A 54,819-nucleotide genomic window follows, 5' to 3' on the forward strand; every position below is an offset into this window, starting at 1 on the left:
CCGCAGAGCTTTTCTTTACAAGTATCTATTGATACACGACAATTAACCCCTTAACGTCCCGCCTTGTGGAGTGCTCCCACAGTATTGGCATTAGGAATTTCAACGGAATAGTAAATAGACCTTCCCACCCCTGCCCATTGATATGTCGAAGCCTGATCGCGAGGTACATCTAAAACAATTTCTGGATCATCTTCAGGGCCAAAGGAATACCGAATAGTGTCGCCAAGATCATAAAGTTCAATTCGTTTTCCATTCTCTGTCTGACAATAGAAAAGTAAATTATCATTCGAGTTTTGGCTTAACTCGGTAACAGAACTGTCTTCTTGTGGCGGCAGCTGTTCGGACGATACTTCATTGGCAGAACCATTTTCTTGGAGAGATTGCTGTTGTTGAAGGGGTACTTCATTATTACAAGCGAACAAGCTAACTATACCTATGAGACTGGTTATTTTTAAATATAAAAAATTTTTAATCACAATAAAATTCCTGGTAAAATTACTCATCCGACAATTGTTCTAGCTCATCGGCCAGGGAAGTTTGAAATTCATCATCGCAATGCGTATGTAGGTGAACTGTAGACGCTGCCAACTCAGCCAGAATTTTGGCTTTCTGGCCATCCTGTAAGCCTGACAGTTGAAGTTGATGAATCAGTTCGAGAACTCGACCACATTCATCTCCCAACTCTCGGATCAGTACCCGAAGCGTTTCATCTTGAATGGCTAGCGACCTTGTACCTAATTGCATAACTATCTCCCTAACCGCTTTTTTGCTTGTTGAATACCTTTCTCAAATGCCCGAATCTCTTTCTCCCAATGACGAATTAGTCCCAAGTTGGGAAGTTCCCTCAGTTTTTCCAACCTGATCTTCTCTTGATGCTCGTCAATACACTTCTGTAAACTGCGAATCGTCTTCAGATGATTTCGCTTTCCCATTGGTTTCTACCATTCGCCCAATTTTAGCCAGGGTAATTATTTGAATCATAGGGTCTAGCGAGTTTGATAGTTAACACTTACCTAACACGGTTGAACTCCCAGCGGACTTGGCGTAAGATATTCTGGCGGGGAATGACTTCTAGGCGGGGAAGAGAGAGGTGGCAGCCTCTCAAATCCCCTGAGACATCCCTCTTAGCGTAGGTAAGTGAGATGCCCTTAGGAGCCATTCTAAGAGCTAGCGTCTTGTTTTACCTTCATTTGGGACCGCTAGATCGTTCCCCGTTTTCCTAAACCGAAAACGGAGAAGCCCGTATGTATCAACCTAACCCTGGAGACCTCAAGGTCTCCACTCAGTTCAAGTTGCCCACCTACCAGCCCGATCGCCTCTGTCACATCCTGCTGGGGGACTATGCCGCTGTGGTCGAAGCGATCAATCGCATGGAGCTGCTGCGCTACTGCGAGCGTATCGCCTGGGTCGAGCCTATCCCCACCGGGCGCAATGGTGAATACATCAGTGTAATGACCCGCCGGATTACGCCGCTGGAGTAGACAGCCACAGAGGGAGGCAAGTTAAGTAAGCGTGTGATGGCAGATTATCAAAAATCTGCTGTCATACTTCGCCTACCATGGTTAAAATCTGGTCATATAGAGCCGAAGACACTCTAAATTCCGATGTCGCAATCAATCTATCCATTAAGGGCTTCACAGCATTTATGAGTCCCTTTTGTTTTGCTTCAATCAGAATACCAAGCAAGCCAGTGATTCTAACCCCAAGACGGTTTGCTTCAGTCCTCCCACGGCGTTCGTCAATCAGCAACAGGTCAGCACCTAACTCAAGTGCGAGCACAATGGCTTCGGATTCACCAGGATTCAGACGTGCTTCGTTATGAAGACGTTCCACAGCTCTCCGATTGGCAACGATTTTGACCTGTAGCCATTTGTTTGCGTCAACCTCAACTGCTCCAGATGCTGGTGGAACGATAGCGGTCAGCTCACGATACACTGCCTCTGGGATAAAGACCTGTCCATAAAGTTGATTTAGAAGTTTCAGGTGGTTAACGGCTGCCAGGTTGGTGAGCGCAGAAGTATCGCTAACAACAATCACAACCGCCCCAATGCTCGTAAATTTTCTAAGTCTAGTTCAAAATCCTCAACATCGTAGGTGTAAAGAGGAATACTGCGCTGCTTGAGAAGTTGCCGAAATTCAGTCAGAGGTAAATTAGCTAGTTGGCTAGCGTAGCCTAACGTTAACCGACCGGCTTGAAACAGAAGCAGAGCAATTTCCTGTTGAAACTCATTTGGTGTGAGCTGCGAAGCTTGAAGAATTTCGTCCGGGATAACAATATTCATGGCAAAAGATCGAGCTAATTACTGATATTCTAAGAGCTAGCGTTTTGTTTTGCCGGGCCTATTCGGCTGGGCGATGCTGATACTCACAACTTAATTTCTGGGGCATAGAGGCTCTGGAGCCGTAGCAACTGTGCCCCTTTGAGGTAGAGCAGATCGCCTTTACCGAGCAGGTTGACGGCATCCCCCTGTTTGCCGCCCAGGATGATGGCGGAATCGGCATCGCTGGCGGTTTTGAGGGCTACCCGTCCGGGCAAATTGGAGCGAATTAAAGGGGTGACGACCCTGGCTTCGGGGCGCTGGGTGGCAATCACCAGGTGAATTCCGGCGGCACGGGCCATGGCCCCCAGGCGTTTGATGCTGTGCTCGATCGCATTACGGCTGTCTTTTTCGGCCATAAAGTCGGCATATTCGTCAAAGATGCAGACAATGCGCGGTAGGGGGTGGTTGCTTTTTTGGTTGTAGCGGCTGAGGTCTGGGCAGCGACTCTGCTCGAACCGCTGGTAGCGTCGTTCCATTTCGCTGACTAGAGATTCCATCAGGGCGATCGCGCCTTCGGTGTCTTTAACGATGGGTTCTAGCAGCCAGGGAATGGTTTCGAACTCCGGGAAGGTGACCCGTTTGGGATCGACTAAGGCAATGTTGAGGTGCTCGGGGGTGTGGCGGGCCAGCAGGCTGAGCAGCAGCGATCGCAGGAATTCACTCTTACCGCTGCCCGTGGTGCCCCCCACCAGAAAGTGGCAGGTATTAGGGTCCGATAGATCGGCTTCGACTAAATCGCCATCTAAATTCACCCCCAGGGCAATATGCACTGGGGCCGTGGGTGGCAAGGTTTGGCCTGTAAGGTAGTGCTCAAACAACGCACTTTGGCGATCGGGTCGGGGTAGGTCGACGCTGACATAACCGGCCTGGGGGGCGATCATCGGCGGGGCGGTGAGGCCCATTTGTACCCGCAGATCGTCGGTGAGGCGCAGGATGGCGCTGACCTTCACCCCTAGCTGGGGTTTGAGTTTGATCCGTAAAAAGGCCGGAGCCAGGGCCACCCCCTGTAAGTCAACCCCTACCCCAAAGGACTCTAGGGTGGTGACCAGGTGCTGGGCGATCGCTTCAATGTCAGGGCTGATAGCGGGCGATGGGGGACTGGTTGGTGGGGAAATTGGCCCCCCCGGCCCCCCAATGGTGGGGGGAGAAAGCGACGCTGAGGGGGCTGGCGATGAAGTACCCGACTGGAGAGACTCCTGGAAATAGGTCTGGCACTTTTTCTTTTGGGGACAGATGTCGCACAGGGAGGGTTGAATGGTTTTGGGCGGTGGCTCCCCCTGCCCTGGCTGCCAGGCTAGCCAGTCACGGATTTGCATCAGCTTGGGGGGAATCAGCTGATGGACGGTGGCTTCCAGCTGTGCCCAGGGATAGACCTGCTCCTGCCAGTCTGGCAGCACGCTATAGACCGCAGAGTCGATGGGCACGCCAATTTGCTTTTGCAGCATGTAGCTGTAGAGGGCTACCTGGGCCAGCTGGGCGGACGGTTCGGGGGATTGGTAGGTTTTATATTCTACGACGCACAGCCGCTGGTGCTGAAAGTCATACACCAGGCTGTCGAACTGGCCCTGCACCAGTTGCTCAGTACCATCGGGCAATGGGAACGTATGCTTAACCTTGAGTTCCTGGGCCAGAAAGGTTTTTTGTAGCACCTCCTGGGCGTCGCAATAGTGGCGATTGCTGACCAACAACCGCGCCCAGCGCTGGATTAAGCCCAGGAGCCCTTGCCACAGGTGATGCAGGGCTGGGGCTTTGCTAGCATCCTTGGCGATCGCGGTTTGCAGATAGGGAAAAAAGCAAGCTTTGTAGAGGGTTTGCTGCAGGGTTTGGGCGATCGCGTCGGTATCTAGCTGGTCCGGTTCTCCTTCAAACAAGGCAGGTAGGGTGGCGTCTGTGCGTAAATGGCGGACAAAGTGATCGGATAATTTGTGGAAGGCGCTACCAATCCCCAGGGCACCTGTCGCTGGCAAAAACATAGTCATGCCATTGAAGTGGTGCCCCAAATACAGTAAGCGGGGACACTCAAAGGCGAGGCGAACTTTGGTGACACTCAGGGAAGTTGTCATTGAGGCACGTAGCAAATCAATTGCCCAGCGGGATCGGCATTGGGATCAAGCAACTGAATCCGGTTTTGCTGGCAGAGGGTTTTGACCATCGTATCAATCGTAGCTTTCTCTGTTTTGGGAAACTGTTTCTGGGTATTCTGCACCAACACCATGCGGCCAATCAGGGACTGGGTCGCCACTATGTTCAGGATATAGTCGGCGATGGCTGATGTGTCTACTTCTATTGTCTCGTCACCTCCCCCAGGGTTTGGGTCGCCTGAGGCCGCTACCACCTGTAGGTCTTGCAGCAATGGGCATGACTCCAAGACCTTAGATTGCCGCACAAAGGCCTGAAGATCCTTAAGGTGAGGGGTGGTTTGGCCAATCACCAGTTCGCCCCCCTGGGCGGCGGTGGCTAGTTTGTGGTAAGTCTCCAGGTACTGCACCGATAGCAGATCGGGCTTAAGGTGATGGCGGGCGGCCTGGGACTGAAAAACCTGTTGATAGATTTGTTGGCCTCTATTTTTTGGTTTGCCGAGCTTTTCGGCTCGAATGAAATACAGGCGATCGCAAGTATTTTTCTTGACCTGCTTTTGACAGGCATTCATTAAATGGTAAAAGGTGTTCATGTTGCGATCTTCGCTCCAGACAATGCCAGTGCGGGAGTGCTGCTGGTGGGAAAGGGAATAGGAGGCAAACCGACTACTGGTTAAAAACTGAGGCGTAGCCTGGGGCACCTGCAGGGCTTCTAAAACCTGCCGCAGTCGCCAAATTAGCTCGGGGGAAGTAAATTGACTAATCCGAGTGACTTGTTGCTGTGCCAGCTTAAACTCCTTTTCCCAGGTAACTTTGAAGTTGGCCTGGATGGGGGGATCAACGGGGGGTTGCACCGGCTGATCAGGGGGCGGAGTCGTCAGATCGGGCAACTCTCCATGTTGCTTGAAGTGGGTAATCAGCATTTGCCCCAGCATTAGCGTATTGCGGGGCAGGGTTTTACCTCGGGGGAACTTGTGATTGAGATAATCTGCCGATAACGGAGCAATGGCACTATCAGGTTTTGGCTTAGCATGGGCATGGATGGGAGCAAGACGGGTAGCCCAGAGTGCTTGGGCTTGTTCCAGGTTGATTGGGTGTAATTTAACTATTTCGTGAATGCGGGCTCGATCCGCCGGTTGGATAGCCGAGCAGTTTTGGCGCCAAGAGCTAGTGATGATGCTAATGATCACCAAAAAGTTGTTGAGGTTGTCGTTATGAATAGTTGAATTTAAATTGAACAAGCTCTGTAAGTCGAGCTTGTCCTCGCTGAGGCGGGGAATGCCATCCAGGTTGTCGAAGCACAGCACGATCGGTTGGGTCGCTGCCGCCAGACGGCCAAAGTTACCCAAGATATGGTGGGCGGCATCTTCGGAATCAAGGGAGCGTTTCACCCGCAAAGCCTTGAGATCCTCTTGATCTAAATCATCCCCTTTGAGCCAGTCATAGGCCAAGGGCCGCAGCTCTGGATTGGTGACCAAGTCATATAGAACCCCAAAAAACTCTTTGGCGTGATAAATTCCTGCCGGAAAGCTGGCCCTTAAGTCGCGGATAAAAATGCTCCGTTCTCCCAAAATCCATTTGGTGAAGGTGCGATCGCGCAAACTGGGTAACCCCTTCAGCCAAAGCACCAGTTGTGATTCAGATTGACCTTCTGGGGCATGGATCAAGCTATCAATCGTACTGCGTAGGGTATGCCGCCATAGGTAATCGCTGTCGGGCCATGGACCGATGTAGGCAAAGAAGGCCTTGCTATTGAGCTGTCGTTTGAGGCGGCCCAGCAAATAGCTTTTCCCAGAGCCTGAATCGCCGGTTAGTAAAAGGGTGCGAGTATGGCGATCGCTGGCCACTTGATCGAGGGTTTTCTCAATGGTTTGTAGCACTGCCCAATGAATTCCCTCAACCTCCTGGTTGGGGTCCTGGTTTTCTTGCCAGAAATTACCCGGTTTGAAGGTACTGGCATCAAACGGATTGAGATTGCGCTGAATCAGTTGTTGAAGAGAAGTCACAAGCGTCTACCGAGGGTTCAACGGTCTTACATCACTGGAGCACACTAATGAAAAATAGGGGGCCTCCAATATCCTGGGGAATGCCAGCATTTAGCTGCACTTCACTGTAGGCAGCTACATCTTGCAGGGTACCCAACTCAATGCGATCGCTACGTTCCAGGGCATATAGCTGCTGATCTAAGTCTTCCCGGCTGAGGGGGGGCTGTAGCTGGTCGCGCAGATGAAAAATGGGTAAATAGTTGTCGGTGCCCAGTTGTTTATCCAACTGTTGGATCATGGCTAGAACCGTCTCTGGGGTGACCTGGGCAGCCTCAGTCAGCGGCTTCCCTGGGCTGGGGGCATCAGTGCCCTGGGTCGTCCCTAAGGATTGCCGCAGAAACGTGACATAGGTGCCAACCATGGACTTCGTAAAGGTGGCATTCCCTGCGGGGGTAAATTCGTGGCAGAGAAACGCCTTGCCCTGGGCGGTGAGCCAGACCTGTTTAATTTGGGTTTTGTTAACCTTGACCAGGCCGCGATCGACAAGCTGCCGCAGCAGCCGTTGGCGAGCATTGGCCGGGACCTTCTTGGCCATGCCTGGGGTGGCCACCTGGGTAGCGGCGACCTGGACCAGATGGCGCTCATCGGGGGTGACTGGCAGGGTGCTGGTGTCGAGGCTTAGCAGCGATTTGCCAGCGGCGGTAATGCTGTAGTGAGAAATCTCTTCTTCGTAATCGACCAACCCCTGGCTACAGAGGTTCTTGCAGGCTTTGTCCTGCTCTGAGGCTGGCGTGTTAGCGTTGGGTTTGATTTTACTAATTGGGCTGCGATACTGGGGAGCATGCTCTAGTAAGCGCAGTAAAAACTTGGACTCTAAATGGGACAACGCCATAGGGGGCAGTCTGTAAGATGAAGGACTTTCCCCAGTGTAGGCAAGGTCCCCTGGCACAATAACCCCCGTTAACGAGATGTGACGTTTGCCCGCCCAGCGCTTGCCCTAATACTCAATCCCCATCTGGGCCGGAATGCCTGCACTGATCGGGTGTTTGATGCGGGTCATTTCTGTAACTAAATCAGCAATTTCAATCAATTCCGGGGGCGCATAGCGGCCAGTGCTGGCGACATGGCAGTGGAATGGACGGGACTGAATCCCGGCCAGGATGGGGGCTAGGTCCAGACGGGCTTTTTTCAGGGCAATGTGCAATTCATCCAGCACCACCAGGGAAATGTTGGGATCGGCAATCAGCGTTTCGGCCTTCTGCCAGGCCTGTTCTGCCATGCGCTTGTCCTGGTCGGGGTCCTGGGTTTCCCAGGTGAACCCTCCCCCCAGGGTATCAATGCTGACGGGAAATCCCTGGGCTTTGAGCTTTTCCAGCATGATGCGATCGCCATCGGGATAGGCACTGTCGTTTTTCACCAATTGGACCACGGCCACCGGCAGGTCGTGGGCCAAATGGCGATACACCAGATTCATCGCGCCACTGGTTTTACCTTTCCCCAGGCCGGTAAAGAGGAGGTACAGGCCCTTTTCATTCCCCTGGCGCTCAGCCCGGGCCTGGTCCTTGGCCGCTTTGATCTTTTGCAGCCGGTCCTTTTCTTCTGGGGTGATGGTCTGATTTGTCATAGTGTTTCCTCAATGTGAGCTTCCGCTTCTAACAGGGTTGCCCTAAGTTGATCCAGCAGGTCGGGCGAAACCGCCTGCCACAGCCCCCGCTGGTGCGCTTCCAGCAGCCGTTCCGACATGTCCCGCAAGGCCCAGGGGTTATGGGCTTGAACAAATTTCTGCACCTCAGGATCCAGGATGTAAGCCTCGGCAACGCCAGCATACATAAAATCCGCCACGCTGTGGGTGGTGGCATCGTAGGCAAACAGGTAGTCCACGGTTGCGGCCATTTCAAAGACGCCTTTGTAGCCATGGCGCATCACCCCGGCAATCCACTTGGGGTTGACCACGCGGGAACGGTAGACTCGGCTGATTTCTTCGGACAAAGAGCGAATGCGAGGCCGTTGGGGCCGGGAATGATCACCGAAGTAAGCCTTGGGATTCTTGCCCTGGGTAGCCCGCACCGCTGCCACCAGGCCCCCGTGAAACTGGTAGTAATCATCTGAGTCCAGCAGGTCGTGTTCTCGATTGTCCTGATTGTGCAGGACAATTTGCAGCTGGCCGAGCCGTTGTTGGAAAACGTCCGGCACAGCGCTTGAACGCAGCTTCTGCCTTGAGCCCTCCGGTGAGCCCTCCGGTGAGCCCTCTGGGGCCTCCTGGCTGGCCGGATCTGCCGACTCCCCAGTCCCAACCTGGGTAGATCGTCCATAGGCATAGCAACTCCAGTTGATGTAAGCCTGGGCCAGGTCCCGGTCGTCCGTCCAGTTTTGGGCTTCAATTAACCCCTGCAGCCCGGCCCCATAGGCTCCCGGTTTAGATCCAAAGATGCGGTAGTGGGCACGGGTGGCGGCCTCCTCAGGATTGAACCCGACAGCCTGCCAGTGCTGCGATTCTTGTTTCACCTGAGCCGCCAGGGGATTCATCGCCGCTGGTTCATCCAGGGCCGCCACGGCCTCCACCGCCCCATTGAACAGATCAATCAGGTTGGGAAACGCATCCCGAAAGAACCCTGAAATGCGTAGCATGACATCAACCCGGGGCCGTTGCAGCACCGATAGGGGCAGGATCTCAAAATCTAAGACCCGACGACCCACCCCATCCCACACGGGGCGCACCCCCAGTAGGGCCAGGGCTTCGGCCATGTCGTCTCCGCCGGTGCGCATGGTGGCGGTTCCCCACATGGAGAGTCCCAGGGTGGTTGGATATTCCCCCTCGGCTTGAACATAGTGCTCTACCAGGGTCTCGGCGGCCCTCCGCCCCACATCCCAGGCACTTTCGGTGGGCAGGCCGCGAATGTCCACGCTGTAAAAATTACGCCCGGTGGGAAGCACATCGGCCCGTCCCCGAGTGGGCGCACCGGCCGCGCCACTGGGGACATAGCCGCCATCCAGGCCATGGAGCAGGTGGTCAATTTCCTGGGAGGTTTGGGCTAACCTGGGCAGTAGCCACTGCCGAATCCAGGTGAGTTCTGTTGCGGTTTTGGGGGCGGTTTTGGCCTCCATGGCCAGATTATCGTCCTGGCCGCTGATCACCTGCTCTACCAGACAGGCGGCCTGGTGTTCTAAGACGGCCACGGCATCGCCCAGGGTGTGTAGCGTGAGATTGGGTAACTCGTGGGGCTGCAGTAGCGTATCCGGCATCTCCAACCCGCTCACGAGGGTGCCTAAATCCGCTGTCAGGGGGTCAAAGTGCCAGTCCCAGCCCCAGTCTTCGGCGATGGCCCGGGTCAACCCCTGATGACCAGAACCGGGCTGACGGGCGATCGCCACCATCAAGTCTCGCAACAGCCTGCCCTGGGGACATTGCCCCAAAATATGTAACCCGTCTCGAATTTGAGCTTCTTTCAGTTCACAGAGATAGCCATCCGTGCGAGTGAGAAATTCGTTGAAGGCATTGGCATCGATGGACGGCTCCACCAGCGATCGGCTGGGCTGACCATCCTGGGCCAGCTGCAACCGAGGCAGGATCGGCCCTAGCCCCGGCAGCAGGCTGAGATCCTGATTCAGGTTTTCCTGGACGACCAGGGCACAGATGCGATCGCGGATCACGGGCAGCCGTTTCGCGTCCAGTACTTCGGCATCGTAGTATTCATCGATCAAGGCTTCCAACTGCAGCAGGGGACCATAGAGTTCGGCCCGGGTCAGGGGGGGCGTCAGATGGTCTAGAATCACCGCCTGGGCCCGCCGCTTAGCCTGGGCTCCTTCCCCCGGATCGTTGACAATAAACGGATACAGATGGGGCATTGGCCCCAGGGCCACCTCCGGACAACACTGCTCCGACAGAGCCAGGCTCTTGCCCGGTAGCCATTCCAGATTGCCATGTTTACCCACATGGACGATCGCCTGCGCCCCCCACCGATGGCGCAACCAGGCATAAAACCCCAGGTAAGCATGGGTCGGTTCTAAATCGGGGGCATGGTAGTTGAGGGACGGATCCTGGTCATACCCTCGCGACGGTTGAATCCCCACAAAAATGTTGCCCAGCTGCACCCCTGGAATTGGGATATCGGCGATCGGATCAACCTCCCCCCAGCGCTCAATGACACTCTGCTGGACGGCTGCAGGGAACCGCTGGAAGTAGTGGTGGTAGTCCTGTGCCCCTAGGGCCTGGGGAACCGGGCGGGAGTTTTGTCCCTCTGGATCGTTGGTGACGCCCCGGGTTAACCAGGCCATCAGCTCCTTCGTCGTTGTCGGTAGCCCTGGGCCAGCGTCCCCCTCAGGGGTGAGCGTATACCCGGCCCGCTGCATGGCCTGCAAAATGGCCAGACAACTGGCGGGGGTATCCAGGCCCACCCCATTGGCCAGGCGACCATCTTTGTTGGGATAGTTAGCCAAAATCAGCGCCACCCGGCGCTGGGGCGGTGCCGTCCGCCGCAGGTGAACCCAATTGGCGGCCAGGTCGGCGACGAAATCAACCCGGTCGGCCTTGGGCTCGTAGGCCATGACCGCCGTTTCCAGCTGAGGATGTTGGGCCTGCACCGCCTTGAAGGATACCGCCCGACTAATGATCCGCCCGTCCACTTCCGGTAGGGCCACATTCATGGCGATATCGCGGGGGGAAAGTCCCCGCCACTGGGTCTGCCATTGCGCTTCGCTGCCGCCGCTCAGAATCACCTGCAACACAGGGACATCCAGCCGCTGCCAGAAGCCGACCTGGGGAGTCTCGCTATTGAGTTTGGCCAGGGAGAAGCCGGTGGTGTTGAGAATCAGATCAAGGGCCGCATCTCCCCCTAGTTTCTTCAGCAACTGGGCCTGGATCTCCCCATCGCGCAGGGAGGGGATGAACAGGGGGCGAGGGGTGAGGCCACGGGACTGCAAGGCTTCGCAGAGGGCATCAATCACCCGGGTATTGCCGGCCAGGTAATGGGCGCGGTAGAAGAAGATGGCGACGGTCGGGTGGGTGCCAGGCGTCTGGGCCTGGCGATCCTGACGCTTGCCTGGGAACCGATAGTCCCCCCATTGGGGAATCGGTTGGGGCAGAGGCGGGTGATAGGGCGCATCCAGCAAGGTATGCGCCAGGTACTGGAGGCCATAGCTCAAGTTGTCGGCCCCGCCTTCGACGAAGTAGTGCCAGAGGCGATCGGCGATCGCTAGGGGCACGGTGCTGAGGCTGGTCAAGGTGGGATCCGGGCGATCATCGCCAGGGATCACCACCAGGTGGATGCCCTGGAATTCAGCGATTTCCCGCAGGCGTTCCAGGCCATAGCTCCAGTAGCTGCGGCCTCCCAACAGCCGCACGACCACGACCTTGGCTTGGCTCAGCACCGACTCGATATAGGCGTCGATGCTCAGTTCCTGCTGCAACTGCAGCAGGCTAGCCACCCGTAGGGCTGGAAATTCGGCGGGTAGCAGCGACAGACTGGCCGCCAGGGTTTGAATTTCCGTGTCGGCAGCGGTGAGAACAACGATGGGGGCGGGGGTTTGCTCCAGAATGATCACCCCGTCGGTGTCTGGGCTCCACCCCCCGGGGGTGGCGGCAAGGCGATGCATAGCGCAGTTAACTGATTCCCCTCGAACAGTGCGAGTCATCCTATCACCCTGAACCCCACCTGGACTGAGTGGGGGAGTCCGTCGCTCAACCTGTTCAGCCTAGGCCGAGCCAGGCGCGAATCGGGGTCAGGTCACAATACTGCTCCAGCATAATGGCCATCTGATCGTATAGCTGCGATTGATGGACTGGCCAGGGCGTTGTCCCCGGTTGATAATCGGGCACCTGGGCCAGGCGGGCTAGGTTTTGGCGCAGGGCCGTTGCCTCAAACAAACCGTGGAGATAGGTGCCCCAGACCGCGCCCTGGGGAGAGCTAGACTGCAGGCCTTCTGGGCGTCGCTGCCCATGACTATCGACCTCCACCAGGGGTTTTAGGGGGGCTGAGCCCCCTGGTGGAGGGGTGGGGCTGGGTTCTGGGGTCAGCCGGTGGGTCTGGCCCATGTGAATCTCATAGGCCTGCCAGGTTTCGCCCCCCGCCATCGCTGTGACCTGACGCACCTCCTTACCAGGGACGAATTGTGTGGTGATGGGCAACAGCCCCAATCCCGGCAGGTCTCCGGCCAGGCCAGCATGGCCCTCCGGGTCAGACAGCCGTTGACCCAACATCTGGTATCCGCCGCAAATGCCAACGATGGGCACCCCCCGCTGAGCCGCCCGTTGAATCGCCTCGGCCAGGCCCGTCTGCCGCAGCCACTGCAGATCCGCCAGGGTATTCTTACTGCCGGGTAGAATAATCGCCCGGGCATCGACCAGCGCGTCTGCCGTGGTGACCCAGCAGGTGCGAATGCCGCTATCCAGTTGCCAGGGTTGGCTGTCCTGGGAGTTCGACAGATGGGGAAAGCGAATCCAGGCAAACTTCGCCCCGCGGCCCGTCTCTTCAGCGACTTGACACAGGCTGTCTTCGCTTTCGGGCTGCAGGGTGGGAGCATAGGGTAAGGTGCCCAGGTACGGAAAATCTGGCAGATGTTGGGCAAAGTGCTGGCCAGCGGTGGCAAATAACCGCAAATCTCCCCGAAACTTATTGACGATGAACCCTAGCCCCAGGGGTTTAACCGGGTCGGGGATTAGGGTGTGGGTGCCGATGATTTGGGCAAAAATGCCCCCCCGCTCGATGTCGCCCACCAGTAGCCAGCGCCCCTGGAGATAGTCAACGGGGCGCAGGTTGACAATGTCTCGGTGCATCAAATTTAGCTCGACGGGGCTGCCTGCCCCCTCCATCAACAGGACATCACAGCGATCGCGCCAATCGTCCAGGGTCTGGGCCACCACCGGCCAGATCTGCTCAATATGGCGATAGTAGTCTCCCGCCTTAATGTGTTGCTGCGGCTCCCCTAGCAACACTAGCTGAGAGGTGCCGTTGCCCGAGGGTTTCAACAGAACCGGGTTGTGCTGGACAATGGGGCGCACCCCACAGGCCGCCGCCTGCACCGCCTGGGCTCGGCCAATTTCCCCGCCCTCCAGGGTGACGTAGGAATTGTTGGACATATTCTGGGCCTTAAACGGAGCGACCCTGATCCCCTGCCGCCGCAGCCAAGCCCCCAGGGCCGTGACCAGCCAGCTTTTGCCAGCATTGGACGATGTGCCTAAAACCGCGAGTGCTTTCATACTATGGATTTCATGGTGTGATCTGAGTTGATATGACCGAGTTGACAGACAGCTATGCCGCCATCGTGCTGATGGGGGCGGCGGGGCTCGACTTTTGGGTGGGTGACCCCTGGCACTGGCCCCATCCGGTGCAGGGGATGGGCTGGCTGATTCGCCAGTACACTGACCTGATGTTTCAGGCTACAAAGTCGGCAACCGCTTCGGCAATAGGGCTGACGGGGGCTGGCATCCTGCTGACCATCTTGCTGGTGGTCGGCAGTGCCGCGGTCGGCTGGGGCCTAATCACCCTGGCCCGTGGGCTCCATCCCGGGTTGGGCCTGGGATTGGAGATCATCTTGCTGGCCTCCTGCCTGGCCGGGCGCAGCCTGCGGGATGCCGCCGAAGATGTGCTTGCGCCCCTGGGGGCGGGGGATGTGCCAGCAGCTCGCCAGCGGCTGAGTCGCTATGTGGGTCGCGATACCCAGAATTTGCAGGAGCCAGACATCCTCAGGGCGGTCTTTGAAACCGTGGCGGAAAATAGCGTCGATGGGATCATGGGACCGTTATTCTACGCCTTAGTCGGGGCCGCCACCCCCCTGGGAAGTGCCCCCCTGGCCCTGGCCTATAAAGCCGCCAGCACCCTCGACTCGATGGTTGGCTATCGGGAAGCCCCCTACACCCACATTGGCTGGTGTAGTGCCAAGGTGGAGGATGGGTTAACCTGGCTGCCCTGTCGCCTGACGGTGCTGACCCTGGCGCTGCTGTCGGGGCACCCTGGGCGGGTGATTAAGCGCTGCCGCCGAGATGCCGTGGCTGACCCCAGCCCCAACTCGGGTTGGAGCGAATGTGCCTATGCCGCTAGCCTGGGGGTGCAGGTGGGGGGCACCAACGTCTACAGGGGAGTCGTTAAGGTCAAACCGTTGATGGGTGATCCGGTTCGTCCCATTACCCCTGAGGTGGTGCGGGCGGCCTTGGAGCTGAACAGACTCAGTTTCTTGTTATGGCTGGGGGTGAGTGTTTGCGGGTGGGGGCTCTGGAAAGCGTTGCAGCTATACTAAATAGTCTGTCAAGCCAGAAGTGACGGGTGCGGTGCAAGGTCTACGGTTTAGGGTATACGGCTGGCCGTGAACCGCATACCGTAAACCGTGAACCCAGGTTACAGCTCCCGTCATGATCCGATTGCCTGAACCCTAGGCAGGTGTTACGGAGATCCTGCCAAACCATCCTGCCAAACCATAGTGAAGCTTCCTGATCCCGCTGATTGCCCTCACCCTGCATCAAACCGTCCCACCCATGGCGGTAACCGCCGTTGGGCGGCCCAATATGCCCATTGCCCACCGGAAGCAATTCTGGACTTTTCCGCCAGCATTAATCCGTTGGGGCCACCCCCGTCCGTCATGGCGGCCCTGGCCACCTCCCTCAACCACCTTCAGGCCTACCCCGATCCCGGCTACGATCGCCTGCGTCAATCCCTCAGTGAGGTTCACGGGCTGCCCATGGACTGGATTTTGCCCGGCAATGGGGCCGCAGAGCTTCTAACCTGGATCGGTCGGGAACTAGCGCAGCTGGACACCACCTATCTGGTCACCCCGGCCTTTGCCGATTACCACCGGGCTCTCTCGGCCTTTGATGGCCATGTAACCCCCTGCCCGATAGATTTGGCCGCTGGCCCACCGAACCTGGTGGCACCGATACCCGTCTCACCCCAGACCTCCGCCTGTGGGCTGCTGCTTAACAATCCCCACAACCCCACGGGCACCCTGATGCCCCGGGACGACTTGTTGCCCTACCTGGAACGGTTTGCCCTGGTGGTGGTGGATGAAGCCTTTATGGATTTTCTGCCCCCCGATCAGCAGCAAAGCGTCTTGGACCTGGTGCTGGATTGGCCTAATCTGATCGTGCTGCGATCGCTCACCAAGTTCTACAGCCTCCCTGGTCTGCGCCTGGGCTATGCCATTGGCCATCCCCGGTACCTGCACCGCTGGCAACGATGGCGGGATCCCTGGCCGGTGAATACCCTGGCCGAAGCGGCGGCGATCGCGGCCCTCCAGGATCACACCTTTCAACAGCAAACCTGGGCCTGGCTGCCCCCCAGCCGCCAATCCCTGATCGCCGGTTTGCAGGCCCTCCCTGGCCTCATCCCCCTCCCCGGTGCCGCCAACTTTCTCCTGGTCAATACCGAAATGCCCGGTTCCCAACTGCAACGGGCCTTACTCCAATCCCACCAGATTCTGATTCGAGACTGCCTGAGTTTCCCGGAACTGGGGGAGGGCTACGTCCGCCTTGCCGTGCGTCTGCCGGACGAAAACGACCGCCTTCTTACCAGCCTGGCCCAAATCCTATGAACCTCCATCCCATTACCGCTGAAAGCTTTGCCATCATCGACCAAGAAATTGGCCCCCACTCCCGGCCTCCCCAGGACTATGTCGTGATTCGGCGGGCCATCCATGCCACGGCTGACTTTGAGCTACTGGACTTATTCGAGTTCAGCCCCGGGGCGGTTGACGCTGGGATAATGGCCCTGCAGCAGCGGCTGCCGGTGATGGTTGATGTGCGGATGGTAGCAATGGGCATCGCCAGCACCCTGAAGGCCTTGGGCTATGACCAGATTCCCTGTGCCTTAGATTTTGTCCCCGGCGACGATCCTACCCTAGAAACCCAGGGGTCAAAATTGGCCACCACCCGGACGGCGGCTGGCATGCTGGCCCTGACCCAGCACTATGCCACCGGCATTTTTGTGGTTGGCAATGCCCCCACGGCATTACTGGCCCTGGTGGAGCAAATTCGGTTAGGACAAGTGCAACCGGCCCTGGTGGTGGGCGTGCCGGTCGGGTTTGTGGCGGTGGAAGAGGCTAAGCAGGCGCTGGCGGCGGTGGATGTTCCCCAGATTCAGGTCCGAGGCCGCAAGGGAGGCTCTGCTGTGGCTGCCGCCATCATCAATGCCCTGGCCTATTTAGCCTGCCCTAACAAATAGGGCGGCAAGGGAACAGTCTGCCCAATCACATGGCCCTGGCGATCGCAGAGGATCGTTTCTACCTTGACCGACACGGCGGCATATTTGCGGATATACGCCGCGGCCCGGTCACTCACCTGGCGGGCTAACCGGGTAAAGACAGGATCAGCCAGATTAGCCGCGATCAACCGTTGATGGGCCGCATCAGCGGTGGGGGCATCTAGAACCGCCTGCATCAGCGAGAGACGCTGGGCTGGGGCATCCGTCGCTTCCCCGGCTGAATTGATCTCCACCTGGGCCAGGGCCGCCGCCAGAATGGCGAGTTTGCCATCGGCCACGTGGCTGGATGTATTGAAAATGCCCCCCGCCAGCTTAATCAACTTCCCCTGGTAGCCCAGCAACAGCACCGACTCGGCCCCCCGCAACCCTGCTTCCACCAGCATGGCCCCCAGCCAGTTGCCGGTCTGGACAATGTGGTCGTCAGCAATGCCCAGGCGCTGAGCCGTTCGCTGACCATTGTGCCCAATGCAAAATACGAGATGGGACGTGGTCTGGACAGCCGTTTGCAGGACAGCGCGGTAGTCGTCTAGCTGGTCGGTGGCCGAGTGGGGCTGAGAAATGCCGTTGGTTCCCAGCAGGGCCAGACCGTCGAGAATGCCAAAGGCGGCATTGGAGGTTTGTTGGGCGAGTCGGACCCCCTCCGGCAGAATGATGCGGACTGTGGCTTGGTGCTGGGCGGGAATTAGGGGACGGACATTGATATCAAAGAGCTGGCGGGCATAGGTGTAAAAGGCGGGTTCTCCGGCGGCGGTGCGCCCCAGGCCCTCCCCCGCTTCTAGAATCAGGGTGAGGCTTTCGGCCTCTACCGCCGTCGGCGGGTCCAGGGGAAACTCCACCAGCTGTACCCAGGCCCAAACGGGGGTATTGCGGGTCACATCTAGATTGTCCCCAGGGTCGCTGAGACAGATAGCCAGGGCCGTCGTCGGGTCAAGGGTGGCCACCTGCTGGATGGGGATCTGGGCTTCCCCAGGGTCCAGGTGGACCCTGGCCTGCACCTCTGGCGAGGACAATGGAGCCGCCCTGCCCTGTGCCCCGTCGATATCGGCTTTCGAGGCCAGAGCCGATCGCTGGGCCAGCAAATGGGTCAAGGCGGCTTTGGCCGCAGCGACCGCAAAGACGGGCAGTGTATACCCTGATCGGGCCATTGATCCTCCTCTTACCGTTGCTTTAAGAGTAGTCCAATTAATACAACATCCGAGGGTTGCCCTCCCCCTAAAGCTCTTTCCCATGGCGGGCTACTAGATACACATCAGTCCTGAGACCCTTGTTGACAGGGCTTTTCCTCCATCCCCCAGCCCCTTCCTCCCAGAACGGGAGGAAGGGGAGCCGGAAAGCGTTGTCTGGTCTCCCCCACCCTTCGGGAAGCAAGCGACGCCCATTTTGAGAGAGATGGAGGGCCGTTATCCCCGGTGCTGGAGACAAAACCCCATGACCCCCTCCAAATCATGGGTGAGCCGTGGATACGCCAGCCTCGGACGGGCGATCACCAGTAGACGCACCCCCAAGGCTTGAGCCACCGCTAACTTCACGGGCATCCCCCCTGGTGCCCCGCTGGCTTTGGTGACCACCGTATCTACCTGTAACCGTTGCCACAGGGCTGTTTCTGCGGCGATATCGGTGCCAGGGCGATCGCAGATTAACCGGTCTGGCGCAAATCCGGCCTGGATGGCCTGGGCCTGGGCGGTGGGCAAAATTCTGGCCCAGAGGCAGGCCCGCTGCTGCCAGGGACAAAATCGAGCCAGGGCTTTAACCCCCAGAGTCAGTAGAACCGTGCGATTTTCCAGATACTGGGGCTGAAATAGCGCGTCTAAATCTGGCAACGACTCGGCGGGGGGCTCCAGGGGATACGCCGGACGCTCAAACCGCAGGTAGGGTAGCCCGGTGGCCATGGCCTGCCTGGAAATCTGGGTGGCAAAGGGATGGGAGGCATCGACGATGGCGTGAATGCCATACTGAGCAATCAGGCCTTGAATGCTCCCGGCATCCAAGGCCCCCACCTGCACCTGCCCTGGCAAGCCCTGGTACAGCCTCGCCGCCGATGGCGTCACCACCGTGGCCACCCACCGGCATCCCTGCTGGCTGAGATGCTGGGCGATGGTGCGACTTTCGCTAGTGCCACCAATAAGCCAGAGCATAGGGCCTTACCGGCAGCGGGCCTGGGGTGAGGCGGGGCGAAAGAGGTGACTGTGACCAGGACTGTAGAGCTGCGATCGCGCCTCAGATTGGGCCGCCAGGGCCGGACTAACCACATACAGAACCGTGCGGTCATGGCCGGTTTCGCGGGTGATGGCCGCCATGCTGTCCAGCCGTCCCAGGTGAATTTGTTCGTCGGGCCAGCCCAGGCGGTAGCAGAGGGCCACCGGGGTATCCGGCGGATAATGGGCCAGGAGTTTAGCCTGGGCATCGCTGGCGTGGCGGGCACTGAGATAGAGGCAGAGGGAGGCCCGGTGAGCCGCTAGGGAGGCCAGATCCTCATTCCCCGGCACGTCAGTTCGCCCCTGGACCCGGGTGAGAATAATACTCTGGACGAGCTGGGGCACCGTCAACTCCACCTGGAGGCGAGCGGCGGCCAGTTGAAAGGCACTGACCCCTGGCACAATCTCAAAGGCAATCTGTTGTTTCAGCAAAAAGGCCATTAGCTCATGGAGTGCCCCATAGAGGCAGGGATCGCCATCCTGTAGGCGAACCACCCGCTTGCCTTGCTGGACGCGCTCCTGGAGCAAGGGCAGCCAGTTTTCTAGGGTATGGGACCGGGTGTCGATACATTCCGCCGAGGGGCGGCAATGTTGCAGCATCTGTTCCGGCACCAGGGAACCGGTGTAGAAAACCACATCCGCTGCCGCCAGGTGCTTCTGCCCCCGGATGGTAATCAATTCGGGGTCGCCGGGACCCGCGCCAATAATCTGCACGGGCATGACCTCTGGGGCGGTGGTCGGCATGGCATGACTCACAGTGAAAACTCCTGATCCAAAACGTTGCTGGAACAAGTTTAGAAAAACTTCCCTTCCCCGCAAGCCTTCCCCTCCAAGGTAGCCCTGTGCCACCCGCCAACCAGTCACCCCAGATCAGCCAAACCACTATTGCTCCCCAGCGGCCACCAGACTCTGCACCCAGGCGGTCTCCTCGTTCGATAGCACGGGCTGGAGCGGTTGATGGTAATCGATCGCCAGATCAAACCGAGCGCGGGTATAAACCTCGTTCAACAGCCGCTGCAAGTTCACTGCTGGAACTGCATCATCGGGCCGCAACGGCACTGGGAAACTCGGGATCGCATCCGCCAGATCAAACTCGTAGAGTTCAGCATTAGGGCGATCGCCACTGGCGCTGACCAAAATGCTGTAGGTCTTTTGGTGCGGCTCTGTCACGGCCATACCCGCACCGCCGCGCAGCAGATCAATTTCCACCAGGTTGGTAGCAGAACCCAAAATCCTTTGGCGCTTCGTCTCATAGGCCCGGCGGCCATCGCCCGATCGCTTATTGGCCGGAGACAAGATCTCGATTACGCACACCACCTCATTAGTCTGCACCAGCCGCACGGCTAAAAAGCGCTCTGTCACCTCTATGGGCAACGGCACCTGCACCTGCCTGGGCACGATCTCTTGCACAGCAGTTGTTGTAGCTGCTGCTGCGGCAGAACGGCGCGTAACCGCTACGTCGGCAATGCCAAGCAGCGGCATGGCTTCGGTGCTGGCGTAGACCCGCTCTTCGATCGAAACGCGATACTTGGGGGCGACCTGGGGGGTAATGTCATCGGCGATCGCTACAATCAGGCGATTGTGTACCTGTGGCCACAACCCTGGTTGTTCTAGATAGGGGTTCATGCCCGGAAATGGATTGTGCATTAAACTGCCCTCGCAGGTTGGCGTTGTTCCATACTGCCGGAATGTCAGCGTGACCTAAACGGCGCAGGCGCTTGAGACGCTGTCGTTGCGCGAACCTCAGCCCTGATGCATCTGACGCTATAGTTTGTAGTGTAGCGGGCGCAGAACCAGATCCGTCTGCTCTACAAGCCATTACCGATCAAAATAAATGGGACCCAGTAGTAGGAATGGTTGAGGCGATCGGCTACGCCCAAGGGTAGCTCGGTTGGGCTGCTAATCACCTCAATACACCAGTGCAGCCATCAGTGCAACCCAACCCAACCACTTCGCCGCGTAACGCATGGGGGCAGTGCTCCATCTAGAGGTGACATCACTATATAGCTCTCACCCCAGGCCACTTATTCACCTTTATGCAATCTTTCGCCTTCTTCCTGGGAGAGAGTATGCCGAGGCCGTTGGTAAAATGAGCTTATAGCTTCCATGCAAGACGGCCTATGGCACCCACAAAGACTAATCACCCGTCAAACCAGCAACAGCCGGTAGATCGAAGGTTACAGGCGATCGCCTACAGCCTCGACTGCCTGATTCCTGGGCTGTATCTGTGGCTTGGGCCCCTTAAGCTTCGCCTAGGTGGCAGCACCGCCGAAGAGACCTACCCAGGTACTATCCACAGCCCCGTGGGTATAGCCCTAGTGCTACCCGACTATCGCATCTACAGCAGCTATCAGGGCAGTTATGACCCTTGACAAGCACAAGCTTGACGGCATTCCGCAAATCACATCAAAGACTTTGCCAAAGGAAGACTTTGAAACATTAGTGGGAAAAGCAGACTATCAACTGTCGGGATCGGCCCCAGCCAAAGGGAACCGCTTAAAAGTCTGGTGAAATCACACCTCCTACAGGCGCATTGAAGCCGTCTACAGCCCCGATGGCCAAATTGTAATCACGGCATATCACGTTTGGATTCCTGGTTAATTTATCAATTGGTCAACAGCTAAACTGCACTCCGCCTAAATATCTAATGTGCCAGTTGAAAGGGCGGAATGTCGGATGGAGTATGCCTTAGCCACCCTTTATCCATTATCCAAACGCCTTCATCGGCACCTGGAGGTAGTCATCCGGGGCCATCGCATCGCTGTGGATGTCACAAAACTGCTGCTCGATTCGCTTCAGCACCGCAGCACTATAATAGACCGTCCCACAGTGCTGGCACACCTCCACCGGAGTATTGGGCACAATCAAATACTTGCCCTGGTGGCTATATAGATAGGTAATCTGCCGCGTTTCGTAGGCGCTACTGCCGCAGGTGGTGCACTGTTTCTCGCTCATCGGGTTTAGGCTCTCGTTGTTGGGTCAATAAACTTCGGTGGCCCTGGAATGTATACCGTAATAATCGCAACCTGCTCCCCACGCCACCCGCACACAACGTGAATGGGCACTTGATCGGCATACCCCAGGATTAGACAACTTTCTCCTCGCCCCGTATCCGCATAGTGCTCAAGGATTTGACCATTGAGCAACGCCACCTCCACCTGTCTCAAGGTTAGATCATCTGCCTTGCGTTCCACATCGGCATGGGAGGTATAGACATACTCATCGACCTTCACCTTCGCCTGAATTTGCTCAATATCCATCACTCAGATGTCGTCAGCATCAGCAGGCCCAACCATTTCGCAGCATATCGCATGGGGCAACACTCCATCTGGGGGTAACAATCCCCGCCCTAAAGGGTCGGGGCTTTCTGGAGCCCTGCAACTATCTCGCAAGATAGCCACGGACCACGAGGCTGTGCTACGGCAGCCCCAATCAACGAAATCACTTTTGACGCATTATGGTCAGCATCCTCAACAACCTGACAATTTGGGCAGAAAAACCGTTCACCGCGCCTATCCCCAATATGGAGGCAGGCGTGGTGGGTCTGACTGCTGTAGTGCGGCCTAACCACCATGCAATATGCTCCATCGCGCACAGACTTGTACTCGATGAAGCCCCGCAGTTGGTAGTTGGCCCAACTATTCGAGCGACGGCGCTCGGTTTTGTTGCGCGGCTGTTGGTTGGTACGCTCTCGAATCCCCGTCAAGTCCTCCAGGACAATGACGGCACTGGTTTCGACAGCACGCTTCACGATGCGATAGCTGACCGTATGGTTCCACCAAGCTTGAAAGCGTCGTTCTCGGCCCGACAGCCGTTTCAGAAGCTGGCGGCAACGCCGCCGAGTGCTTCGTGTGCCTTTTGCAGCCTTTCGCTGGAGAACGGCTCTCTGCTTGGCATATCTGTCTCGGATATCCGAGATCCCCTTTCCACTCCACTCCTGACCATCGCTGGTCACCGCAATCTTGCGGCGACCCACATCCACCCCTACAAATCGCTTGTAGGGCTTGGGGTCAGGCGGAGTTTTCTTGACCTGGATATGGAGGTAGTACAACCCATCTTTGTGCTTGCAAAGCTGAGCACTGGTTGGCGACTGGCCCGCCAACTTCCCTCGTTGGTAGTTGGCGGCCTGTATCGAAATCCGCTCCCTACCCTCAAGGGTGGAGAGCGACACCGTCCAGTCCGATTCCCGGAACGAAAAGATCCGAGCGTCGTAGTCGATACTCGACGCCTGGAACTCTTTGACCGGCCTCTTTTTGGTTTTGGCCGCTTTCCGATTCATTCCAACCCGAGCGCAGGCTCTGACTGCCAAATTGGCATTCAGCCCAAATCGCGCCCGCAAGTCTCCATAGACTTCGGCCTGAATCGTTGCCTTGCTGGTAATGCCAGTCTTGACAACCTGATTGGCGTAGTTACAGGCATCGGCAAACGCCTGGGCGGTGGCATCCAATTTAGCCACTTGCTCAGGCGCTGCATTCAGCTTGCAAACTATCGTCAAAACCTGTTCCATGAGAACAAATTTACTATGTTCACAGGTGAATGTAAATGACCCTCAAGACCCTATACAGCCAGCTTCGCGGGCATCGTTCGCGAAGCGTCTCCGCAGGAGAAACCCGCTCATCTGGCCCGCTATCCCTCCCCGCCCTGAAGATGCGGGGCTTCTCGCGGAGGTTTCTGTGAAACACCAGAAAGCCCCAGCCCTGATGCCGATGCCTTGGCCTAGGTAACGGCCATGAAACGAATTCGCCAAGAAACCATCGTCTAGAATGCCGGTTCAGATCCCAGCGGTTAACTAACGGCGGTGCCGTTCGATAGAGCAGTAAGAAACCCGGTGACGGCGTTTCCTGGGGCTGGTGGGCAATGCCCACCCTACTGGGGCTGGTGGGCCGAGCCCACCCTACGTTCGGAGCACTTGAACGCCGGTTCAGATTCCAGGGGAGGGAAAGAGAGAAAAAGGAAGAACGAAGAACGAAAAGGCTATGCCAACGTAATAAAAGTAGGCAGCGAATTTTCTATTTACCCTTCGGGAAGGGCATAGCCCTACGTTTTTCTATTTTCGTTCTTTCCCATTGTTGCCGTCCCCCAGCAGAGAAAGAGATAAAAAGGAAGAACGTAGGGCGTAGCACGTGCGCAGCAGAACGAAAAGGTTTCGCCGACAGGCTCGAAGTTTGCAGAAGGTTTTCTATTTTCGTTCTTCTCTCTTCTTTTTTCCCCGTCGTTTCCGTCCCCTTGCGGGGTAAGAGGGATTGGGGAAAGGCAGAAGGAGGAAGGCAGAAGGCAGAAACGTAGCGCAATCTGGGGTCAAAAGCAGGGTTAAACAAAGGCAGTAGCCTGAGCATTTCTCAGGCCAACCGTTCATCCTTCATCCTTCTGCCTGCTTCGCGCGGGCACAGCCCTACATCCTTGCTTACGGTTTCCGTCCCCTTGCGGGGTAAGAGGAATTGAACATTACCTACTGAACTGTGGTTTAAATGAACTGTTAAAGGGTTTCCGTCCCCTTGAGGGGTAAGAGGAATTGAACATCTCAAACACAAACCCTAACAAGGGAAACGTTAGGTTTCCGTCCCCTTGCGGGGTAAGAGGAATTGAACAATTCCGAACACGGTATTTTTTCCACAACCTACCGATGTAGGTTTCCGTCCCCTTGCGGGGTAAGAGGAATTGAACTCTTAGCCTGGCAACCTAAACTTGGGGTGCTAATGTTTCCGTCCCCTTGCGGGGTAAGAGGAATTGAACCTCTCGGTCTCGGGGCAAGCTCTCAAGCTGGTGGTGTTTCCGTCCCCTTGCGGGGTAAGAGGAATTGAACTGATGATTATGGAAATGGGGCCAACTAGTGTTTCATGTTTCCGTCCCCTTGCGGGGTAAGAGGAATTGAACGCTCAGGATCTGGGGTATATAAATGCGAATACTGCAGTTTCCGTCCCCTTGCGGGGTAAGAGGAATTGAACCCCCGCCCTCTAGAACCTTTACGGAACAAGGACTCTAGATAGCTATTTCCGTGGGGGTCTACCGGAGGTCGAAATTATTGCGAATTACTGTCAATAAAGCCCTGTGGAAAACAGCTAAAAACCTCGCGGGGCAAGCGATTCGCGGGGGTCAACGAAATAATGCGGTTTTCCAGGTTCGGCAGACCCTAGCGAAAGCCGGAGCTGTTGTTGTGATTTTAGCTGGCAAATCGGCAATTGTCCAGCGGCAAGGAAACCTCTCCACACAAAGGTTTGGGCTGGGCGGGCGGCGGTGGATGACTGCGGCTTCTATACCAACTCCAGGGATTGGCTATGGCTGAGGTAGCCCGTTGATCGAGTACCCTCGGGGGGTAATCATCCGTCCCTGGTGCAAAAACGTACTGGCATTGCCGATTAAAACCACGGTCAGCATGTCGATGGTGGTCACATCGATGGTCTCCAGGGTGACGCATTGTACCGATTCTCCTGGTCGGTAGAGGGAACGGGCGATCGCCACCGGGGTTTGGGGGGACCGCCAGCGACGCATGATCTCTAAGGCAATATCAATTCCCTGGGTGCGGGTGCGCGATCGCGGGTTATACAAGGCCACCACGAAATCTGCTTGAGCCGCTGCCGTCAACCGCTGCTCAATCACCGACCAAGGGGTGAGCAAATCGGACAGCGAGATGGTACAAAAGTCATGCATCAACGGTGCCCCCACCCGTGCCGCCACCGCCTGCAGGGCTGTAATGCCCGGCATCACCTCAACCCCAGGAGTTGCCCCATCCCAGCCCCCCTGGGCCAGACATTCCAGCACTAGCCCGGCCATGCCATAGATGCCACAGTCCCCGGAAGACACCATGCCGACGGTTAAGCCCTGCTGGGCCAGGGTAACGGCCCGCTCGGCCCGTTGCACCTCCTGGGTGATGGGACTGGTTTCAATCAGCTGATTCGGATGAAAGAGGGGCCGCAAGAGGTCTAAATACAAGCCGTAGCCGATGACAACATCGCAGTCCAGTACGGCAGCCCGGGCTGCGGCCGTGAGCTGGGTCAAAGCGCCCGGGCCGGAACCAATTAGGTAGAGGTGCCCCGGTCGGGGGGTGTATTCCTGAACGGCCCGAGCTACGGCGATCGTGCAGGCCCCCTGTTGCCCCTTAAACACCTGTTTGGTCACCACCAGTTCCTGGCTTTGGGCCGCCAGCAAGGCCGCCGCCTCGGCCACAGACGGGGTACCCACGGCTGCTGCCACCACCAGCGATGGGTTGGGCACCGCCGGTTGAGCCAGCTGGGCCGCACTAAAAAACCGCAGCGGCCACTGGAACTGGGTGGCCAGGGTTTGAAACGCGGCTTCATCCTGTTTCAGGTCAATGGAGGCTATCCCTGCCACCGCCGCCCAGGCCAAACCCTGATCCTGTAAGACCTGGCGCAGGCTGGCCTCAATCAACGCCGCTGCCGTGCCCCGCTCACAGCCCAAACCCAGCCACAGGGTGCGGGGGTGCCAGCAGACCTGGGGGGGCTGGCCCTCCGGATCGTCCTGGCTACCCCCGGGGGCAACCCGATCGGAGATCCACATCTGGGGCCGAGGCGTTCCCTGGGTCAACCCCCCTGGGTCAAAGCAAAAGGGATGATCCGCCGGTAACATTTGCCGCCACAGGGCGGTACCGCAGGTTTGATGCACCGCGATCGGCTGCCGTCGCGCCAGGGCTGCCGCCACCGCCGTCCAATCCCCCTGGCCCCGCTGCCAGCCGTAGGGGAGACCCAGGAGATCCAGGGCGGGGAGCTGCTGCCCCTCTGACGCCGATGTAATCACTGGCTCAGCTCCCAAGAGGGCGGCACATCGCCGGGTGAGGGCATCGGCTCCCCTTTGATGGCCGCCGCTGACGCTGACCACAAATCGTCCGGTTTCGTCAATGGCCACGACGCCCGGATCGTGCCCCTTGTGATGCAGCAGCGGCGCAATCAACCGCACCACCGCCCCCACCGGCAGAATAAAGACCAGTTGGGTGGCGTCGGCCCAGCATTCAGCCACCACCACCGCCAGGGAACCGCAGTAGGCTTTCACGGCGCGATCGCCGGGGGGGGCAACCAGGGGCAGCGTACTCTCCCGCGTCCAGCACACCTGAAATTGCAGGTCCTCCCAGAGCTGTAGCCCCAGGTGATAACCCGCTGGCGTGGGGGCAATTAACACAACCTGCGAATCAACGGGTCGGGAAGGCCTAGAAGCGATAGTCATGGCGACGCACAATCAGGATGGAAAAATAGGGAGGGGTGTGGTTTTCCAGGGGGACCAGGCTGGGATAGAGCTTCTCCTGGGCCGATCCCACCCATTCCACTAGGCTCGACTGCTCCAGCAACTCCGCTGCCGCCAGTTGTTGCCAGACCTGGGCAAAGACCGAGGCCACTTTCATCACTACCACCACCTCCGCCCAGGCCAGGGCCTGGGTTAGTTCAGCCACATCGTACAGAGCCGGTAGAACGGCAATTTTCTCAGCGGCCAGGGCCAGGGGCATGTTGAGGGCAGCTACGGCGGCCAGGGGAGAGCAGACCCCCGGCACTGGGGTGATATCCACCGAGGGAGCCAGGCGATGGACGGCCTGGGCCACATAGCTAAAGGTGCTGTAGAAACTGGCATCGCCCTCGGTGATAAAGGCGACATCCTGGCCCTGCTCTAGATAGGTCACCAGGGTTTGGCCGGCGGCGGTCTGGGCCTGGTGGAGTTGGGCTGGGTCACGGACAAACGGTAGGTGCAGGGGAACGACAACTTGCTCCGATCGCAAATAGGGACGAACGATACCATAGGCCATACCGGCTTCCCCCTGACGGTTTTGAGGACAGGCCACCACCTCTACCGTCTGCAAAACCTTCAATCCCTTCAGGGTCAGCCACTCCCCATCGCCCGGACCCACGCCGATGCCCCAAAGTCGACCCCATGGGGAGGATAGCTCTGCCCGGTCAAGGCTACCCGGCATCCCTGCACCGGCGTTATTGGGCACCATGGATGTCCCCCTGAAGGTCGGTATCAATGGGGGATCGGGAAGCTTGCAATAGCATGACGGGATTTAAAGGGACAAATCGGGTGGTTTGAGTGGTTGCCAGGGTGGCAGACCGGGACAAATTGACCTGTAATAGATTGACGCCCCAGCCCTGGGCCTGCAACTGTTGCTTGGCCAGCATACAGGTTTCTAGGGTGGCAAAGTGGGCCACTAAGGTGCCCCCCGGTCGCAGCCGGTGACAGCAGGTGGCCAGAATGGCCGGGATAGCTTGGCCGCCCCCGCCCAGAATGATGCGATCGGGGTCAGGTAAGGAGTCCAGGGCGTCTGGTGCCTTGCCCGCAATGGGATAAACCCTGGAACTGCTAAACCGATGACAGTTTTTCTGAATCAACGTCACCCCCGCCCCCGTCTTTTCGACGGCATAGATGTGGGCATCGGGCACTAAACGACTCAGTTCGATGGCCATGGCCCCGGTGCCAGCCCCCACATCCCAGACCGTGATCCCTGGCATCAGGCGCAGTAGGCAGAAGGACAAGGCCCGCACTTCCTGTTTGGTAATTAACCCCGGCTGATCGGGGAAGGTGTGAAAGTCGGCCTCGGCAATGCCGAATAGGGGCTGGGGGAAAACCGGGGCCGATGGCTCTGCCTCCAGAATGACCACATTGGGAGCCGGAAACGCCAAGTCCACGGCTTGTGCCACGGAGACCGCCTGGATCTGCTCCTGGTCAGATCCCAGCTGACTGCAAACCCACAGGCGGTACTGCACGGGGGGACGCAGATCCTGAATCAGCCGCGCCACCTCCCCCGGGGTATGGACTAAGTCTGTCAGCACCGCCAGGGGCGATCGCCCCTGCTTTAAGGCTTGCTCTAGCTGGTCAGGGTGGCGACCATGCACACTGACGACGGTGGCCGACTGCCAGGGAATACCCAGACGATTAAAGGCCAGCTGCACCGAACTCACCTGGGGATAAAACCGCAGGCCCTGGCGATCGAAGCGTTCGGTTAGCAGGCGTCCCAGGCCAAAAAACAGCGGATCACCACTGGTCAGCACGACCATAGACTGAGTGTTGAGGATGTCTGCCACCTGGTCAAGCCATGCCGCAATGTTGCTGCCCAGGGTTAGCTTGCGGGCCGGATGGGTCGCCACCGCCTGTAGGTGAGTGGCGCTACCCCCAATCACGTCAGCCTGGTCGAGACAGGCCTGAGCCTGAGCACTAATCCCAGACAGGCCATCCAGGCCCAGGCCGATCACATGGAGTAAGTGGGGAGGGTGGGATTGCATTAAGCTGCATCGCAACGGGTCGTGAGTTAACGGGGGCTGCCCGGCCCCTAGGGAACTTGCCAGGCGCGCTGGTGGTAGTCTTCGCTTTTAGGATAGAGGTCGGGAATGCCATGGTAGAGCGCTTGCCCTTCGGGGTGGTCGTGGTCATGGCCGTGGTGATCATGGCTGTGATCATGGTGGTGGTGACCGTGGCCCTGGGCGGCGATCGCCTGACGAAACTTACAGGTGTAGCAGGTCATGGCCAACTGGTCTGACTGCGCTTCCCGTTCGCGATCGCGAATCAGCTCAAACAAAATCGGATCTGCCCCGATCACCGGTAGCGTCTGGACCTCCACCTGGGGATGGTCCGCCTGTTGCTGCTGAACCACCGTCTGAATTCGCTTAGCCAGGACCCCATCAAACAGCAAATGGGGAATCACAATAATGCGATCGGGTTGCCAGGCCCTGGCCCGCTCGAATCCCCGCTCCAGACGCGGATGGGTAATGCCCGTGAAGCATACGTCTAAATCTTGATAGCCGCTGCCTTCCCACACCATACGGGCGAGTTTGTAGACATCCCCATTGGCATCTGGGTCAGAAGCTCCCCGGCCCACAAACAGCAGCACGGTTTTGTCTCGCGGCACTGGACTCTGGTGATCGGCCTGGGTCAGCCGTTGGTTCCAGAGATCTAGCCATCGCAGGGAAACCCCGAAATGACGGCCATAGTGCAGGGTCAAATGGGGATGGCGCTGCACGGCTCGATCCAGCTCGTTGGTCACATCAAACTTGCTATGGCGGGCGGCAAACAGCAGCACCGGCAATACCGTCAGGTCCTGATAGCCCATCTCCACACAGCGATCGATCCCGGCCTGTACCAGGGGGTCCGTGAGTTCCAGAAAACAGGGCACCACAGGACGGCTGGCATCATAGCGTTGAAACTCGTGGGCAAAATCGAGAAAGGCCTGACGCCCACTAGCATCACGGGTGCCGTGGCCCAACAGCAGGAGAGGAGGAGATTGGCTCATGGAAGCATCCTTGCCCCTGGGTGTTACAGAGGGTATGGAGGACATTGGCTACGTTAGCATTTATAGCAGCTGAGGAAAAATTAGAGCTCCCAGCCTGCAGACAATGACCCATGGATTTGCCCATGGATTTGCCCATGGATTTGTTTGTGCTCATTCCGTGGGGTACTATCGGCGGCAGTCCACTCCCTCGCTGCTTGGAATCATCTGTACAGTATGCCAATTCCCACTTTGGTCATTGGAGGTACCCATAGCGGTGTGGGCAAAACCTCTGTCGCCATCGGCCTGATGCGGGCCTTTTCTAACCAGGGAATGCAGGTGCAGCCCTTTAAGGTGGGTCCAGACTTCATCGACCCGGGCCACCATCAACGGGCCACTGGCCGGATATCGCACAACCTGGATGGCTGGATGCTGAGCCCCACCCAAAATCGGGAGCTGTTTGAACGGGCCTGTCACGGGGCGGATCTGGCGATCGTCGAAGGGGTGATGGGCCTGTTTGACGGTTACGGCGCTGATTCGGAGGCGGGCAGTACCGCCGAGATGGCCAAGGGGCTGGGGGCACCCGTTATTCTGGTGATCAACGCCCGTTCTCTGGGGCGCAGCGCTGCCGCCCTGATTGCCGGATATGCTGGGTTTGATCCCGCCCTGAACGTAGCCGGGGTGATCTGCAACCAGATTGGCAGTGCCTCCCATTTCGACCGGATTCAAACGGCGGTGGCCGCCACCGGACCGATGCCTATCCTGGGAGGGCTGCCTCGTGCCGAACAGGTCAGCATTCCCGAGCGCCATTTAGGCCTGTGGCGGGCCAGCGAAGACAATTTGGCCAGGACGGACTACATCGAGTCCCTGGCCCAGTTAATGGCCACTCACCTTGATCTCGATGCCCTGATAGCCATTGCTCAATCCGCCCAGTCGGTCCAGGTTGCCGCCGGGACAGCACCGCTAACCTCCATGCCGCCGACTGGCTACCAACAATCAGTGGTACCGCTGCCCCCATCCCCCGTGCGGATTGGGTTGGCCCAGGATCAGGCCTTTTGCTTCTACTACGCCGTTAATCTGGCCTTGCTAGAACAAGCGGGGGCCGAACTGGTCCCCTTTTCTCCCCTAAAAGATGCCCTGCCAGAACACCTGGATGGGCTCTACCTGGGGGGCGGTTATCCCGAACTCTATGCTGAGCAATTGGCTGGGAATCAGGACATGTGCCAGGCGATCGCGGCGTTTTGCCGGTCGGGGCGTCCGGTCTATGCGGAATGTGGGGGCTTGATGTATCTTTCCCAGGGCTTGCTGGACGCGGAGCAGACCACCCATGCCTTTGTGGGTATCCTCCCCTTTTGGACCCAGATGGGGAAGCGGGTCAAGCTGGGCTATCGCCAGGTGGACGTGACGGGGGAACACAGCTATTTTCCTCACCAGGGCACCATTCGCGGCCATTGCTTTCATTATTCAGATATTGTCGACGCCATCGGCCAGCCCTTGGCTCTCGCCCCCGAGGCCAGGGATGCAGCGGATGGCCCCAGCCAGCCCTTCCAGTTCACCTATCGATTGCAGGGGTGGGGCGGCCATCAGAGCTGGGAAGGCTATCAGGTTTACAATGTCCTGGCCAGCTATGTTCACCTGCACTTTGGCGGCAATCCCGCCTTTCCCCAAGGGTTTGTCCAACGCTGTCGACAGCAGTCTAACTCGCTCACCCCATAGAGAATGGCTTAATAGTAATCCAAGAAAATAACTATCCGTCTGGCCCACCTTGCAGGAAGTGATAGGATGTGGAGCATTGTCGGTTCCAGGGGGGACTCAGCTCCTGGAGGTAACGGGGAAAGTGCAGTGAGAATCTGCCGCTGTCCCGCAGCTGTAAGCCGATTTTAGATTTCGGATTGTAGATTTTGGCTGGATATCTCTCCAAAATTCAAAATCGCAAATCTAAAATTTTGCAAGTCAGAACGCCCGCCGATAACTGTCCATGTTCTTCAACATCTGCGAGGTACGGATGATGACTGTGTTACCTTCCCCCTGGTTCAAGGCGTGTTATTTCAGGAGCGTCCCATCAAAGCTCCGGTGACGCTAAAGACGGCAGTGATGACCTGATTGCCGTCTAAAGGTTTTTCGAGACCACGCTGCACTGCGACAGCGCGGGGCTCATTTCTTCAATCCAACCAAGTTTTCACGATTGCCCAGGCCCTTACCAGTAAAGAGCCTCCACGATTCATCGGGCGACAGCATTTACGCTGCCCCTGCTTGCTGCTATTTCTTCGACTCAATCTTAGGACCTACATCATGCACAAGATTCCTGTCACCGTTGTCACCGGCTTTTTGGGCTCTGGCAAAACTACGCTGGTGCGCCACCTGCTGCAAAATAACCAGGGGCGACGCATTGCCGTACTGGTGAACGAATTTGGCGAAGTAGGCATCGATGGCGACATCCTCAAAGCTTGCCAGGTCTGCGACGACGATGACCCCACCGGTGGTGCCACCCCTAACATCCTAGAACTGGCCAACGGCTGCCTCTGCTGCACGGTGCAGGAAGAATTCTTGCCCACCATGAAAGAACTACTGAAGCGGCGGGACCAAATTGACTGCATTGTGATTGAAACCTCGGGTCTGGCCCTGCCAAAGCCCCTGGTGCAGGCCTTCCGCTGGCCCGAAATCCGCACGGGCGCCACGGTAGACGGGGTGTTAACGGTGGTGGATGGCGATGCCCTGGCCCGGGGACAGGTGGTGGGCGATCTAGAGGCCCTGGAGGCCCAGCGTCAGGCGGATGATAGTCTGGACCATGAAACCCCCATCGAAGAGCTGTTTGAGGATCAGCTGGCCTGTGCCGACCTGGTGCTGCTGACCAAGACCGATGTAATCACCGAGGAAAGCTGCGATCGCGTTCAACGGTGGCTACAGCAACAGGCCCCGGCGGGCATCAAAGTGGTGCCCTGTCACCACGGCAATCTAGATCCCAACATCCTCCTGGGCTTTAACGCCGCCGTCGAAGACGATCTCGACCGCCGTCCCAGCCACCACGATCACGAGGAGGACCACGACCACGATGACGACATTAACTCTGTCTGCATCGAGCTAGAGCAATCCTTCGACCCCGAGACCCTTGTACAGCGCCTGCAAGCCCTCGTGCAGGACGAGGACATCTATCGGATTAAAGGCTTCGTAGCCGTGCCCCATAAGGCCATGCGGCTGGTGCTACAGGGGGTGGGGCAACGGTTCGACAAGTTTTACGATCGCCCCTGGCGCTCCGATGAACCCCGCCGCACTCGCCTGGTGTTTATCGGCCATGGCCTGGAGCAGGCCAGCATTCAGCAGCGGGTGGCCGTAGATTCGGCGGAGCCCCTGGTGGTTTAACTCACAAAAGGCAGAAGGCCAGTGAGGTATGTCGCTTTCCTCCCTAACTGGGAGTTGCGGCTTGCAGGTGGGTTGCGATCGCGGCTAAAAACTCCTGTTCCAGGTAGGGCTTGCTGAAGTAATCCGTGGCTCCTAGCTGCATGGCCAGCCAGCGGTGCTTGTCGTTGCTGCGGGAGGTCAGCATCAGGGTGGGAATGTGGGCCAGGGCTGGGTCCTGCCGTCGGGCCGTCAAAAACTCAAAACCATTCATGTTCGGCATCTCGATATCGCAGACCACCAGCCGCACCGCCGGGTTTTGGGCCAGTTGTTCCAAAGCCTCTTGGCCATCGTGGGCTTGCAGCACCCGATAACCGGCCCGCTCTAGGGAAAGGGCTAGGGTGCGACGGGAAGTAACGGCGTCGTCCACCACCAGCAGAGTGGTGGTCTGGTATAGGGTGGGGCGACTGGGGGGAGGAGTGGTGGCCGCCACGGCATCCCCCAGGGTGGCCCCCAGGGAGGTATCCGCCGCTTGACTCAGCAAATAATCTAAAAAGGCATAGCCATCGATCACCGGCACCAGACTACCATCCCCTAAAATGGTGCAACCGTAGGCATAGGAGGGCGGCGTTAGGGCCGTGCCAAAGGGTTTAATCACCGACTCTTGTTCCGTTACCAGGCGATCTACTTGGATGGCAAACACCTGACCATTGCGCTCTAGGATCAACGCCGGGGCTTCCCAGTCAGAGGGGGAAGGCACCGCGGCCAGCACCTGACTGAGGGGCCGTTCGGGCAGCAGACAGCGATAGGCCAACAGATCACTTAGGCGGTACAGGGGGACCGATTGCCCTTGCCAGCGCAGGTGCTCTTGCCCAAGCTGGGTCTCGAGTTGCTCGGCCCGGGGCACCAAAATTTCATTGATGCTGTCGCTGCGGAAGGCGATGGGGGTGGAACCCACAAAGCAAATCAGCAGGTTAACAATGCTCAGGGTCATGGGCAGGGCCAGGGTAAACCGAGTGCCTTGGCCAGGTACCGACTGGACGGTGACGGTACCCTTGAGCTGGCGTAGTTGCGCTTGCACCACGTCGAGGCCTACCCCCCGGCCCGATAGATCACTCACCTGGTCGGCGGTGGAAAACCCCGGTTGAAACAGGTAGTGGGACAGGGCCTTTGGGCTGGCGGCCTCGGCCTCGGTGGGGGAAAGCCACTCCAGGGCGATGAGTCGCTGGCGCACCCGCTGCATGTCGAGGCCCCGACCATCATCGCTCACCTCGATCACCACCTGGCGACCCCGGTAATAGGCTCGAATGGTGATTTGCCCCACCGCTGGTTTACCCTGCTGGGTGCGTTCTTCGGCGGGTTCTAGGCCATGGTCAAAGCCGTTGCGCAACAAGTGTAGCAGGGGGTCGTACAGTTTTTCGAGGACGGCCTTGTCCACCAGCAGGTCGGTGCCTTCTAGGGTGAGATCGGCGGGTTTGCCGTAGGTGTTTGACAGGTCGCGCAATACCCGGGGCAGCCGGTTTAGCACCTGTCCCAGGGGCACCATGCGGGCATACATCAGGTCATCTTGGACCTGGGATAGCATTTTACGGTGCTGCCCTAGCAGCAGATCGGACTGGCGGTTAAACAGGGCAATGTCTGCCGCCGCTTCCTCCAACTGCACCATGTCCTCAATCAGGGTTTGGGTATAGCGGTAGAGGGCCGTGTAGGTATCCATTTCCAGGGAGTCAAACCCCGCCGTGGGCTCGGTGGGGGTAGGCAGGCTACCGATGGCCACCGGTTGGCGCTGGCGCTCTGGGGCAATCAAAATTTGGTCAGAAACGGCTTGCAACTGTTCTACCGTGGTCCGCACCCGCTCAAATCGGCTGGTTAGTTCCTTCAGCCCCAGGCGAATTTGGCTCGCTTGTAGGGCCAGACCATTGCGGTTGATGGTGAGTTCACCCAGCTGGTTATCGAGGCGGGCGAGGCGCTGGGTGTCTACCCGCACCGTTAGGCCCGTGGGCAGGGGAACGGCGGCAGCGGCTAGGGAGATGTCTACGGAGGGGACGGTTTCTGGGGCTGGCTCAGGGATAATCTCTGGGACGCCGTCCTCGCTCTCTGGGACATTTTGGGACTGGGTGGGCCAGTCGGCCCCAGCCTCTAGCCAGTCCTCCTGGGTGGGGCTGAGGCCAGCAAAGAAGGTATCTAGGGAGGGCATGGGGTCTGTCCCTAGGGTGGGGGCGCGATCGCCCTCGGGAATCTGTCCATCGCCGGTGTCCTCCCTGGCCGGGTCAGGGATAGGTTCATCCGCTGTGATCGCCTCCGCTGGGGTGGCCTGGGTCAACCACCGGAGGGCGTCTGCTTCCGAGGGTAAATCCGCTTGCCAACCGGACTCCAACACCTCGGTAATAGAGGGTTGATCCCCGCGATCGCCCCCTTCCTCAGGCAGCTCAACCGGCTCTCCCCAGGTCGCCGTCAGTTCAGTGTCCCCATCGTCCTCAACTTCCACCGTCTCCGCTGCCAGGGCCAGGGCCTGCAACCCTGCCGAGGGGCTCCCCCCGCTGGTCGAGCCCTGGGTTAGCACCGCCTCTCGCCCCTGGCGAAAGTCCTCCAGGGCCAGCCGGGTGATGTCCAGGGCCTGGTTTGGGTTAACCTCCAGGGCTTGCAGGGCGGTTTGGGCAATTTGGGCAAACCCATCTAGATCCAGCAATTCGGCAAAACCCAGAAAAATCTCCGCCTGAGCCCGCAGTTCCCCAGCCACGGAATACTGGCTGGGGGAGGTTAGCACCTGCTCCAGATGAGTTAATCCCTGCTGCACATCAATGTCAAAGATGGAGGTGGCCATGTCCACCCCCAGCTCCGAAGAGCTGGGAATGAAGTTCTCGGTTGCCGCAATGGCATTGGCCAGCTGGGCTTCCAGGGCCTGGAGTACTGGCTCCGCCTGGGCCAGGGCTTGATCACCATCAAAGCGGCCCTCCGTTAGCTGCTGGGTTAAGGGGAAGCGTAAACAGTCAAAGGCCTTGAGCAATTGACTTTCTAAGTCACTGTCAATGATGAGCTGATCACTGTACAGGGCCTTAAACAAGGTTTCTAGGCGGTGGGCTATGACCTTGATGGGGTCAAGGCCAACGCTCGCCGCCCCCCCCTTTAACGAATGGGCCGCCCGCATAATTTGATGAACTTCCGCCGTATCTCGCCGTTGCCCCAGCACCAGGAGGCCGGTCTCAATGGTTTGCAACAGCTCTGGGGCTTCCTCGAGAAAGAACTGATAGGCCTGATCGCGAATGTCTGAGTTAGTTGCCATGGTGATAGGGAAAATAGAGGCGAGGGATGCGTTTGAGGTAAGGGGAGGTGGGGAGTGAGGGAGATGAAGGTTGAATGTTGAGTTTTGAATGGGTGCATTAGCGAGAGAACTCAACATTCAAAACTTAGAACCCAAAGCTCCCTCTTTCTCTAGCTGACCTTGAATCGGCCCACTTCCGCTTGCAGCGCCTGGGCCACCGCCCGCAGCTGGGCGAAGGAATCCGACACCTGGTTGGCCGCCGTTGAGTTCTCGGTGGCGGTGCTGGCAACGTCATTCATGGTGGCGGTAACGATCTCCGAAGCCTGGGACTGGACCACGGTGGCGTTGGAGATAGCCGCGACCAGTTCACTAATTTGACGGCTAACACTAGTAATTTGGTTCAGGCTTTGGCGGGTTTCATCCACCAGTTGGGTACCGGTGACCACCTGCTCGGTACCCGATTCCATCGCCGTGACCACCGCGTTGGTTTCGGCCTGAATGCTAGCCACCAGCTTCTCAATTTCCGTGGTAGCTTCCGCTGACTGGCGGGCCAGCTCTCGCACTTCTTCAGCCACCACCGCAAAGCCTTTGCCCCCTTCCCCGGCCCGGGAGGCCTCAATGGAGGCATTCAGGGCCAGCATGTTAGTTTGGGCGGCAAACCCACTAATCAGGTTCACCACGTTGGAAATTTTCTGGGACGATTCACCCAGACGTTTCACCTTTTTGGCGGTATCGGCCACCGTCTCTCGAATCGCCATGATGCCGTCTACGGTGCGGTTCATGGCGTCATCCCCCTGAACCACGGTGGCTTCGGCCTGGCGCACGGCGGCTTCGGCTTTTTCGGCGTTGGTGGCCACCAGGCGCACCGAGGTGGACATCTCTTGTACCCGGTCTAGGGCCGCCAAAATTTGATTGGCCTGTTGGGTAGCTGACTGGGCCAGGGTCTTGACCGCCGTCTGGTTGTCGCCGGTGGTGTCGGCCACCTGCCGCGAGGCATCCTGCACCTGGAGCACAATCTTCCGCAGGTTAGCGATGGTGGCGTTGTAGGAGTCAGCCACCGTGCCAATTTCGTCCTCGGTTACCTGGGCGCGGACTGTCAGGTCCCCTTGGCTGACGGGGTCAACGTCGAGGAGCAGCTGGAGGGCGTTGCGCTGTAGACCTTCTTTCAGCGATCGCTGTTCTTCCGCCAGGTTTTGGGTTTTTTCAATCAGTTTTACCCGCTCAATTACCAGACCCATTTGCCGACCCAGGCCCGTTAGAAATGAGACCTCGGAGGCTTGCCAGCGATGTTCTTGGTGGCAGTGGTGGGTAATTAATAAGCCATAGAGCTGCCCCTGGCTGGCAAGGGGTACCCCCAAAATTGACTTGACCTGGAGGTCATCGAGCAGTTGCTGGTGTTCTGGGTTAAAGGTGGCGGTGGCCACGCTGTTTTCCAGCAGCACACCATCGTTCATGTATTTGTCCAGGGTGGTCATGGGAATGCAGGGATCGCTCAGCCCTTGGGCAAAGGCGCTGGACAAGCTGTCCCCCACGGCTTCGGCGACGATGGATCCCTCCCAACTGGGGCCAAATTCGTAGACCACCAGGCGATCGGACTCCAAAATGTCGCGGCCCTCGGTGACCAGTCGCTCATAAATGGGAATCAGATCGGCGGAGGTAACCGCTTGAGCGCCGGTGATTTCAGAGGCGAGGGTGGCTTGGCGGGCGGTCAGGGTTTGCTCCCGCAAAAAGCTGCGGACCCGGGCCACCAGGGTATTAAAGGTTTGGGCCAGGGTTTGGGCTTCCAGGGAGCCGATGGGGTCAGCCTGTACATCTAGGTTGCCTTCGGCCATGGCCTGGGCTTTACCGGCCAGCTCGTTCATCGGTAAAGACAGCTGCCGAGACACCACCCCGGTTAGGGCGACCGCTACTCCCCCCAGGGCTAACCCGAGCAAGCCTAAGGTCACCAGGTCATTGCGATCAGCGGCGCGAATTTCCGCCAGGTCCATAGAAGCAATGGCTACCCAGTTGAGGGTCGGGATGGTGGAGAGACCGTAGCGCTTGCCGCCGTAGGTGAAGGTCATGGCCAACACGTCTGACTCGAGTTCTGACTCTTGGCTTAAAATCCGCCTCACCTCTAGATTCCGCACCGGAAACGCCGACCGCAGCTGTTGCTGGACCGCTTCTGGGTTGGGCAGGTCCTCCCCCTGGATGAGATCATTCACCTGGGCGGCCAGGTCCCCCACCACATCACCCCCCACCAGGTCGAGGGACCGGGGGGTGAGGGCAACGGTCTGTCCGGTTTGATCAAAGGCCGTCAGCACGTACCGGGAGTTGGTATCAAGCAGCTGCACCTGCTGGGTGCCGGATAGACCGGCGTTAGCTAGGTACTGGCCTAGCTGGTTAAACTGGGGGGTTGGAATAAAGAACTTGACTACCCCAAAAAATTGTTGGGTTCTGGGGTCACGAATCGCTTGGCTAAAGGTTAGGCCCACCTTAAACGTCGAGGCATCGTAGCCCGGTGGGCTAAACCACGAGTCTTGGCTTCTGGCCTGTTGCCACCAGGCGGTGTTGGTTTGCACAAACTGGCTTGGCAGGCGGCTGTAGCCCACATTGAGACCGTTGGCTTCGGTGACAATAATTTCAGCATAGTTACGGTTTTCAGCTACTTGAGCTAGGTAGTCGTTGAAGGTGGGGTCGGGGGCCAGCTGCTTTGGCCCAATAAACTGGGTTTCTAGGGTTTCAGCGGGCAGCTGGGGTAAACCTTCGGATTCGGCAAGCTGGCGATCGCGCTGCACTTTTTCGAGAACCAACGGGTTTCTGGCAAACCCTTGGGCAAAGGTGACAGTGCTGTCTACGTTATTGCTGATGTTCTCACTGGCCAGTAGGGCCTGCCCTCTCATCTCTGTGGTGTAGTCAATTCGGGTTTTGCGCTGGGTCAAACTGTAACTAACTAAACCCTCAATCAAAAGCGGCCCTAGGGCCAGGGGCAGCACCGTGACCAGCAGCCGCTGGCGCAGACTCCACCCTTCAAAGCGCTGCATGGTTTTGCCTAGTACGGTAGCCGGTACCATCACCCTAGACCGCTGGGAGGGAACGACGTCCGTAGCCGGGGAGGTAGAGGAGGCAGGAGAGGTTTGAACCATAACAAAAAACCTTAGAGCGTCAATGTAGGTCAATTAATCATCGGAGCGGGCCAAGGCCGAGAGCAGGGCCATGGCATCGAGAACTGGCAGGGCTGCCCCTGGCCCTGGCCTACACAAATGCTGGATATAGGGGACTAGGGCTGGGGCGATCGCCTCGGGAGCGTCTACAGGGTGTAGAGCCTCGAGGGGATAGGTCACCATCCCGTCCACCGCCGTTACCACGAGCCCCAGGGGGGAAGGGGTTTCAGCCGCCAGGGTTGTTTGCACCACCACTACACTGTGCTGGGTGGCCAGATTGTTCCGTTCGTACCAGGGGGGTTGCCCCAGGAAATGTCCCAGATCCGCCACCCAGAGCATGTCTCCTCGGCAGTTGTGGATACCGATAACCCAAGGGGGCATTTGAAACATGGGCACCACCTGGCCAATGGGCAGCTTCATGATTTCCACCAGGTTGGTCATAGGCAGTAGCAGGGGTACATCCCCGAGGTAGATCCGTAGAAACTGCTCCTCTGGAATGGCGATGGGGGCTGCCTCTAGGGCAGGGGTGGTGTCCGTTTGCATCTCAATCTCAGGCTCCATGGCTCTACTGCGGCTCTACTGCTGGTGCAGGGGGATGGGTTACCCCCCTGCCCTGGCCCCATTGGCTTAGGGGTTGGCATTGACCAGTTGTTGAACAGTTTTCATCAGTTCCTCTTGGTCAATGGGCTTAGGCAGATAGGCATCGGCCCCCTGCTTCATGCCCCAGAACTTATCCATTTCTGTGCCTTTGGTGGAGCAAATAATCACGGGCACCTGTTTAGTCGACTCGTCGTCTTTTAACTCGCGACAGATTTCAAACCCGCTGCGATCGGGTAGCACCACATCTAAAATAATGACGTCAAAGTGATGTTGCTTAATTTGCTCAAAGGCTTCTCCTGCGGTTTTGGCTGTCAGCACCGTAATACCGCTGCTGCGTAAACACAGGGTTAGTATTTCCTTGTCAGTTAAACTGTCTTCTACAACAAGCACTTTACTCATGAAATACACCTTAAATACATAAATAGGAACAGGGGGAAGAGGCTGTAAAATCAGATGTCTTCCCCTAGAAATGAGTGAGATTTAAATAGGAACTAGGAACTCACCCTCTGACCAAGATGCTTGCGAATTATCGATAGAATCACAATGGGTTCCATCGGCTTGCTGAGGAAATCAGTGGCCCCTAGCAAACGAGCTCGCACCTGATCAACTAGGCCATCATTACCACTTAAAATTACAATTGGAGTATCTTTAAAGCGGGATATTTTTCGTAAGTTTGTGCAAATTTCATAGCCATTGGTGTCTGGCATCACCAAATCTAAAAAAATCATGTCCGGTTTTTGGCTGAGCAGAATAGGGACGGCTTTTGCGCCTTCCATAATCGGGGTAAACTGATAGCCTGCGGATCGCATCACCTGTCCCATGGCTTTGCATACCATGGGGCTATCATCTACACAGGCAATATGGACTGGGCGATCGTCCTTGGTTGTTGACTCTTTGGGTGCTTGGCCATCCAGCAACGATGGATAATCCGCAATGTCGACCAGGGTAATCCAGTCAGCGTTGATGTAGGGCAGCAGGGCTTGCACCAAGGGCAACACCTCTTGGCTAAATTTAGCGGCTAGGTCCCGCAGGCTTCGCTGCCCATCGAGCAATTGCATTAAGGTTTGGTAGGCCTGGGGAGAAACCTCGGCCTGAATCGGTTCTGGGTGCTGGATCACCGGGGCTAAGTTAGGGGAATAGGCGGTTAAACCATGGTTGGTCCAGCCTTGCCAGCGATCGGCGATGGTGCGTCGTAAATCGACGTCACTCAGCCAGGGTCGGGGCGATCGCAGATCAATGGCCGCCCCATGGATGAGCTGGTACTGAGTACCTGGGGCCTGAACCACATCAAACAAAACGTCAGCAATGACGTCTTGGCAGATGGCTTGAAAGTGATCGGCAGAGAGTTTTTGGTGGTGAAACCACTGGAGCAGTAGGCAAAGTTCCCAGCAATTAGGTAATGGATTCCTAGGGCAGTCTAGGACCGCCTGCTGTAGCCCTTGATAGCTCAGATCTAAGCCAGAACCATAGGCCTGAACGTAGCGGTACCATCGCCGCATGGGATGAACACCGCCGGTGGCATAAATAATATGTCCGTCATTAAAAAAGAGTACCCACTGATGCTTTTGGGCATCTCGCCACGTTAGCTGACCCGAAAACTTGAGCCCCCTCAATGGAGTCAGGATTTCAAGCTTTTGGACCCGGTGGCTTGAGGTGGGACTATCGGTATCTCGCACCGCTTTTTCGACCATGTTAATCTCCAATCATGGTTTTCTAGTCCGATCATTTAATTTAATTGTGTTTTAAATAACTCTTAGCTATGGCTGCCTCGCAAAAACCAGTGAAGGGATTTTCCAGGAAGCTATTAAAATATGTTTCTCAGTAACATTTTGTCATAAAAGTTTCCGGATTTAAAATAATTCTTGCCTGGTTTTTTGTATTTTTATTTTTTGCCGTTAAGTGTAAAGATAGGTGTAAATCTTCTAAATATTCCGGGCTGGATTCGCTGGTAAAGTGGGCGAATCCATGCTTCGGCTAACGCCCTAGGGTAAAAGGGCCTCCAAGTTTAATAACAATAAAGGGGCCGGCTCTGCACTCAAATTCACCAGGGTATTTACCCCTCGAATATGGTTGATGGCCAGGTAGGTGGGGGGCACTGGGCTAAAGGCCGATGCCTTGGCCCGGCGTAGGGTGGGAAGGCTGTCTACCAATAGCCCCAGGGCACCGGCCCGAGGACTATCGACCACCACGATGGTTTGATCGGGGTTGGGCGCGACGGCGGCTTCCCCTAGACCTGGACCAGTTCCCGGTAGCAGGGGCGTGTCGTGGTATACCCAGTGGGCAATATCAATCAGGGGAATGGTTTCCTGGTTAAGTTGGGTTAGACCCAGGGCGGTGGTGGGGTTATCGGCGGCGGAAAAAATAACGCGACGGGCCATGGCCAACGGTAGGCAAAAACCTTGATGGCGCAGCTGAAAGACAATCAATCGGAGGGTGGGCTCTGGGGCCGGGGAGCGGCGATGGCGAGCCAGGGCGGACTGGGTCATGGCGGGCTCCTTACGATACCAAGGCGGGATGAATCATGTTTTCTAGGGTTTGTAGCAGAGTTTGTTCGTTGTAGGGTTTGGTGAAATAGGCGGTGGCCCCTAGGCTCAGGGCCATCTGTCGGTGTTTTTGGCTACTGCGGGAGGTGAGCATGGCCACGGGTAATGACCCATGGGCGGTTTCGGCTTTGAGTCGGGCCAAAAAGCCGTACCCATCTAGGCGCGGCATTTCCACATCGCAAATCACCGCTTCCACCTCTAGCCCTGCCGTGAGTTTATCCAGGGCATCTTGACCGTCTTTGGCTTGGGCCACTTGGTAACCGGCTTTTTCTAGGGTTAAGGCCAGCAGCCGTCGTACATTGATCGAGTCGTCAATCAGCAGCACCGTAGGTTTGCGGTGGGGTTGGCGGCCGGTGCCGGGGATGAAATTGCTGGGTAAGTAGGTGGGTACATTGGGGGTCGCTGGGGTAGGGGAGCCACTGGCTTCACAACTGGCCACCCAGTAGAGCAGCTCAGGCACGCTAACCAGGGGGACCACCTGCCCATCCCCCATGATCGTGCAGCTATTAAAGCCCTGGGGCATGGGCAAGTTACCCAGCACCCGGCGCAGGGCCACTTCTTGTTCGCCCCAGGAGCGTTCGATTTGAATGCCGACCCAGCGCTGAGCCGACTGTACTAGCAGCACCGTAGGGATGGAAATGGCGGGGGTGATTTCGGGGGTTTCCAGGGGTACCGGGCAGTTAAAGTGCAACCAGTTAGACAGGCGCATCAATTGCACTAGCTCGCCGTTCCATTCGAAGCTCTCTCGGCCAGCGGTGAGAATAATCGCTTCTTCGGGCAGCTGGAAGATCTCCTCGATCGCCTCGACCGGAAAGGCCATGCGCATGCCTCGGCTTTCGGCAATTAGCACCTGGGTGACCGATAGGGTATAGGGAATGGACAGGGTAAAGATCGTGCCTTCCCCGGGTTGGGTATCCACCTGAATGTCGCCGCGAATCTCTTTGAGTTTGCTGCGCACCACATCCATGCCGATGCCCCGCCCCGATAGATCGGTGACCTCGCTGGCGGTACTAAACCCTGGCTCAAAAATCAACGACAGCAGTTCCTGGGTGCTGGCGGCGGCCAGGAGCCCTTCGTCTAAACCCATGTGGCGGGCGCGATCGCGGATTTTCTCCACGGCAATGCCGCCACCGTCGTCGCGGATGGTAATCAGGGTGCGACCGCTATACTGGCGGGCAGCAATGGTGATGGTGCCCACCGCTGGTTTGCCCTGCTGCTGCCGCGTATCAGCATCCTCGATGCCGTGGTCAAAGCAGTTGCGGATGATGTGCATCAGCGGTTCTTGCAGCGCTTCTAAAATATTGCGGTCCACCAGGGTGCGCTCTCCCTGGAGTTTGAGCTGCACCGGTTTGTTGTACTGCAATGACATCTGGCGCAGGGCTCGGGGAAAGCGATCGAAAATATCTGATAGGGGGCGCATGCGCAGCTTGGTCAGGTTTTTCTGCAGCTGGCGGGAGGTTTTGCGCAGGTTGCGGGTGGTCTGCTCGGTGCCATCCAGGGAAATGTCAATGTCGGCCCCCACCTCTTGCAACTGAATAATGGTTTCAATCACTTCCCGAAACGGTAGGTGCAGATCGCGATAGCGGTCCAGCTCTAGCACATCAAACTGGGCAGTGGGGGTGACATCGGCTAAGGGGTTAGCCAGAGCCGTGAACGGCTGCCGCCATTGACTTTGGTCTTGGGTGGCGACGCGATCGTAGGCAGACCTGAGGTCATTATTGGCCAAATCCAGGGTGCCCATGCGGGTTTGCAGGGTGGACACCAAGCCCCGCAGGCGACTCACCTCTAGCTCCAAGCGGTTGCGCTCGATGGTGAGTTCCCCAAACAGATCGCTGAGCTGGTTAATTTGTTTAACCGGCACCCGCACGGTGCTGTCACTGACGGCCTCTTCATCGTCAGCCGGTGGGGACGATGTTGCCGTAAAGGAGGCCTGGGCTGCAGCACCGTCCTGAGGGGCAGCGGCTTCAGCCCCTGGCCATCCTGGTCCTGAGGGCGATAGGGGAGGAGCCTCAGCGCCAGCCTCGGCCCCATCAGCTCCGTCACTAAGGACCATGTCGCCTAGAAAATCGTCGCTGACAAAGTTGACGTCTTGGTCCCCGTCTACCGTTGCCAGTTCTGCCAGGGGCCACACGGGGGCAGTGACTTCCCCTGTGTCTTCGTCATCCAACGTTGTAGCAAAGTCAAAGTCATGGATGTCAGCTTCGGCGTCTGCCTCGGGGACGGTCTCGGCTCCTGACAGGGTGGTGGGAATTGCCCCCAGATTGCCGGTCAGCACCAGGGCCTGGGTCCGTCGCCACACGGCCAAAGCCGCTTCTGCGATGCTGATCAAAGCCTCGTCGCTGGCGATCGCAATCTGTTGGGACACCGACTGACAGAGGCTGACAAAGGCCTCTAACTGCAGCATCTCCCCTAGACCACCTAGCTCCTGGGCTAAAATCTCCACCTCTTCTCGCACACAGGGGGACTGCTCGGCCAGCACCGCCTCTAGACGGCCCAGGCAGCCCTCTACTTCGCTTTGAAAGAGTAGGGGAATGATATCCTGCCCGTCTTCTGGGGACAGCATGGAGTGGGCGTCTTCGTCCACCGGGTCGCCGAGGCGATCGCGCAATTGCTGGAAAATCGGTTCCGCCTGATGGTGTAGCCAGTCCTCATTCATCGGCGGCTGATGGTGCTGCCCTTGGGAAAGTTGTTGGCGCTGGCCCACCATGGCCTGACCCAGGCAGTCCACTGCTGACAGCAGCAGTTGTTCCAGGGCAGTATCGATGGTGACTTTGCCCCGCTGAACTTTGAGCACCTTGAGGCTGTCTTCCAGACGGTGGGCCAGATCGCTTAACAGTTGAAACCCCATCAGGGCGGCCCCGCCTTTAATCGAGTGGGCGGCCCGCAGGGCGTCATTGATGGTATCTGCTTCAAACGTCTGGGTCAGACCGATCAGGCGGTTACCCAGGGTGTCGAGGTAGTCTTGGGCCTCGTCTAAAAATTGCAGTCTAATCTCGAGTTCCTTGTCTTCGGACATGGTCAGTGTCTCTGGTTGAAGGGTGCTGAGGGCTTAGGGAGTAAGGGATTGGGCCTACCGCAGTGGGCCCAATCCCTTACTCCTCGCCGATCTTAAAGGTGCCTACCGCCGCCTGGAGAGATTTGGCCACATCCACGGTCTGCCGCAGGGAGCTGGAAATCTTCAGGGAAGATTTTGAGGTGTGCGCGGACTCTTGGGCGATCGCCTGCATCAGCTGGGTCACGGTTTCCGAGATTTCCACCTGGGAGACGGTGGCGGTGGAAATGGACTGCACCAGTTGGTCAATTTGCTGGGATACCTCTAAAATCCGACCCAGACTATGCTTGGCGTCTTCCACCAGGCGGGTACCGGACACCACCTCGGTGGTGCTTTGGTCCATGGCGTCGACCACCTCGGCGGTTTCCCGCTGGATGGTTTCTACGATCCGCTCAATTTCCTTGGTGGCTTCGGCAGAGCGGGCGGCTAGTTCCCCGACTTCTTCAGCTACGACCGCAAAGCCCTGGCCTTCTTCCCCAGCCCGGGCAGCCTCGATCCCGGCATTGATGGCCAGCAGGTTGGTTTGCATGGCGATCTGGTTAATCAGCGACACCGCCTTGGAAATTTGCTGGGAGGATTCCCCGAGGCGTTTCACCTTTTTAGAGGTTTCGCCAATAATTTCCCGCAGGCTGAGGATATTCTGCACCGTCAAATCCATCGCTTTGCCGCTGGTTTCGGCGGTGGTCGAGGCGCTGTTGGCCACCACGGCCGCCTGCTGGGCACTGGCGGCCACCTGCTGAATCGAGGCGGTCATGGTTTCCACTGAGGTCAGGGTTTGGGTCACCTCGTCCGCCTGGCGCAGAGCCTCGGTGGCCAGAGCCTGAATCGCCCCTTCGTTTTCCCCCAGGGAGGCGTTCACCTGCTCGGCAGAGGTCTTCACCTTGGTGACAATTTGCCGCAGGCTTTCCACAATCGAGTTGAAAAAGTCGGCGACGGTACCAATTTCCCCAGCGGTGACATCGGCCCGCACGGTCAGATCCCCGGCGGAGGCCCCTTCCACCTCGCTGAGTAGCTCCACCAGCTGCATCTGAAGGGCTTCTTGCTTTTGGCGCCGCTCTTCAGACAGCTGTTCGGTTTGGGCAAACAGTTCTGCTTGCTCTAGGGCAAAGCCGAGCTGCACGCCCACCTGCCGTAAGAAGCTGATCTCCATCGCATCCCACTGGCGGGGACCACTGCACTGGTGGGCAATCAGGAGGCCCATCAGTCGCTCGTTGACCACAATCGGGGCCACCAGGTTAGCTTTGACATGGTACTGCTCAAGCTGTTTGATGTGGCACTCGGTTAGGCCAGCCTCATAGAGGTTTGCGGTGGCCTGTACCCGGCCCTGGCGGTACTGCTCGACGTATTTATCTTTAAAGCAGGGGTCGTAGAGGTCGCTGCCCAGGGCGGCGGGCCAACCCTGCTCTACCGATTCGGCCACAAAGGTGCCCTTCCAGGTCTCGTCAAACTTGTAGATCACTACTCGGTCAGTAGCCAGGGCGCGGCGGCTTTCGGTGACGGCGGCTTGGTAAATCCGCTCTGTTTCTAGGCTTTCCCGCAGGCGAGACACCAGTTCATTTAGCTGACGCTCGCGGGTGGCGCTAAGCTCTTGCTGCTGCAACAAACGGGCCTGGCTGAGGGCATAGCCAATTTGCACAGCCACCTGCTGCATTAGGTCAATTTCTGCGTCGCTCCACTGGCGGGGGCGATCGCACTGGTGGGCACACAGCAGGCCAATCAACTCATCCCCAGTCATCAGCGGGGCCACCATATTGGCTTGTACCCCAAGCCTTTCTAAAATGTCGCAGTGGCAGTGGGAAATGTCGGCCTGAGCCCGGTCTTCCATGGTGGTTACTCGCCCGGCGTAGTAGCGCTCCAGGGCCTCGGGGGTAAGAGGATCCTGGATGGTTTGGCCCATGGCCCGCGTCCAACCACGACCGACGGACTCAGCGGTGATCTCCCCCGCCTTATAGTCTGGGTGAAAGCGGTAGATCAGCACCCGATCGACCCCTAAGACCTCCCGCAGGCCATCCACAGAGGTATTGAGAATGGTGACCTCACTCAGGGACTGACGAATGCGGCTGGTCAGATCGGCTAGCAGATTAGCCTGGGCGGCACTGCGCTGCTCTTTTTCTCCCTGCTGTCGTAGCAGCGTTTCAGACTGGTTAATGTTTTCGGCCAGGTGGTTAAACACCTGGGCCACCTGACCCACTTCATCGGTGGCAAATACGTCGGCTCGGGCCTGGCGATCGCCCATGCCAAATTTCCAGGCAGCATGTTGTAGGTTTTTCATCGGTCGCAGCATCGACCGTCCCAGCAGGGCAGCCAGGACCACGTCGGCCCCCAGGGCAAGCAGGGCAATTAACATTTGCAACCGCAGACTGTCGGCAATCAGGGCGTTGAGGGCGGTTTCTGAGGTGCCTCGCACCATCACGGCGACGGGCTCACCATTAAAGTCAGCAATGGTGCGGGCGGCCAGGGTGTAGGTGGTGCCATTGATCTGATCGCGCAGGCTGACATCTTCGCCGGGGTTTGCCAGGGCTTCGTTCAACAGGGCCGGGTGGTCGAGGGCAACATCGGCCGCGGCAGCGTCTACATCGGGATTGTCCTGGGCATAGAGGGAGGTGGCCACGGCCATGTCGCCATCAGCTTGAATTTGGTACAAGGCACTATAGCCGTTACCAAAAGGAGCGATCGCCCCCCGGGGAATCACAGCTTTACCGTTGACAATATCGCCGGATACCAGCGCCCCCACCACATCCCCAGACTCGGGATCGGTGACGGGGGTAACGGTATAGCGCACCAGGGCATCCTGGTTGGCAAAGCCATCGGGCAGGGGCGGGTTTTCGTTCTGCAATTCCTCCCAACTAACAATGGCACTGGTCTTAATCTGGCGAGGGTTTTGCAGCACGGTACCCACCAGGCCGTTGGGGTCAAAGACTTGGCCGCTGCGATCGCGGTTGGCATTGGCCAAAATGGTGCGATCGGTACCTACCAGGGTGGCATATTCGATATTACGGGCGTTGATTTCATTTTCTAGAATTTGCTGCACCGCCGCGATCGCCTCTGAGGACACCGTCTGACCATTGGCATCGGCCGTGGCTACATCAATAATCGCCCGGTTGTCAGACTGTCCTCGAAAGCCAAAGCCCATCTGGTCAATCTTGATGTTGTACTCAATGTCAGTGACCGCCAGTTCCGCCTGGGCCTGGTTCAGCAGTTGGCTACGACCGCTAGAGACAATCAAAAACGAGCCCACTCCCACCAACCCCAGCACCGAAATCACCTCAGAGGTAAACAGGCCAGTCAACTGCTTTTGCCGCACCGTGAGGTTATTAAACCACTGCATCCAGCCAAATCTAGCCCGATGGGTGACCTTAACCGGGCTATTGCCATCCACCCCATAGACCACACCACGGTACCGAAGGTCCTGGCCCTGGTCTGGGGCATTCGGCGTCCAAGCTTCGAGGGGTGCCCCCTCTGGTTGGGCCCCATTACCAGAGCCATTGGGGGGAGACTGTTGAGCGGAGGGGCGGAAATCCGTGGTCATGGGTCAACTACCTTGTGAACTACAGCGGGAAAAATACATTAGCTAGCTTGCAGGGCCGGGGCTCGCAGAATGGCATCTGCATCCAACACCAGCAACACCTCCCCCGCCTGGAGAACACAGCCCCGTAAAAAGGGCACTAGGGAAAGGGGCACATGGTTGGGGGGTGGCTGAATTTGGCTTAGAGAAGTGGCAAAGATGCCGTCAATGTGGTCGACGCGCAACCCCAGTAACACGGAGCCGGTTTGCATCAACACCAGGTTGTATTGCTGCGAGTTGGGGTAAGCCACCGGCAGCCCCAGCAACAGCGCTAAATCAACGACCCACAGCACCTGGCTACGTCGGTTGATTAGCCCCAGTAGAGCTGGAGGCATATTAGGCATGGGGGTAATCCGGGCGGCTGCCGTTGTCACCGCTTCTTGCACCTGGTGGGTGGGCAATAAGGCCGCCTGGGAGCCCAGACTAAACCGTAAAAAAGACTGGGCTGCGGCAGCCAGCGCTGTGCTGGTACTGGTATGTCCGGGGGACGGGGTTAGCGATAGGTCACTCATCGATTCACCCGCATCACGGCCGTCACCGCCTGGATCAGCTGATCGCGGGTGTAGGGCTTGGTCAGGTAAGCATCGGCCCCCTGGCGCATGCCCCATAGGCGATCAATATCTTGATTTTTAGAGGTACAAATCACAATCGGTACGTGGGCCGTTTCCGACTGTTTTTTCAGGCTGCGACACAGTTCAAAACCACTCATGCCTGGCATCACCACATCGGTCACAATTACATCAGGGTGATGCTGCGCCGCTTTATCTAAGGCTTCCTGGGCCGTGGCGGCACTAATCACGGTGCAGCCGCTATCTCGAAGATAATGCACCATCAGCTCCATTTCTGAGGGGGTGTCTTCAACCACTAAAATGGTGCCTGTCAGGGTTGTTTGCATAGCTATTTTACCTAGGTACTCAAGAGAAGTTTGTAAATGCTAATGACGCTTTTATTTAGAGACTTTGCGCATTAGAAATCTGGCGTTCACTACTCACTTACTAGAACAAACGTGAGATCAAATCTAAAAAAAATGACATAGTTAATGCTTAGTTCAAATGTTTGAAGATGATTTTTAGCAAATCAGATTGACCAAAGGGTTTGGTTAAGTAGCCCGAGGCTCTAACCAATTTGGCCTTGGCGCGATCGATAAACCCAGTATTGCCGGTCACCATAATAATTGGGGTATTTTTGAAGTCTGGATGGCGCCGCAGTAACGAGCACAACTCATAGCCATCTAGATTAGGCATTGTGACATCAAGCAAGATTAAATCAGGCCGATTACGGATGACCTGCATCAGGGCCTTAACCGGGTCGTCAATCATAATCACTGAAAACATTTTGTCATCTAAAAATCCTTCAATGGCCCGCAGCACCGTGGGGCTATCGTCGATACAGGCTATGGTGTAGCTGGTTTTAGTGCTGGGCTTGACCGGAGCGGCTGGGGGGGGTGACGGCTGCACTGGCGTGGCTACGGGGGCCTCAACCCGGGGGACAGGGGGACGCTGCAACCAACCGTTTCGGGCCTGACTACCTGATCCATTGCGCTGCTTTAGACGGGTGTAGCACTCCTCTACCGTGGCCCTCAGGTTTAGCCGACAGTACCGGGGGGTGTTCCCCAGCGTGGTGCCGTCGAGCAGTTCGTAGTTGCCCTGGCGCACCTCTAAAAAGGCTTCTAATACCTCCTTTGACAGGTTTTCTACTAGGGTTGCGGCCTGGTTGGGGGGCAAGTGTTGTTGATCCACTAACCAACAAATGGCCTGATAGTCAGCCATGGCTTCGGCATGGGTGGCCCGTTGCTCAAACAGCAGCCTCACCTGGACTCGCACGGCACTGACTAAGTTGGGCACTTGCAGACTCATTCGTCGCAAATGGTGATCCAATCGGTCAAAGGCACGATCGGCAGTAGAGACATAGTTAAGCTGTCCGTTCTCTAAGCACAGTAGCCAAGTGTTTGTGGCGGTTGTAACTTTTAAACAACCAGTGACCTGGCGGCTGCTAATTTGGGCTAGCAAGCTTAACGGATGTAAGGGGGGAGATGAAGATAGAGAAGCCATGGGAACGGTGTTTAAAAGCGGTTGCTGCATAGCCATTACAAACGTCACAATAGAGGAAGTACAGGGCACCGCTGACCCAGGCCAGCTATTAACCAGCCTGTGTGAGCAACCCACTGAAAGTATTCCATTAGGCTGAACCTTATCCACGCTCAGAAGGGGTTTGCCTTTGCAAAAATTCCTAAGCCTTATCGAGTCTAGACATGTGGTTTTATCTGGGATAAAACTACAGAATCTGAGCTAGATTCGGTTGCTTCTGAGCTGGACTTAGGCCAGGACTGATATCCTTAAAAAATGAAGACCCTGATGGAAGGGGCGGGATATCTAACATTGACACTTGCCTAAATTAGTAGGGTTTAGGATGATATTTTTGCCAAGGTTTGACCCTTGAAAATTGTCTAAGAAACCTAAACGTTGTAATTTCAGGCTTGCATTACTAGTAGATATAACCCCTGTGAACCATAAATGTCAGCATTAATTTAGAGCTGATATACATCTAAAATAGCTGTCGGCAATGGTTCTAAGTAGTGTCGATAATCAGGAATGAAGCGCTTAACCGTTGCCTTTCAAGTATTATAACAAGGTGTTTTGAGTAAACCATAAATGCTAGATAAACTCTAGAATTATGGGTGGTAATTATATAAAGGCAAAATAAAGATAATAGGTTCAGGTTAATGTCCTGAGAATGGTTTTAATTTTGCGTTGTTGCTGGTGGGCCAATGCTTCGGGAAAGCTAAGCTCTAGGAGCAGTTTAGTTTGCTCTGGATTGGGATGGGGCAATGTAGTCGCCTGGGTGACCTGGGCCACCAGGCTTTGGGCCACAGATAGTTCGCCCCTGGGCGGAAACAACAGCCCCACGGTGGGGAAGGTTTCGGCTAGGGTTGCCTGGTCTAGTTCTGCCAGCCCCTGCACGGCCAACCGCAGATCGCCAGTGCCCATCTCGACGACCCAGGCTGGGTAGCTGTCATGGTGCCAGCCTTCCCAGGTGAGATGCACCTCGGCGTTGACCTGTTTGCGTACCTTGACCTCATCGGCGGGCTGAAAGTCGGTAAACACCCGCCACAGACTGGTGGCAATAAAGGTCAGCGATCGCAGCGGCTTGTCTACCTGGCTGCGATTTTGGGAGTACCATTGCTGCACATCGGAATACAGCACCAGGACTAGATCGTCCGCCTGACTGGGGCTGACGTTAATAAAATCAAGAAATAGTTCGGTTTCCAGGCGACTGGTAGCAGTGGCTCGGACAATATGGGCTTCGAGCAAGGCCCGTCCATCATAGTCTCCCACTAACTCTACCCAGACCTGGTCGGCCACGTTGGGCCATTCATCCAGGCGGACTTGGGCCCCAGATTCGCTGACATTGATGGTTTGGCCTGGCCAACTCCGTCCTTCGCTGTGAATAATGGCGGTCAGTTGCCGGGGTAGGCGGTGGGCCCGGCGCAGTTGAGGTTGTTCTAGGGCCACCAAACAAGCGGATGAAACTAACACCAGGTTGAAGCTGCACCACAGGGCATTAATCAAAACCGCCTGGGTATCTTCGGGGCTGAGCAACAGCCAAAAGGGTACGGCGACCAACGAGGCGGCGGTCAGCACTCCCAGGACCAGCAGATAGCGGACGCTGTGGGTGTCAAAGGTGCGCTGGTTCACCGTTAGCCCCTTGGCGGTGACGTTAAACTGACCTAGGCCAGGGTTAATCAGCGCCAGCAGGGTGACAATGCCCGCCTGAAACGACATGGCGAATTCATAAATCTCATTCCAGAAGGAAAACCGCACCCGCTTGTAGGGAATGTGGTTGGCCTGCATGGACAGCACAATGTGGGGCAGCGCATAGAGCAAGGTTTCTACCCCCAACCCCTTTACTGAGTTAATGCTGAACAGGAGAAACAGGGCCGGGGCGATCGCATACATCAGCCGCGGAAAGCCAAAGAAAAAGTGGGAGGTGGCGCTAAAGTAGCAGATGCGCTGGGCCCAGCTCAGATTCAGGCGGCGGTTAAACAGAGGATTTTCCAGTCGCAAAATTTGGGCCATCCCCCGGGCCCAACGCACCTGCTGCCCCACATAGGCGGCAAACTTTTCGGGCGCCAGGCCAGCCACCATGATTTTGTCGTAGTAGATGGTGCGATAGCCCTGGGAATGGAGCCGCAGGGAGGTATGGCAGTCTTCGGTGACGGTTTCGGTGGCAATCCCCCCCACTTCTAGGAGATAGCTGCGCCGCACCACCGCTGCCGAACCACAAAAGAAGGTGGCATTCCAGGCGTCGTTCCCTTTTTGCAGCACCTTATAAAACAGCTCGTTACCGACGGGCACCTGCCCCTGGGTTAGCAGGTTGCGTTCAAATGGGTCGGGGTTATAGAACCAGTGGGGGGTCTGCACCAGTGCCACCAAAGGATCGGTAAAGAAGCCCACGGTGTCTTGCAAAAAGCCCCGCACAGGCATGTGGTCGCAGTCCAGAATTAACACCAGGTCGCCGTGGGTGCGCCCCAGGGCACAGTTGATGTTGCCTGCCTTAGCATGGTCGTTATTGTCTCGGGTCAGCAGGGTTGCCCCCAGCTCTTCGCACATCGCGGCCAGGGCCGCCCGCCGCTCCGGATATTTGCGGCCGTCGTCTAGTACATAGACCTGCTTTTTAGCGCGGGGGTAGTCAATGGCTACCGCTGCCAGCACGGTTTTGCGGACAATGCCCACATCTTCGTCATAGGTGGGGATGTAAACATCCACTGTGGGCCATTGTTCTGGGGGAATGGTCTGGAGGCTGATGGGAGTGCGATCGCGCAGCCGCAGGGTCTGAAAATAGGACAAAAACAGGGTTCCCAGAGCGTACAGCTCTGCCCCATACAGCAGTAGGGAAAAGGTGCCATCCAGCGGGGTGGCAAAGTTGAGGGTGTAGACCGTGCGGTAGTAGAGGTAACGGACGGTGGTGAGCACACTCAGCACCACCATCAACAGATGCAGCCGCTCTCGGGTTGTGCTGGTTTGGGCATGGGCATCTTCCAATTGCAAGATGCCATACCCCAGCCCAATCAGCAGCACAGCCACCAGCCCCTGCTGCCAAATGGCCAGCTGCACCATCACCAGAGGGCGGGCCAACAGCCCGAGGCATAACAACAAGAGCAATAGCTGACGACGACCCAGGAAACGGGTTAGGGCCTCCATGCGATCGGGCAGGGTTTTGGTCAGCCAGTGCATTAGTGGGGGGGCGGGGTTGGGGTGGAGCATGGGGAGAGGGGGGAGATGGGGAGATGGGGAGATGGGGAGATGGGGGAGTGATGGAGTGGGGGAGAGGGGGAGAGGGGGAGAGGGGGAGATG

Annotated in this window: 41 protein-coding genes, 1 CRISPR repeat array and 1 riboswitch; of the genes, 7 read left to right on the top strand and 34 right to left on the bottom strand. The window is 57.4% G+C overall.

Translation table 11 applies throughout. The features are described from left to right. Positions 1-50: 50 nt before the first annotated feature. From E1H13_RS15515 to E1H13_RS28020, 3 genes are read right to left on the bottom strand one after another with little or no spacing between them, the layout of a single operon-like run. Complete coding sequence (locus E1H13_RS15515) at positions 51-503, bottom strand: hypothetical protein (RefSeq protein ID WP_169614327.1); 453 nt, start codon at positions 501-503, stop codon at positions 51-53. Further along, the gene (locus tag E1H13_RS15520) at positions 496-744 is read right to left on the bottom strand and encodes a hypothetical protein (RefSeq protein WP_169614328.1); all 249 of its coding nucleotides are present in this window, start codon (positions 742-744) and stop codon (positions 496-498) included. The genes E1H13_RS15515 and E1H13_RS15520 overlap by 8 nt, the downstream gene beginning before the upstream one ends. Positions 745-746: 2 nt before the next feature. Next, positions 747-932: a hypothetical protein gene (locus tag E1H13_RS28020; protein WP_169614329.1), complete on the bottom strand. Its 186-nt coding sequence runs from the start codon at positions 930-932 to the stop codon at positions 747-749. Positions 933-1,244: 312 nt separating this feature from the next. On the opposite strand from E1H13_RS28020, the gene E1H13_RS15530 reads away from it, so the two are divergent. After that, the gene (locus tag E1H13_RS15530; RefSeq protein ID WP_169614330.1) at positions 1,245-1,481 is read left to right on the top strand and encodes a hypothetical protein; all 237 of its coding nucleotides are present in this window, start codon (positions 1,245-1,247) and stop codon (positions 1,479-1,481) included. A gap of 61 nt (positions 1,482-1,542) precedes the next feature. Here E1H13_RS15530 and E1H13_RS15535 read toward each other — a convergent pair whose 3' ends face one another. The 8 genes from E1H13_RS15535 to E1H13_RS15570 form a co-directional block, all read right to left on the bottom strand. Continuing rightward, positions 1,543-2,037, bottom strand: coding sequence for a DUF3368 domain-containing protein (locus tag E1H13_RS15535; RefSeq protein WP_169614331.1), 495 nt, complete (start codon positions 2,035-2,037; stop codon positions 1,543-1,545). Continuing rightward, entirely contained in the window at positions 2,034-2,282 is a 249-nt protein-coding gene (locus tag E1H13_RS15540) for a UPF0175 family protein (protein WP_169614332.1), read from the bottom strand. Before E1H13_RS15540 ends, E1H13_RS15535 begins: the two co-directional genes overlap by 4 nt. Before the next feature lie 83 nt (positions 2,283-2,365). Beyond that, positions 2,366-4,384, bottom strand: a complete 2,019-nt coding sequence (locus E1H13_RS15545; RefSeq protein ID WP_169614333.1) for a DNA translocase FtsK — start codon at positions 4,382-4,384, stop codon at positions 2,366-2,368. Further along, positions 4,381-6,405 carry an AAA family ATPase gene (locus E1H13_RS15550; RefSeq protein ID WP_169614334.1) on the bottom strand — a complete coding sequence of 675 codons (2,025 nt, stop codon included), beginning with the start codon at positions 6,403-6,405 and terminating at the stop codon, positions 4,381-4,383. The genes E1H13_RS15545 and E1H13_RS15550 overlap by 4 nt, the downstream gene beginning before the upstream one ends. Before the next feature lie 31 nt (positions 6,406-6,436). Then, entirely contained in the window at positions 6,437-7,276 is an 840-nt protein-coding gene (locus tag E1H13_RS15555) for a hypothetical protein (RefSeq protein WP_169614335.1), read from the bottom strand. Between the two features lie 105 nt (positions 7,277-7,381). Beyond that, entirely contained in the window at positions 7,382-8,008 is a 627-nt protein-coding gene (locus tag E1H13_RS15560) for a cob(I)yrinic acid a,c-diamide adenosyltransferase (protein WP_169614336.1), read from the bottom strand. Further along, positions 8,005-11,976 carry a cobaltochelatase subunit CobN gene (locus E1H13_RS15565; protein ID WP_169614368.1) on the bottom strand — a complete coding sequence of 1,324 codons (3,972 nt, stop codon included), beginning with the start codon at positions 11,974-11,976 and terminating at the stop codon, positions 8,005-8,007. The genes E1H13_RS15560 and E1H13_RS15565 overlap by 4 nt, the downstream gene beginning before the upstream one ends. A 94-nt stretch (positions 11,977-12,070) precedes the next feature. Further along, entirely contained in the window at positions 12,071-13,579 is a 1,509-nt protein-coding gene (locus E1H13_RS15570) for a cobyric acid synthase (protein ID WP_169614337.1), read from the bottom strand. A gap of 32 nt (positions 13,580-13,611) precedes the next feature. Here E1H13_RS15570 and cbiB point away from each other — a divergent pair, with 32 nt between their 5' ends. From cbiB to E1H13_RS15585, 3 genes are all read left to right on the top strand, one after another. After that, positions 13,612-14,616, top strand: coding sequence for an adenosylcobinamide-phosphate synthase CbiB (gene cbiB, locus E1H13_RS15575; protein WP_206070562.1), 1,005 nt, complete (start codon positions 13,612-13,614; stop codon positions 14,614-14,616). A 180-nt stretch (positions 14,617-14,796) separates the two neighbouring features. Beyond that, a complete protein-coding gene (cobD, locus tag E1H13_RS15580; protein ID WP_169614338.1) occupies positions 14,797-15,903 on the top strand; it encodes a threonine-phosphate decarboxylase CobD in 1,107 nt (368 codons plus the stop codon). Next, the gene (locus E1H13_RS15585) at positions 15,900-16,532 is read left to right on the top strand and encodes a precorrin-8X methylmutase (protein ID WP_169614339.1); all 633 of its coding nucleotides are present in this window, start codon (positions 15,900-15,902) and stop codon (positions 16,530-16,532) included. Before cobD ends, E1H13_RS15585 begins: the two co-directional genes overlap by 4 nt. Here E1H13_RS15585 and cbiD read toward each other — a convergent pair. From cbiD to E1H13_RS15605, 4 genes are all read right to left on the bottom strand, one after another. Continuing rightward, positions 16,508-17,716: a cobalt-precorrin-5B (C(1))-methyltransferase CbiD gene (gene cbiD, locus E1H13_RS15590; RefSeq protein WP_169614340.1), complete on the bottom strand. Its 1,209-nt coding sequence runs from the start codon at positions 17,714-17,716 to the stop codon at positions 16,508-16,510. The two genes, E1H13_RS15585 and cbiD, sit on opposite strands and share 25 nt — an antisense overlap. 255 nt (positions 17,717-17,971) lie before the next feature. Beyond that, on the bottom strand, positions 17,972-18,706 hold the full coding sequence (locus tag E1H13_RS15595; protein ID WP_169614341.1) for a cobalt-precorrin-6A reductase: 735 nt from the start codon (positions 18,704-18,706) through the stop codon (positions 17,972-17,974). A gap of 6 nt (positions 18,707-18,712) precedes the next feature. Then, positions 18,713-19,510 (bottom strand): precorrin-4 C(11)-methyltransferase, encoded by a 798-nt coding sequence (gene cobM, locus E1H13_RS15600; protein WP_169614372.1) that lies wholly within the window; start codon positions 19,508-19,510, stop codon positions 18,713-18,715. Between the two features lie 138 nt (positions 19,511-19,648). Continuing rightward, positions 19,649-20,413 carry a DUF4058 family protein gene (locus E1H13_RS15605; RefSeq protein ID WP_169614342.1) on the bottom strand — a complete coding sequence of 255 codons (765 nt, stop codon included), beginning with the start codon at positions 20,411-20,413 and terminating at the stop codon, positions 19,649-19,651. A 473-nt stretch (positions 20,414-20,886) separates the two neighbouring features. Here E1H13_RS15605 and E1H13_RS15610 point away from each other — a divergent pair, with 473 nt between their 5' ends. Next, on the top strand, positions 20,887-21,138 hold the full coding sequence (locus tag E1H13_RS15610) for a hypothetical protein (RefSeq protein WP_169614343.1): 252 nt from the start codon (positions 20,887-20,889) through the stop codon (positions 21,136-21,138). Between the two features lie 334 nt (positions 21,139-21,472). On the opposite strand, the gene E1H13_RS15620 is transcribed toward E1H13_RS15610, so the two are convergent. The 7 genes from E1H13_RS15620 to E1H13_RS15650 form a co-directional block, all read right to left on the bottom strand. Continuing rightward, positions 21,473-21,721, bottom strand: coding sequence for a type II toxin-antitoxin system MqsA family antitoxin (locus E1H13_RS15620; RefSeq protein WP_169614344.1), 249 nt, complete (start codon positions 21,719-21,721; stop codon positions 21,473-21,475). A 5-nt stretch (positions 21,722-21,726) separates the two neighbouring features. Beyond that, positions 21,727-22,026, bottom strand: coding sequence for a DUF4258 domain-containing protein (locus E1H13_RS15625; RefSeq protein WP_169614345.1), 300 nt, complete (start codon positions 22,024-22,026; stop codon positions 21,727-21,729). 89 nt (positions 22,027-22,115) lie between these two features. Next, a complete protein-coding gene (locus tag E1H13_RS15630) occupies positions 22,116-23,261 on the bottom strand; it encodes a transposase (RefSeq protein WP_240966660.1) in 1,146 nt (381 codons plus the stop codon). Between the two features lie 914 nt (positions 23,262-24,175). Further along, positions 24,176-24,711: direct repeats of the CRISPR family, unit length 35 nt; unit sequence GTTTCCGTCCCCTTGCGGGGTAAGAGGAATTGAAC. Positions 24,712-25,039: 328 nt separating this feature from the next. Further along, a complete protein-coding gene (cobJ, locus tag E1H13_RS15635) occupies positions 25,040-26,941 on the bottom strand; it encodes a precorrin-3B C(17)-methyltransferase (protein ID WP_169614347.1) in 1,902 nt (633 codons plus the stop codon). Continuing rightward, the gene (locus tag E1H13_RS15640; RefSeq protein ID WP_240966661.1) at positions 26,925-27,704 is read right to left on the bottom strand and encodes a precorrin-2 C(20)-methyltransferase; all 780 of its coding nucleotides are present in this window, start codon (positions 27,702-27,704) and stop codon (positions 26,925-26,927) included. Before E1H13_RS15640 ends, cobJ begins: the two co-directional genes overlap by 17 nt. Beyond that, positions 27,691-28,983, bottom strand: coding sequence for a precorrin-6y C5,15-methyltransferase (decarboxylating) subunit CbiE (gene cbiE / locus E1H13_RS15645; RefSeq protein ID WP_169614348.1), 1,293 nt, complete (start codon positions 28,981-28,983; stop codon positions 27,691-27,693). The genes E1H13_RS15640 and cbiE overlap by 14 nt, the downstream gene beginning before the upstream one ends. A gap of 47 nt (positions 28,984-29,030) precedes the next feature. Then, entirely contained in the window at positions 29,031-29,987 is a 957-nt protein-coding gene (locus E1H13_RS15650; protein ID WP_169614349.1) for a sirohydrochlorin chelatase, read from the bottom strand. Positions 29,988-30,200: 213 nt separating this feature from the next. On the opposite strand from E1H13_RS15650, the gene E1H13_RS15655 reads away from it, so the two are divergent. Both E1H13_RS15655 and cobW read left to right on the top strand, forming a co-directional pair. Next, the gene (locus tag E1H13_RS15655) at positions 30,201-31,679 is read left to right on the top strand and encodes a cobyrinate a,c-diamide synthase (protein WP_169614350.1); all 1,479 of its coding nucleotides are present in this window, start codon (positions 30,201-30,203) and stop codon (positions 31,677-31,679) included. Positions 31,680-31,742: 63 nt separating this feature from the next. After that, positions 31,743-31,948, top strand: a riboswitch (cobalamin riboswitch). Positions 31,949-32,255: 307 nt separating this feature from the next. After that, entirely contained in the window at positions 32,256-33,323 is a 1,068-nt protein-coding gene (gene cobW / locus E1H13_RS15660; RefSeq protein WP_169614351.1) for a cobalamin biosynthesis protein CobW, read from the top strand. Between the two features lie 43 nt (positions 33,324-33,366). Here the strand turns inward: cobW and E1H13_RS15665 are convergent, their stop codons facing one another. The 12 genes from E1H13_RS15665 to bcsA form a co-directional block, all read right to left on the bottom strand. Continuing rightward, complete coding sequence (locus E1H13_RS15665) at positions 33,367-36,582, bottom strand: hybrid sensor histidine kinase/response regulator (RefSeq protein ID WP_169614352.1); 3,216 nt, start codon at positions 36,580-36,582, stop codon at positions 33,367-33,369. A gap of 149 nt (positions 36,583-36,731) precedes the next feature. Then, positions 36,732-39,686, bottom strand: coding sequence for a methyl-accepting chemotaxis protein (locus tag E1H13_RS15670; protein WP_169614353.1), 2,955 nt, complete (start codon positions 39,684-39,686; stop codon positions 36,732-36,734). A gap of 33 nt (positions 39,687-39,719) precedes the next feature. Beyond that, positions 39,720-40,265: a chemotaxis protein CheW gene (locus E1H13_RS15675; protein ID WP_169614354.1), complete on the bottom strand. Its 546-nt coding sequence runs from the start codon at positions 40,263-40,265 to the stop codon at positions 39,720-39,722. Positions 40,266-40,331: 66 nt separating this feature from the next. Continuing rightward, positions 40,332-40,703, bottom strand: coding sequence for a response regulator (locus E1H13_RS15680; protein ID WP_169614355.1), 372 nt, complete (start codon positions 40,701-40,703; stop codon positions 40,332-40,334). A gap of 92 nt (positions 40,704-40,795) precedes the next feature. Next, complete coding sequence (locus E1H13_RS15685) at positions 40,796-41,995, bottom strand: response regulator (protein WP_169614356.1); 1,200 nt, start codon at positions 41,993-41,995, stop codon at positions 40,796-40,798. Positions 41,996-42,286: 291 nt separating this feature from the next. Beyond that, positions 42,287-42,790, bottom strand: a complete 504-nt coding sequence (locus tag E1H13_RS15690; protein WP_169614357.1) for a chemotaxis protein CheW — start codon at positions 42,788-42,790, stop codon at positions 42,287-42,289. Between the two features lie 10 nt (positions 42,791-42,800). Beyond that, positions 42,801-45,863: a response regulator gene (locus E1H13_RS15695; protein ID WP_169614358.1), complete on the bottom strand. Its 3,063-nt coding sequence runs from the start codon at positions 45,861-45,863 to the stop codon at positions 42,801-42,803. A 76-nt stretch (positions 45,864-45,939) separates the two neighbouring features. Further along, positions 45,940-49,428 (bottom strand): GAF domain-containing protein, encoded by a 3,489-nt coding sequence (locus E1H13_RS15700; RefSeq protein ID WP_169614359.1) that lies wholly within the window; start codon positions 49,426-49,428, stop codon positions 45,940-45,942. A gap of 38 nt (positions 49,429-49,466) precedes the next feature. Beyond that, entirely contained in the window at positions 49,467-49,976 is a 510-nt protein-coding gene (locus E1H13_RS15705; protein WP_169614361.1) for a chemotaxis protein CheW, read from the bottom strand. Continuing rightward, a complete protein-coding gene (locus E1H13_RS15710) occupies positions 49,973-50,359 on the bottom strand; it encodes a response regulator (RefSeq protein ID WP_169614363.1) in 387 nt (128 codons plus the stop codon). The genes E1H13_RS15705 and E1H13_RS15710 overlap by 4 nt, the downstream gene beginning before the upstream one ends. Positions 50,360-50,507: 148 nt before the next feature. After that, positions 50,508-51,515, bottom strand: coding sequence for a response regulator (locus E1H13_RS15715; protein WP_240966662.1), 1,008 nt, complete (start codon positions 51,513-51,515; stop codon positions 50,508-50,510). 663 nt (positions 51,516-52,178) lie between these two features. Then, positions 52,179-54,728 (bottom strand): UDP-forming cellulose synthase catalytic subunit, encoded by a 2,550-nt coding sequence (gene bcsA / locus E1H13_RS15720; protein WP_169614366.1) that lies wholly within the window; start codon positions 54,726-54,728, stop codon positions 52,179-52,181. Between the last annotated feature and the right edge of the window lie 91 nt (positions 54,729-54,819).

The sequence above is a fragment of the Nodosilinea sp. P-1105 genome, assembly GCF_012911975.1.
GTDB lineage: Bacteria > Cyanobacteriota > Cyanobacteriia > Phormidesmidales > Phormidesmidaceae > Nodosilinea.

Excerpts from the sequence above, each read along its gene's own strand:
- E1H13_RS15515 (WP_169614327.1), bottom strand. The coding sequence starts at position 503 with ATGAGTAATTTTACCAGGAATTTTATTGTGATTAAAAATTTTTTATAT.
- E1H13_RS15520 (WP_169614328.1), bottom strand. The coding sequence starts at position 744 with ATGCAATTAGGTACAAGGTCGCTAGCCATTCAAGATGAAACGCTTCGG.
- E1H13_RS28020 (WP_169614329.1), bottom strand. The coding sequence starts at position 932 with ATGGGAAAGCGAAATCATCTGAAGACGATTCGCAGTTTACAGAAGTGT.
- E1H13_RS15530 (WP_169614330.1), top strand. The coding sequence starts at position 1,245 with ATGTATCAACCTAACCCTGGAGACCTCAAGGTCTCCACTCAGTTCAAG.
- E1H13_RS15540 (WP_169614332.1), bottom strand. The coding sequence starts at position 2,282 with ATGAATATTGTTATCCCGGACGAAATTCTTCAAGCTTCGCAGCTCACA.
- E1H13_RS15545 (WP_169614333.1), bottom strand. The coding sequence starts at position 4,384 with ATGACAACTTCCCTGAGTGTCACCAAAGTTCGCCTCGCCTTTGAGTGT.
- E1H13_RS15555 (WP_169614335.1), bottom strand. The coding sequence starts at position 7,276 with ATGGCGTTGTCCCATTTAGAGTCCAAGTTTTTACTGCGCTTACTAGAG.
- E1H13_RS15560 (WP_169614336.1), bottom strand. The coding sequence starts at position 8,008 with ATGACAAATCAGACCATCACCCCAGAAGAAAAGGACCGGCTGCAAAAG.
- E1H13_RS15565 (WP_169614368.1), bottom strand. The coding sequence starts at position 11,976 with ATGCATCGCCTTGCCGCCACCCCCGGGGGGTGGAGCCCAGACACCGAC.
- E1H13_RS15570 (WP_169614337.1), bottom strand. The coding sequence starts at position 13,579 with ATGAAAGCACTCGCGGTTTTAGGCACATCGTCCAATGCTGGCAAAAGC.
- cbiB (WP_206070562.1), top strand. The coding sequence starts at position 13,612 with ATGACCGAGTTGACAGACAGCTATGCCGCCATCGTGCTGATGGGGGCG.
- E1H13_RS15585 (WP_169614339.1), top strand. The coding sequence starts at position 15,900 with ATGAACCTCCATCCCATTACCGCTGAAAGCTTTGCCATCATCGACCAA.
- cbiD (WP_169614340.1), bottom strand. The coding sequence starts at position 17,716 with ATGGCCCGATCAGGGTATACACTGCCCGTCTTTGCGGTCGCTGCGGCC.
- E1H13_RS15595 (WP_169614341.1), bottom strand. The coding sequence starts at position 18,706 with ATGCTCTGGCTTATTGGTGGCACTAGCGAAAGTCGCACCATCGCCCAG.
- cobM (WP_169614372.1), bottom strand. The coding sequence starts at position 19,510 with ATGCCGACCACCGCCCCAGAGGTCATGCCCGTGCAGATTATTGGCGCG.
- E1H13_RS15605 (WP_169614342.1), bottom strand. The coding sequence starts at position 20,413 with ATGCACAATCCATTTCCGGGCATGAACCCCTATCTAGAACAACCAGGG.
- E1H13_RS15610 (WP_169614343.1), top strand. The coding sequence starts at position 20,887 with ATGGCACCCACAAAGACTAATCACCCGTCAAACCAGCAACAGCCGGTA.
- E1H13_RS15620 (WP_169614344.1), bottom strand. The coding sequence starts at position 21,721 with ATGAGCGAGAAACAGTGCACCACCTGCGGCAGTAGCGCCTACGAAACG.
- E1H13_RS15625 (WP_169614345.1), bottom strand. The coding sequence starts at position 22,026 with ATGGATATTGAGCAAATTCAGGCGAAGGTGAAGGTCGATGAGTATGTC.
- cobJ (WP_169614347.1), bottom strand. The coding sequence starts at position 26,941 with ATGACTATCGCTTCTAGGCCTTCCCGACCCGTTGATTCGCAGGTTGTG.
- E1H13_RS15640 (WP_240966661.1), bottom strand. The coding sequence starts at position 27,704 with ATGGTGCCCAATAACGCCGGTGCAGGGATGCCGGGTAGCCTTGACCGG.
- cbiE (WP_169614348.1), bottom strand. The coding sequence starts at position 28,983 with ATGCAATCCCACCCTCCCCACTTACTCCATGTGATCGGCCTGGGCCTG.
- E1H13_RS15650 (WP_169614349.1), bottom strand. The coding sequence starts at position 29,987 with ATGAGCCAATCTCCTCCTCTCCTGCTGTTGGGCCACGGCACCCGTGAT.
- E1H13_RS15655 (WP_169614350.1), top strand. The coding sequence starts at position 30,201 with ATGCCAATTCCCACTTTGGTCATTGGAGGTACCCATAGCGGTGTGGGC.
- cobW (WP_169614351.1), top strand. The coding sequence starts at position 32,256 with ATGCACAAGATTCCTGTCACCGTTGTCACCGGCTTTTTGGGCTCTGGC.
- E1H13_RS15665 (WP_169614352.1), bottom strand. The coding sequence starts at position 36,582 with ATGGCAACTAACTCAGACATTCGCGATCAGGCCTATCAGTTCTTTCTC.
- E1H13_RS15670 (WP_169614353.1), bottom strand. The coding sequence starts at position 39,686 with ATGGTTCAAACCTCTCCTGCCTCCTCTACCTCCCCGGCTACGGACGTC.
- E1H13_RS15675 (WP_169614354.1), bottom strand. The coding sequence starts at position 40,265 with ATGGAGCCTGAGATTGAGATGCAAACGGACACCACCCCTGCCCTAGAG.
- E1H13_RS15680 (WP_169614355.1), bottom strand. The coding sequence starts at position 40,703 with ATGAGTAAAGTGCTTGTTGTAGAAGACAGTTTAACTGACAAGGAAATA.
- E1H13_RS15685 (WP_169614356.1), bottom strand. The coding sequence starts at position 41,995 with ATGGTCGAAAAAGCGGTGCGAGATACCGATAGTCCCACCTCAAGCCAC.
- E1H13_RS15690 (WP_169614357.1), bottom strand. The coding sequence starts at position 42,790 with ATGACCCAGTCCGCCCTGGCTCGCCATCGCCGCTCCCCGGCCCCAGAG.
- E1H13_RS15695 (WP_169614358.1), bottom strand. The coding sequence starts at position 45,863 with ATGTCCGAAGACAAGGAACTCGAGATTAGACTGCAATTTTTAGACGAG.
- E1H13_RS15700 (WP_169614359.1), bottom strand. The coding sequence starts at position 49,428 with ATGACCACGGATTTCCGCCCCTCCGCTCAACAGTCTCCCCCCAATGGC.
- E1H13_RS15705 (WP_169614361.1), bottom strand. The coding sequence starts at position 49,976 with ATGAGTGACCTATCGCTAACCCCGTCCCCCGGACATACCAGTACCAGC.
- E1H13_RS15710 (WP_169614363.1), bottom strand. The coding sequence starts at position 50,359 with ATGCAAACAACCCTGACAGGCACCATTTTAGTGGTTGAAGACACCCCC.
- E1H13_RS15715 (WP_240966662.1), bottom strand. The coding sequence starts at position 51,515 with ATGGCTTCTCTATCTTCATCTCCCCCCTTACATCCGTTAAGCTTGCTA.
- bcsA (WP_169614366.1), bottom strand. The coding sequence starts at position 54,728 with ATGCTCCACCCCAACCCCGCCCCCCCACTAATGCACTGGCTGACCAAA.